This window comes from Streptomyces peucetius (assembly GCF_025854275.1).
In the GTDB taxonomy this organism is placed as follows: domain Bacteria; phylum Actinomycetota; class Actinomycetes; order Streptomycetales; family Streptomycetaceae; genus Streptomyces; species Streptomyces peucetius_A.
On sequence record NZ_CP107567.1, the window covers coordinates 6,100,841 to 6,158,511 of the forward strand.

46 protein-coding genes, 4 pseudogenes and 1 riboswitch (2 of these 51 running past the window's edge) are annotated in these 57,671 nt (G+C 71.6%); of the genes and pseudogenes, 36 read left to right on the forward strand and 14 right to left on the reverse strand.

The genetic code is table 11. The features are described from left to right. The 5 genes and pseudogenes from OGH68_RS27780 to OGH68_RS27800 form a co-directional block, all read left to right on the forward strand. Nucleotides 1-519, forward strand: partial view of an NUDIX hydrolase gene (locus tag OGH68_RS27780; RefSeq protein WP_264247752.1) — the 3' portion only. 246 nt of this gene lie to the left of the window's left edge; only the last 519 of its 765 coding nucleotides appear in the window; its start codon lies off the left edge, out of view; it ends in the stop codon at nt 517-519. A gap of 146 nt (nt 520-665) precedes the next feature. Beyond that, a pseudogene (locus tag OGH68_RS27785) lies at nt 666-2,633 on the forward strand (ATP-binding cassette domain-containing protein). A gap of 160 nt (nt 2,634-2,793) precedes the next feature. Continuing rightward, nucleotides 2,794-3,681, forward strand: coding sequence for a FadR/GntR family transcriptional regulator (locus OGH68_RS27790; RefSeq protein ID WP_264247754.1), 888 nt, complete (start codon nt 2,794-2,796; stop codon nt 3,679-3,681). A 360-nt stretch (nt 3,682-4,041) separates the two neighbouring features. Beyond that, entirely contained in the window at nt 4,042-5,598 is a 1,557-nt protein-coding gene (locus OGH68_RS27795) for an RNA polymerase sigma factor (protein WP_264247755.1), read from the forward strand. 157 nt (nt 5,599-5,755) lie between these two features. Continuing rightward, entirely contained in the window at nt 5,756-6,589 is an 834-nt protein-coding gene (locus OGH68_RS27800) for a serine protease (RefSeq protein WP_264247756.1), read from the forward strand. Between the two features lie 166 nt (nt 6,590-6,755). On the opposite strand, the gene OGH68_RS27805 is transcribed toward OGH68_RS27800, so the two are convergent. After that, nucleotides 6,756-6,986 carry a hypothetical protein gene (locus tag OGH68_RS27805; protein ID WP_100109587.1) on the reverse strand — a complete coding sequence of 77 codons (231 nt, stop codon included), beginning with the start codon at nt 6,984-6,986 and terminating at the stop codon, nt 6,756-6,758. 432 nt (nt 6,987-7,418) lie between these two features. Here OGH68_RS27805 and OGH68_RS27810 point away from each other — a divergent pair, with 432 nt between their 5' ends. The 5 genes from OGH68_RS27810 (at nt 7,419) to OGH68_RS27830 (ending at nt 13,680) form a co-directional block, all read left to right on the forward strand. Continuing rightward, nucleotides 7,419-9,536 carry a DNA gyrase/topoisomerase IV subunit B gene (locus OGH68_RS27810; protein ID WP_264247757.1) on the forward strand — a complete coding sequence of 706 codons (2,118 nt, stop codon included), beginning with the start codon at nt 7,419-7,421 and terminating at the stop codon, nt 9,534-9,536. A 136-nt stretch (nt 9,537-9,672) separates the two neighbouring features. Beyond that, nucleotides 9,673-10,833 carry a sensor histidine kinase gene (locus OGH68_RS27815; RefSeq protein WP_264247758.1) on the forward strand — a complete coding sequence of 387 codons (1,161 nt, stop codon included), beginning with the start codon at nt 9,673-9,675 and terminating at the stop codon, nt 10,831-10,833. Beyond that, nucleotides 10,830-11,504: a response regulator gene (locus OGH68_RS27820; RefSeq protein WP_264247760.1), complete on the forward strand. Its 675-nt coding sequence runs from the start codon at nt 10,830-10,832 to the stop codon at nt 11,502-11,504. Before OGH68_RS27815 ends, OGH68_RS27820 begins: the two co-directional genes overlap by 4 nt. Before the next feature lie 98 nt (nt 11,505-11,602). Next, the gene (locus OGH68_RS27825; RefSeq protein ID WP_264247761.1) at nt 11,603-12,082 is read left to right on the forward strand and encodes a DUF485 domain-containing protein; all 480 of its coding nucleotides are present in this window, start codon (nt 11,603-11,605) and stop codon (nt 12,080-12,082) included. Then, nucleotides 12,079-13,680 carry a cation acetate symporter gene (locus OGH68_RS27830; RefSeq protein ID WP_264247762.1) on the forward strand — a complete coding sequence of 534 codons (1,602 nt, stop codon included), beginning with the start codon at nt 12,079-12,081 and terminating at the stop codon, nt 13,678-13,680. The genes OGH68_RS27825 and OGH68_RS27830 overlap by 4 nt, the downstream gene beginning before the upstream one ends. A 138-nt stretch (nt 13,681-13,818) precedes the next feature. Here the strand turns inward: OGH68_RS27830 and OGH68_RS27835 are convergent, their stop codons facing one another. Both OGH68_RS27835 and OGH68_RS27840 read right to left on the reverse strand, forming a co-directional pair. Next, complete coding sequence (locus OGH68_RS27835; protein ID WP_264247763.1) at nt 13,819-14,499, reverse strand: response regulator; 681 nt, start codon at nt 14,497-14,499, stop codon at nt 13,819-13,821. Beyond that, nucleotides 14,496-16,217, reverse strand: a complete 1,722-nt coding sequence (locus OGH68_RS27840) for a sensor histidine kinase (protein ID WP_264247764.1) — start codon at nt 16,215-16,217, stop codon at nt 14,496-14,498. Before OGH68_RS27840 ends, OGH68_RS27835 begins: the two co-directional genes overlap by 4 nt. A gap of 162 nt (nt 16,218-16,379) precedes the next feature. On the opposite strand from OGH68_RS27840, the pseudogene OGH68_RS27845 reads away from it, so the two are divergent. The 5 genes and pseudogenes from OGH68_RS27845 to OGH68_RS27865 form a co-directional block, all read left to right on the forward strand. Continuing rightward, nucleotides 16,380-17,423: pseudogene (locus tag OGH68_RS27845) on the forward strand (extracellular solute-binding protein); the annotation flags it as partial. A gap of 56 nt (nt 17,424-17,479) precedes the next feature. Continuing rightward, nucleotides 17,480-18,443 (forward strand): annotated as a pseudogene (locus OGH68_RS27850) (carbohydrate ABC transporter permease). 84 nt (nt 18,444-18,527) lie between these two features. Continuing rightward, a pseudogene (locus OGH68_RS27855) lies at nt 18,528-19,334 on the forward strand (carbohydrate ABC transporter permease); the annotation flags it as partial. Nucleotides 19,335-19,453: 119 nt separating this feature from the next. Next, complete coding sequence (locus tag OGH68_RS27860; RefSeq protein ID WP_264247765.1) at nt 19,454-21,070, forward strand: glycoside hydrolase family 13 protein; 1,617 nt, start codon at nt 19,454-19,456, stop codon at nt 21,068-21,070. 168 nt (nt 21,071-21,238) lie between these two features. After that, nucleotides 21,239-22,357 carry a CobW family GTP-binding protein gene (locus tag OGH68_RS27865; RefSeq protein WP_264247767.1) on the forward strand — a complete coding sequence of 373 codons (1,119 nt, stop codon included), beginning with the start codon at nt 21,239-21,241 and terminating at the stop codon, nt 22,355-22,357. 76 nt (nt 22,358-22,433) lie between these two features. On the opposite strand, the gene OGH68_RS27870 is transcribed toward OGH68_RS27865, so the two are convergent. Continuing rightward, the gene (locus OGH68_RS27870) at nt 22,434-22,739 is read right to left on the reverse strand and encodes a helix-turn-helix domain-containing protein (RefSeq protein WP_264247768.1); all 306 of its coding nucleotides are present in this window, start codon (nt 22,737-22,739) and stop codon (nt 22,434-22,436) included. Nucleotides 22,740-22,805: 66 nt separating this feature from the next. On the opposite strand from OGH68_RS27870, the gene map reads away from it, so the two are divergent. Continuing rightward, nucleotides 22,806-23,588, forward strand: coding sequence for a type I methionyl aminopeptidase (gene map, locus OGH68_RS27875; protein WP_264247769.1), 783 nt, complete (start codon nt 22,806-22,808; stop codon nt 23,586-23,588). Here map and OGH68_RS27880 read toward each other — a convergent pair. The 3 genes from OGH68_RS27880 to OGH68_RS27890 all read right to left on the reverse strand — a co-directional run bounded on the left by OGH68_RS27880 (nt 23,560) and on the right by OGH68_RS27890 (nt 29,213). Next, nucleotides 23,560-25,122: a hypothetical protein gene (locus OGH68_RS27880; RefSeq protein ID WP_264247771.1), complete on the reverse strand. Its 1,563-nt coding sequence runs from the start codon at nt 25,120-25,122 to the stop codon at nt 23,560-23,562. The genes map and OGH68_RS27880 overlap by 29 nt on opposite strands. Before the next feature lie 48 nt (nt 25,123-25,170). Further along, nucleotides 25,171-26,349: an FAD-dependent monooxygenase gene (locus tag OGH68_RS27885; protein WP_264247772.1), complete on the reverse strand. Its 1,179-nt coding sequence runs from the start codon at nt 26,347-26,349 to the stop codon at nt 25,171-25,173. A gap of 413 nt (nt 26,350-26,762) precedes the next feature. Continuing rightward, complete coding sequence (locus OGH68_RS27890) at nt 26,763-29,213, reverse strand: DNA topoisomerase (ATP-hydrolyzing) subunit A (RefSeq protein ID WP_264247773.1); 2,451 nt, start codon at nt 29,211-29,213, stop codon at nt 26,763-26,765. Between the two features lie 244 nt (nt 29,214-29,457). Between OGH68_RS27890 and OGH68_RS27895 the strand changes: the two genes are divergently transcribed. The 4 genes from OGH68_RS27895 to OGH68_RS27910 all read left to right on the forward strand — a co-directional run bounded on the left by OGH68_RS27895 (nt 29,458) and on the right by OGH68_RS27910 (nt 34,279). Further along, the gene (locus OGH68_RS27895; protein WP_264247774.1) at nt 29,458-30,807 is read left to right on the forward strand and encodes a M16 family metallopeptidase; all 1,350 of its coding nucleotides are present in this window, start codon (nt 29,458-29,460) and stop codon (nt 30,805-30,807) included. A gap of 17 nt (nt 30,808-30,824) precedes the next feature. After that, entirely contained in the window at nt 30,825-32,192 is a 1,368-nt protein-coding gene (locus tag OGH68_RS27900; protein ID WP_264250324.1) for a M16 family metallopeptidase, read from the forward strand. 240 nt (nt 32,193-32,432) lie between these two features. Further along, nucleotides 32,433-32,594: riboswitch (cyclic di-AMP (ydaO/yuaA leader) on the forward strand. A 12-nt stretch (nt 32,595-32,606) separates the two neighbouring features. Then, complete coding sequence (locus OGH68_RS27905; protein WP_264247775.1) at nt 32,607-33,389, forward strand: M23 family metallopeptidase; 783 nt, start codon at nt 32,607-32,609, stop codon at nt 33,387-33,389. Between the two features lie 212 nt (nt 33,390-33,601). Further along, nucleotides 33,602-34,279 carry a GntR family transcriptional regulator gene (locus tag OGH68_RS27910; RefSeq protein ID WP_264247777.1) on the forward strand — a complete coding sequence of 226 codons (678 nt, stop codon included), beginning with the start codon at nt 33,602-33,604 and terminating at the stop codon, nt 34,277-34,279. Between the two features lie 236 nt (nt 34,280-34,515). Here the strand turns inward: OGH68_RS27910 and OGH68_RS27915 are convergent, their stop codons facing one another. Continuing rightward, entirely contained in the window at nt 34,516-34,797 is a 282-nt protein-coding gene (locus tag OGH68_RS27915) for an HPr family phosphocarrier protein (protein WP_005310999.1), read from the reverse strand. Nucleotides 34,798-34,963: 166 nt separating this feature from the next. Here OGH68_RS27915 and OGH68_RS27920 point away from each other — a divergent pair, with 166 nt between their 5' ends. The 4 genes from OGH68_RS27920 to OGH68_RS27935 are packed head-to-tail and all read left to right on the forward strand — an operon-like array spanning nt 34,964 to nt 40,483. Continuing rightward, on the forward strand, nt 34,964-37,927 hold the full coding sequence (locus tag OGH68_RS27920; protein WP_264247778.1) for a bifunctional GNAT family N-acetyltransferase/acetate--CoA ligase family protein: 2,964 nt from the start codon (nt 34,964-34,966) through the stop codon (nt 37,925-37,927). Between the two features lie 28 nt (nt 37,928-37,955). Beyond that, on the forward strand, nt 37,956-38,549 hold the full coding sequence (locus OGH68_RS27925; RefSeq protein WP_264247779.1) for a DUF5998 family protein: 594 nt from the start codon (nt 37,956-37,958) through the stop codon (nt 38,547-38,549). Beyond that, nucleotides 38,549-39,742: an alkaline phosphatase family protein gene (locus tag OGH68_RS27930; protein ID WP_264247780.1), complete on the forward strand. Its 1,194-nt coding sequence runs from the start codon at nt 38,549-38,551 to the stop codon at nt 39,740-39,742. Before OGH68_RS27925 ends, OGH68_RS27930 begins: the two co-directional genes overlap by 1 nt. A 36-nt stretch (nt 39,743-39,778) precedes the next feature. Then, on the forward strand, nt 39,779-40,483 hold the full coding sequence (locus OGH68_RS27935; RefSeq protein ID WP_264247781.1) for a thymidine kinase: 705 nt from the start codon (nt 39,779-39,781) through the stop codon (nt 40,481-40,483). Here the strand turns inward: OGH68_RS27935 and OGH68_RS27940 are convergent. Beyond that, the gene (locus tag OGH68_RS27940; RefSeq protein WP_264247782.1) at nt 40,455-41,228 is read right to left on the reverse strand and encodes a VOC family protein; all 774 of its coding nucleotides are present in this window, start codon (nt 41,226-41,228) and stop codon (nt 40,455-40,457) included. The genes OGH68_RS27935 and OGH68_RS27940 overlap by 29 nt on opposite strands. 239 nt (nt 41,229-41,467) lie before the next feature. Here OGH68_RS27940 and OGH68_RS27945 point away from each other — a divergent pair, with 239 nt between their 5' ends. Continuing rightward, nucleotides 41,468-42,298: a sulfurtransferase gene (locus OGH68_RS27945; protein ID WP_264247783.1), complete on the forward strand. Its 831-nt coding sequence runs from the start codon at nt 41,468-41,470 to the stop codon at nt 42,296-42,298. A gap of 78 nt (nt 42,299-42,376) precedes the next feature. Here OGH68_RS27945 and sepH read toward each other — a convergent pair whose 3' ends face one another. From sepH to OGH68_RS27960, 3 genes are all read right to left on the reverse strand, one after another. Beyond that, nucleotides 42,377-43,420, reverse strand: coding sequence for a septation protein SepH (gene sepH / locus OGH68_RS27950; protein WP_264247784.1), 1,044 nt, complete (start codon nt 43,418-43,420; stop codon nt 42,377-42,379). Nucleotides 43,421-43,893: 473 nt separating this feature from the next. Then, nucleotides 43,894-45,222, reverse strand: a complete 1,329-nt coding sequence (locus OGH68_RS27955) for a D-arabinono-1,4-lactone oxidase (protein WP_413471040.1) — start codon at nt 45,220-45,222, stop codon at nt 43,894-43,896. After that, nucleotides 45,113-46,423 carry an MFS transporter gene (locus OGH68_RS27960; protein ID WP_264247786.1) on the reverse strand — a complete coding sequence of 437 codons (1,311 nt, stop codon included), beginning with the start codon at nt 46,421-46,423 and terminating at the stop codon, nt 45,113-45,115. Before OGH68_RS27960 ends, OGH68_RS27955 begins: the two co-directional genes overlap by 110 nt. A gap of 128 nt (nt 46,424-46,551) precedes the next feature. On the opposite strand from OGH68_RS27960, the gene OGH68_RS27965 reads away from it, so the two are divergent. Together OGH68_RS27965 and OGH68_RS27970 are read left to right on the forward strand one after the other, a co-directional pair. Further along, nucleotides 46,552-47,679, forward strand: coding sequence for a ferrochelatase (locus OGH68_RS27965; RefSeq protein WP_264247787.1), 1,128 nt, complete (start codon nt 46,552-46,554; stop codon nt 47,677-47,679). Between the two features lie 11 nt (nt 47,680-47,690). After that, complete coding sequence (locus OGH68_RS27970; RefSeq protein WP_264247788.1) at nt 47,691-48,512, forward strand: inositol monophosphatase family protein; 822 nt, start codon at nt 47,691-47,693, stop codon at nt 48,510-48,512. A 241-nt stretch (nt 48,513-48,753) separates the two neighbouring features. Here OGH68_RS27970 and OGH68_RS27975 read toward each other — a convergent pair whose 3' ends face one another. Then, nucleotides 48,754-48,921 carry a hypothetical protein gene (locus OGH68_RS27975; RefSeq protein ID WP_189888452.1) on the reverse strand — a complete coding sequence of 56 codons (168 nt, stop codon included), beginning with the start codon at nt 48,919-48,921 and terminating at the stop codon, nt 48,754-48,756. 314 nt (nt 48,922-49,235) lie between these two features. Here OGH68_RS27975 and OGH68_RS27980 point away from each other — a divergent pair, with 314 nt between their 5' ends. The 4 genes from OGH68_RS27980 (at nt 49,236) to OGH68_RS27995 (ending at nt 52,800) form a co-directional block, all read left to right on the forward strand. Continuing rightward, nucleotides 49,236-49,889 (forward strand): response regulator transcription factor, encoded by a 654-nt coding sequence (locus OGH68_RS27980; protein ID WP_189474730.1) that lies wholly within the window; start codon nt 49,236-49,238, stop codon nt 49,887-49,889. 5 nt (nt 49,890-49,894) lie between these two features. Beyond that, on the forward strand, nt 49,895-51,130 hold the full coding sequence (locus OGH68_RS27985) for a sensor histidine kinase (RefSeq protein ID WP_264247789.1): 1,236 nt from the start codon (nt 49,895-49,897) through the stop codon (nt 51,128-51,130). Between the two features lie 381 nt (nt 51,131-51,511). Continuing rightward, entirely contained in the window at nt 51,512-51,808 is a 297-nt protein-coding gene (locus OGH68_RS27990; protein WP_005310959.1) for a DUF4193 domain-containing protein, read from the forward strand. 11 nt (nt 51,809-51,819) lie between these two features. Next, nucleotides 51,820-52,800 (forward strand): EcsC family protein, encoded by a 981-nt coding sequence (locus OGH68_RS27995; protein WP_264247790.1) that lies wholly within the window; start codon nt 51,820-51,822, stop codon nt 52,798-52,800. Nucleotides 52,801-52,842: 42 nt separating this feature from the next. Here the strand turns inward: OGH68_RS27995 and OGH68_RS28000 are convergent, their stop codons facing one another. Further along, the gene (locus tag OGH68_RS28000; RefSeq protein ID WP_264247791.1) at nt 52,843-53,301 is read right to left on the reverse strand and encodes a DUF3093 domain-containing protein; all 459 of its coding nucleotides are present in this window, start codon (nt 53,299-53,301) and stop codon (nt 52,843-52,845) included. Nucleotides 53,302-53,359: 58 nt separating this feature from the next. On the opposite strand from OGH68_RS28000, the gene OGH68_RS28005 reads away from it, so the two are divergent. The 5 genes from OGH68_RS28005 to OGH68_RS28025 form a co-directional block, all read left to right on the forward strand. Next, nucleotides 53,360-53,980 (forward strand): PaaI family thioesterase, encoded by a 621-nt coding sequence (locus OGH68_RS28005; protein WP_264247792.1) that lies wholly within the window; start codon nt 53,360-53,362, stop codon nt 53,978-53,980. Beyond that, nucleotides 53,980-54,492 carry a dUTP diphosphatase gene (dut, locus tag OGH68_RS28010; protein ID WP_264247793.1) on the forward strand — a complete coding sequence of 171 codons (513 nt, stop codon included), beginning with the start codon at nt 53,980-53,982 and terminating at the stop codon, nt 54,490-54,492. The genes OGH68_RS28005 and dut overlap by 1 nt, the downstream gene beginning before the upstream one ends. Nucleotide 54,493: 1 nt before the next feature. Further along, entirely contained in the window at nt 54,494-55,261 is a 768-nt protein-coding gene (locus tag OGH68_RS28015) for a DUF3710 domain-containing protein (RefSeq protein WP_264247794.1), read from the forward strand. A gap of 151 nt (nt 55,262-55,412) precedes the next feature. Then, nucleotides 55,413-56,144 (forward strand): ABC transporter ATP-binding protein, encoded by a 732-nt coding sequence (locus tag OGH68_RS28020; protein WP_264247795.1) that lies wholly within the window; start codon nt 55,413-55,415, stop codon nt 56,142-56,144. Between the two features lie 398 nt (nt 56,145-56,542). Continuing rightward, nucleotides 56,543-57,671: the 5' end (the start) of a sensor histidine kinase gene (locus OGH68_RS28025; RefSeq protein WP_264247796.1), read on the forward strand. 1,424 nt of this gene lie beyond the right edge of the window; the window shows 1,129 of its 2,553 coding nt (coding positions 1-1,129); it begins with the start codon at nt 56,543-56,545; its stop codon lies off the right edge, out of view.

Sequence of the window (57,671 nt, forward strand, 5' to 3'; positions counted from 1 at the left end):
AACGGCGCCCACCTGGAGCAGCTCGCCACCTACGGAGACCCCAAGCGTGATCCCCGCATGCGAGTGGTGAGCGTCGCGCACCTCGTCCTCGCCCCCGACCTGCCGGCGCCTCGCGCGGGCGGCGACGCCAACAGTGCTCGGTGGGCGCCGGTCGAGGAGCTCCTCGACCGTGACAGTGGCTACGCACGCGAGGACGAACAGCAGGCGCCACTGGCCTTCGACCACGCGCTGATCCTGGCGGACGGCGTGGAACGGGCCCGGTCCAAGATCGAGTACTCCTCGCTGGCCACCGCGTTCTGCCCGCCGGAGTTCACCGTGGGGGAGCTGCGGCGGGTGTACGAAGCGGTGTGGGGCGTCGCCCTGGACCCCCGTAACTTCCACCGCAAGGTGACCGGCACGCCCGGCTTCCTGGTGCCGGCCGGAGGCACGACCACCCGGCAGGGCGGCCGCCCTGCGCAGCTCTTCCGGGCCGGCGGTGCCACGGTGCTGAACCCGCCGATGCTGCGCCCCGAAGTCTGATTCCCGTAGGCGCCGGCCCGTCGGTCGTGTCCTGACACCCGGGGCTCCACTGATGCGCAAAAAATCCAAAATGTCGCGTTATCTTGCTGCGATACGCGTGCTGCCGCTGAGCGGTCTCACCTTCCGCGAGAGAGGCGAGAGAAGCGTTGCTCCAGGCCGTCGGACTGACCAGTACCCGCCGCCGGGAGCATCCGCCCGCCGTCGACGATCTCACCTTCGAGGCCCGGCTGGGCCGGGTCACCGTGCTGCTCGGCTCTTCCGGCGCGGGGAAGACGACGGCGCTGCGGCTCATCCTCGGGCTCGAGGCCGGCCGGGGGTCACGTACTTCCGTGGCAACCCGCTTCATCGCGTCGCCAACCCCGCATGCGAGGTGGGCGTCCTGCTCGGTGACGTGCCGGGGCACCCCGCCAGGACGGCCCGCAGTCAACTCCGGATGCTGAGCGCAGCCGTCGGCGTCCCTGCCTCCCGCGCCGACGAGCTGCTCGACGTGGTGGATCTCGGCGCTCTCGCCCAGGAGCAGCTGGGCAGGCTCTCGCTCGGCATGGACCGCAGGCTCGGGCTGGCGTCCGCCCTGCTGGGAGACCCGCAGGCACTGGTCCTCGACGATCCCGCCCGCGGGCTCTCGCCGCGCGACAGGAGCTGGCTGTTCGCGCTGCTGCGGGCGCACGCAGCCGATGGCGGAACGGTCCTGTGCACGCTCAGCGACCCCAAGGAGGCCGTCCGGCACGCCGATCGCGTCGTCACGCTCCACGAGGGCCGCCTCGTGGCCGACCAGGAGGCCGCCGACTTCTCGCGGACACGGCTCCGGCCCCGTGTCGCCGTCCGTACCCCGCACGCCGCCCGGCTCGCGGCCGTCCTCGCGTGCGAGGCCCGTGCCGCGCGGCGGTCGGTGGAGGTGGTTGCCGACAGCGGTGGTGGTCTCGCGGTCTTCGGCAGCAGTTGCGCCGCCGAGGTCGGTGAGGCGGCCTTCCGGCACGGAGTGCTCGTCCACCGCCTCACGGACGAAGTCGGTGACTCAGACCCTGCCGCCGCCCCCTGCCCTGCCCCCGCCCCCTGCCCCGCCCCCTGCCCGGACCCGGCTCCAGCCACGGAGCCGGACCCAGCCCCGCCCCCAGCCACGGGGCCGCGTCCCGTCCCCGACCCGGTCCAAGCCCCAGCGCACCAGCCCCCCACTGCCCCTACCGCCCCGACGCCCGCGCCCGTCGCCCCCGACATGCGCCCGCCCGCCCCCCACCGCGCAAGCGCCCGCCCCCGGCGCCCTCCCGAGGCCCCAGCTCCCCGAGCCCTACCTCCCGAGGTCCCACCCGCCCAAGACCCGCCTCCCGAAGCCCGCGCGCCCGGTGCGCAGTCCGCGATGGCCCGTGCGCTACGAGGTCCGCCGCCTCCTCGGCGTACGCACCGCTCCCCTGATCGCCCTCGCCTCCCTTGCCGCCTCCCTCGCCCTGTGCGTGCTGCTGGCCCGGTCGGAAGGCGCCTTGCATCCCCGGGCCGTCGTCGCGTGGCCCGGCTACCTGCCGTTGCCTCCGGCGGCGTTCGGTGCCGGCCTCATCGGGGCGCTCGCCTTCGGCGAGGAGTTCCGCTATCCCGCTCTCGCCGCCGCACGGGGCGCGGTGCCGCGCCGGCTGGGGCTGCTGCTGGCCAAGCTCGGCGTGACCGCGGTGGCCGCTCTGGCCCTCGCGGGTCTCGTGGTGACCCTCGACATCCAGGCCCTGCGTCTCGTGTACGTGCCGGACTTGGTGTCGGCGCCCCGCAATTGGCCCGGGGCGGCCGCCGGTTGGGGTGGTCTCTGTGTCGGCTGCGCCTGGTCCGGCCTGCTGGCTGCCGGGGTCTTCAGGGTCACGGCGGCGGGAGTGGCCGCGGTGCTCGCCGCGCCGGTTCTGGTGGCGCCGCTCGCGCACAAGGTGATCGTCGTACCGGCGACCCGCTCGATCGCCGGACTCCCCGGCAGGCTGCGTGAAGTGGCCTGGGTCGAGTTCCCGCAGCAGGCGGACCGCTGGGTGATCGCCGCGGGGCGGCTGCTCGCGCAGCCCGTGGGGGCGGCGATCCTGCTGTCGCTGACGGCGCTGATCTGTGCGTACGCGGTCACCGGTCTTCGCCGCAGAGCCTCTTGGTGACCGAGAGGTGACCGGCTGTTCGTGAACTGCCCACAACGTCTTGGGAAATGCCCGTTTCCTTGCGAAAAGTCGTCAATTGCAGGGTGAGCGCCGATCACCCTTTCGTGTGCTTTTCACCAAAGACCTCAAGGGGCACGGAAGCGGAGCCGACAAAGGATGCGTGAGTACCCTTGCGCACACCATGATGACCGCCGCCCGTCCCACCGAGAACGGCCTCGCCGGCCCGGGCGAACTCGACCGATACGGCTACGGCGGCCAGCCCGTGGCCGACCGTGTCGGCCCTCCCTCGTGGGACGGCTCCGACGCGGACTTGGGCCGGGTCGGCCGCCGCACGGCGGGCAGCCGCGGCCGCGGCCTGCACGGCCAACTCGTCCAGCAGCTCGGCCAGATGATCGTCTCCGGCGATCTCGGGGCGGACCGCCCGCTCGTACCCGAGGAGATCGGCCAGCGCTTCGAGGTCTCCCGCACCGTCGTGCGGGAGTCGCTCCGGGTCCTTGAGGCCAAGGGGCTGGTCAGCGCCCGGCCCAATGTCGGCACCCGCGTCCGGCCCGTCAGTGACTGGAACCTCCTCGACCCCGACATCATCGAGTGGCGCGCCTTCGGTCCGCAGCGCGAGGACCAGCGCCGGGAGCTGGGTGAGCTGCGCTGGACGATCGAGCCGCTGGCCGCCCGGCTCGCCGCCGGCCACGGCCGTGAGGACGTCCAGCAGCGTCTTGGTGACATGGTCGAGATCATGGGCCACTCCCTGGCCCAGGGTGACGCGCTCACGTTCTCGCGCGCCGACGCCGAATTCCACTCCCTGCTCATCCAGCTTGCCGGCAACCGCATGCTGGAGCACCTGTCGGGAATCGTTTCGGCTGCGCTCCAGGTGTCCGGCGGCCCGGCCGCCGGCTGTGACCGGCCCACCGAGGCGTCGCTGTCGCATCACGCCCGTATCGCCGACGCCCTCGCCGCCGGCGACGGACAGGCCGCCGAATCGGCGATGCGCCAGCTGCTCACGGTTCACCCGGAAGTGGAGCGAGTCGTTCCCGCGCCGCGTGAGCACTGACTGCGGCCGCGGTCGGGGACAGCGGGGCGTCCGGGCCGCGTGGCGCCGGCTTCCGAGTGATGTGTCGCCGGATTCCGAGTGGATCCGGCGACACGCTGTGCGGCAAACATCCCGTTCTGGGCGCTCAGCGGCTTTTGGGGTGTGACTGGGGCCACGTGGATTGGGCGTAACACTCCTCGAAACTGCGCGATGACCTAAGAGGTGACAGCCGAGGAGGGAATACAGCAGCCGTACGCGGCACTGTGACAGCTCCTTGGTTTCCGCCCGCGCCACCGGCACATCCGCAGCCCGGTGGTCGTCGGCTTCGGCCCGATCATGGGCGGGGCCGGAAGCCGTTTCCATCGTTCCGAGAGGTTGTTCGTGTCGGCCAGCACATCCCGTACGCTCCCGCCGGAGATCGCCGAGTCCGAGTCTGTGATGGCGCTCATCGAGCGGGGAAAGGCTGATGGGCAGATCGCCGGCGATGACGTGCGTCGGGCCTTCGAGGCTGACCAGATTCCGCCAACCCAGTGGAAGAATGTTCTGCGCAGCCTCAACCAGATCCTCGAGGAAGAGGGTGTGACGCTGATGGTCAGTGCAGCGGAGTCGCCGAAGCGCGCCCGCAAGAGCGTCGCAGCGAAGAGCCCGGCCAAGCGCACCGCCACCAAGACCGTCGCGGCCAAGACCGCCACGGCGAAGACCGTTGCGGCCACCACGGCCCCGGCGGCCGAGACCGTCGAGGTCCCGGCCGACGAGTCCTCGGAGACCGCACCCGCCAAGAAGGCGGCGGCCAAGAAGACGACGGCCAAGAAGACGGCGGCGAAGAAGACCGCCGCCAAGAAGACGACGGCCAAGAAGACCGCCGCCAAGAAGGACACCGACGAGGCCACCGAGGCCGAGGAACTGCTCGACGAGGCCCAGCCCGGCGCCAAGGGCGACGACGAGGAGCCCGAGGGCGAGAGCAAGGGCTTCGTCCTCTCCGACGACGACGAGGACGACGCGCCCGCGCAGCAGGTCGCCGTCGCGGGCGCCACCGCCGACCCGGTCAAGGACTACCTGAAGCAGATCGGCAAGGTCCCGCTGCTCAACGCCGAGCAGGAGGTCGAGCTCGCCAAGCGGATCGAGGCCGGCCTGTTCGCCGAGGACAAGCTGGCGAACTCCGACAAGCTGGCGCCGAAGCTCAAGCGCGAGCTGGAGATCATCGCCGAGGACGGCCGCCGCGCCAAGAACCACCTGCTGGAGGCCAACCTCCGACTGGTCGTCTCGCTGGCCAAGCGCTACACCGGCCGCGGCATGCTCTTCCTGGACCTGATCCAGGAGGGCAACCTCGGTCTGATCCGCGCGGTCGAGAAGTTCGACTACACCAAGGGCTACAAGTTCTCCACGTACGCCACCTGGTGGATCCGTCAGGCGATCACCCGCGCCATGGCCGACCAGGCCCGCACCATCCGTATCCCGGTGCACATGGTCGAGGTCATCAACAAGCTCGCGCGTGTCCAGCGCCAGATGCTCCAGGACCTGGGCCGCGAGCCCACTCCGGAGGAGCTGGCCAAGGAGCTCGACATGACCCCGGAGAAGGTCATCGAGGTCCAGAAGTACGGTCGCGAGCCCATTTCGCTGCACACCCCGCTGGGCGAGGATGGTGACAGCGAGTTCGGTGACCTGATCGAGGACTCCGAGGCGGTCGTCCCGGCCGACGCCGTGAGCTTCACCCTCCTTCAGGAGCAGCTCCACTCGGTGCTCGACACCCTGTCCGAGCGTGAGGCGGGCGTGGTCTCCATGCGCTTCGGGCTCACCGACGGTCAGCCGAAGACCCTGGACGAGATCGGCAAGGTCTACGGCGTGACGCGTGAGCGCATCCGTCAGATCGAGTCCAAGACGATGTCCAAGCTGCGCCACCCGTCGCGTTCGCAGGTTCTGCGCGACTACCTCGACTAGTCCGCACCCGTTCGAGCGGGCGTCGGCCGGACGGACGGCGGTGAAGGGCCCGGATTCCCCTGGGGAGCCGGGCCCTTCGGCGTGCCCCGGGGGTGCGCGGAGCCGCCGACTGGCTGACTCTGGGTTTGACCCGATTCACGCAGAGTCAGGAGACCATATGCGTCGGCCCACTGCCCGAGCCCTGGCCGGGGTGCCGGCCCTGATCGCAGCAGCGGTCGTGACACCACTGGCGGCACCGTTTCCCGCAGCCGCGGACAGCGTGGTCATCGGCGGGTACGAGGTGCGTGCCGAGGAGAGCCCATGGGTGGTCGCACTGGCTAGCCCTGACCGGTTCGGCCCAACGCGCGGCGGGCAGTTCTGTGGGGGCGTGGTGGTGGCGCCGACCACGGTCATGACGGCCGCCCACTGCCTCAGTACCGCCGTTCTGGGCAAGGACGCCGCGTCCGTGCGCGATCTGCAGATCATCGCGGGCCGGTCCGAGCTGGCGGGAGACGGTGGGCAGGAGGTCCCGGTACGGAAGACGTGGATCACGCCGAAGTACGACCCCGTGACCAACAGTGCCGACATGGCGCTGCTGACCCTGGCCGAGGCCCTGCCGGCGGATCATGTGCTCCCGGTGGCCTCCGAGGGAGACCCGGCTTACGAGGTGGGCACGGCCGCCACGGTCTACGGCTGGGGCGACACGCGGGGTGACGGCAGTTACGCCTCGTCCCTGCGGGCTGCGCGCGTGTCCGTCCTGCCGGACGGGACGTGCGCCAGTGCGTATCCCGGTGGGCGGACCAGCAGGTACCAGCGGTCCACGATGCTGTGCGCCGGGGATCCGCAGGGCGGGCACGACGCGTGCCAGGGTGACAGCGGCGGCCCGCTGATCGCCGGGGGAAGGCTCATCGGCCTCGTGTCCTGGGGCAGCGGCTGCGGCAGGCCCGACGGGCCGGGGGTCTACACGAGGGTCTCCGCGGTCGCTCCGCCCTTGGCGGGTGCGGCCAGCTGACCGGTCGCACCGGTCGCGACGCCCGGGATGGTGCCCGGGGATGGTGACGGGGCCCGGCGACCGGGGACGGTGATGAAACGCGAGCGGGCGGCTTCCCCCGGTATCCGGGGGAGCCGCCCGTCGGCCGATCCTGGACCGGCCCTTTGGCTCGTCGGGATGTGAGGCGTCAGTGGTCCTCTTCACCGGCGCCGGCCGGCACGGCCGTCAGGCGGTCCGTCTCATCCTGTATTTCCGCGGCGATCTTCTTGAGTTCCGGCTCGAACTTGCGCCCGTGGTGGGCACAGAAGAGCAGTTCACCACCGCTGATCAGTACGACGCGCAGGTACGCCTGGGCGCCGCAGCGGTCGCAGCGGTCAGCGGCCGTCAGCGGGCTCGCGGGGGTCAGAACAGTAGTCACGTCGCCTCTTCTCTAGCTCGACGAGCTGTCGTACCAGGGTCAACATCCAACCAGCCTGAAAACGTTCCCGCTCGTGGCTTTTCCTCGAAACTTTTTCCCGAGGTGGCTGTCTGCTGCCGGTTGGCGGCGAATGAGCCGTATTGCTTCGCTCTACGGATTTCGCGTTGCTTGTCTCGTTTGGCCCTCCCGGCTGGTTGCCGGTTGTTCATGAGGACGTGCCCGGAGCCTAAATGGTTCATGCCTGGAAGGGAACGTGATGTGCACGTCACCCCATCGAGGGATCGAACACCTTTGCGACTCTGGACTAGCATGAGTTTTCATGTGGGTGGCGTGACAACGGCTCTACCAGGCCTCTGTACGCTCTGACCGGTGACAGACGCCGGGCCTTTACCCCCACAGGCCACTTTCCAAATTCAGCGAGGAGCGAACCGCGTGACCGCCGAGACGTCCGTGCCGTCCAGTGCGCTGCTGACCGCAGACCGTGACGGTTCCAACTACACCGCGCGGCACCTGCTCGTACTTGAGGGGCTCGAGGCGGTTCGCAAGCGCCCCGGCATGTACATCGGGTCCACCGACAGCCGGGGCCTGATGCACTGCCTCTGGGAGATCATCGACAACTCGGTCGACGAGGCCCTCGGCGGGTACTGCGACCACATCGAGGTCGTCCTCCACGACGACGGCTCCGTCGAGGTCCGTGACAACGGCCGCGGCATCCCCGTCGACGTCGAGCCGAAGACCGGCCTCTCCGGCGTGGAGGTCGTCATGACCAAGCTCCACGCCGGCGGCAAGTTCGGCGGCGGCTCGTACGCCGCGTCCGGCGGTCTGCACGGTGTCGGCGCCTCCGTGGTGAACGCGCTGTCGGCCCGGCTCGACGTCGAGGTCGACCGCAGCAGCTCCACGCACGCCATCAGCTTCCGCCGCGGCGTCCCCGGGATCTTCACCGAGTCGGGCCCCGACGCCCCGTTCGACCCCGCCAACGGGCTGCGCAAGATCAAGCGCGTGCCGAAGGCCCGTACCGGCACCCGCGTGCGGTACTGGGCGGACCGCCAGATCTTCCTCAAGGACGCCAAGCTCTCCCTGGACCATCTGCACCAGCGCGCCCGCCAGACCGCCTTCCTGGTGCCCGGGCTCACCATCGTCGTGCGGGACGAGCGCGACCTCGAGGGCGAGGGCAAGAGCGAGGAGACGTTCCGCTTCGACGGCGGCATCAGCGAATTCTGCGAGTACCTGGCCCAGGACAAGGCCGTCTGCGACGTGGTGCGGCTCAGTGGCCAGGGCACGTTCAAGGAGACCGTCCCCGTCCTCGACGACCGCGGCCACATGACCCCGACCGAGGTCACCCGTGAGCTCGGCGTCGACATCGCGCTGCGCTGGGGCACCGGGTACGACACCACGCTCAGGTCGTTCGTCAACATCATCGCCACCCCCAAGGGCGGCACCCATGTGACCGGCTTCGAACGCTCGGTGACGAAGACCATGAACGAGGTGCTGCGCTCCGCCAAGATGCTGCGCGTCGCCGAGGACGACATCGTCAAGGACGACGCCCTGGAGGGCCTCACCGCCGTCGTCACCGTCCGACTGGCCGAGCCGCAGTTCGAAGGCCAGACGAAGGAGGTCCTGGGCACCTCCGCGGCCAACAGGATCGTCGCGGCCGTCGTCGCCAAGGAGCTCAAGGCCTTCCTGACGTCCACCAAGCGGGACGCCAAGGCCCAGGCCCGCGCGGTGCTGGAGAAGGCCGCCGCGGCCGCCCGCACCCGCATCGCCGCCCGTCAGCACAAGGAGGCCCAGCGCAGGAAGACGGCCCTGGAGTCCTCCTCGCTGCCCGCCAAGCTCGCCGACTGCCGCAGCGACGACGTGGAGCGCAGCGAGCTGTTCATCGTCGAGGGGGACTCGGCGCTCGGCACGGCCAAGCTGGCGCGCAACAGCGAGTTCCAGGCGTTGCTGCCGATCCGCGGCAAGATCCTCAACGTCCAGAAGGCGTCCGTCTCCGACATGCTGAAGAACGCCGAGTGCGGCGCGATCATTCAGGTCATAGGAGCCGGCTCGGGCCGGACGTTCGACATCGACGCCGCCCGGTACGGGAAGATCGTCCTGCTGGTCGACGCCGATGTCGACGGCGCCCACATCCGGGTCCTGCTGCTCACGCTCTTCCAGCGCTACATGCGGCCCATGGTGGAGGCCGGGCGGGTGTTCGCGGCCGTGCCGCCGCTGCACCGGATCGAGCTGATCCAGCCCAAGAAGGGCCAGGACAAGTACGTCTACACGTACTCGGACAGCGAACTGCGGCAGACCCTGCTGGAGTTCCAGCGCAAGGGCGTCCGTTTCAAGGACTCGATCCAGCGCTACAAGGGCCTCGGAGAGATGGACGCCGACCAGCTGGCCGAGACCACGATGGACCCGCGCCACCGCACGCTGCGCCGGATCAACATCGGAGACCTGGAGGCCGCGGAGCAGATCTTCGACCTGCTCATGGGCAACGAGGTCGCGCCCCGCAAGGAGTTCATCACCAGCTCGGCGGCCACTCTCGACCGCTCGCGCATCGACGCCTGAGGCCGGGCCGCCACGCCGTGACCGGTGAGGGCGGCCGGGTCCCGCCCACCCGGGGGTGGAGAACACGACTCCACCCCTGGTCCGATCCATGGCGCCGCCGTCCTCCGTAGCATCGGCCGGGACCGAGGAGGCGGACGTGCGCGGTGGCAAGTGGGCTCGGTGGCCCACCCGGGAGGCGCTCTCCCATATCGGCGTCCCACGCGCCCGGACGGCACTCGACATCGCGCTGCTCGCCGCCCTGTCCACCTGGGCCGTCGTCAGCGCCTACTCCTCGGACGTCTTCCACGGCTGGGGCGCCGTGCTGCCGCCGGCGGCCCTCGGCGCCTGCGCTGCCGCAGGGATCCGGTACCACCTGACCACCCTCGCCCACCGCTTGGTGCCGTCGCTGGCGCTGATCGCCGTCTTCGCGGCCGTCGGCTGGGGAGCCTGTCTCGCCGAGGCGTACGTCGCGGCGGTGGTGCTGTGGATCGGTGCCTGCGTCATGTCCATGGAGCGGCTGCCGCTCGCGGTCGCCCTGGCGGTGGTCGCGGTCATGATGCCGGGGTTCGCGCTGATCGACGACAGCGACTGGGGAGCGGTCGTCACCCTGGCGACCGTCTCGCTCGGCGGCTATGCGCTGCGCCTGGACGCGGAGGCCCGTGGGGCCGGCTTCCGGCTGCTGGCCCAGGAACGGGCCGCCCGCGAGGCCGAGGCGCTCTCGGCGGCTCTCGCCGAACGGGCCCGTATCGCCCGTGAGATCCACGATGTGCTCGCGCACAGCCTGTCCGCGCAGTTGGTGCATCTGGAGGCGGCCAGGCTGCAGATCGAGCGGGGACCGGAAGGAGCCTTCCGGGACCAGATCCTGGAGCGCGTGGTGGCCGCGCGCGGCATGGCCCGCGAAGGGCTCGCCGAGACACGGCAAGCGCTGTCGGCGCTGCGCGGCGAGATGGCAGCCGTCGAGGACTATCTGCGCGAACTGGCCGCGAACGACGGCGCACGGACCGAGGTCTCCGGTGTACGGAGGCAGCTGCCGCCCGAGGCGTCACAGACCGTGCGGCGGGTGGCACAGGAAGCTCTGACCAATGTGCGCAAGCACGCGCCGGGGGCCGAGGTACGGCTGCTGATCGCCTATCGCGCCGACGAAGTCTTTTTGGAAGTCCGGGACTTCGGGGCTCCGGGAAAGGCCGGCGACCTCACGGCGTCCGGCGCCGGGTACGGTCTGCTCGGGATGCGGGAGCGCGCCGATCTGCTCGGTGGCACGCTCGAGGCGGGACCGGAGGGGGAGGGGTTCGTGGTGCGGCTGCGGGTGCCGGCGTGACCGGGGAGGTGGCCCGGGTCGTCGTCGCCGACGACCAGGCGGTGGTGCGCGAGGGCATCGTGATGCTGCTGGGACTGCTGCCCGGCATCGAGGTCGTCGGCTCCGCCAGGGACGGGGCGGAGGCGGTCGCCCTCGTCGCCGAACTCGCCCCCGACGTCGTCCTGATGGATCTGCGGATGCCCCGGGTCGACGGGGTGGAGGCGACCCGCCGGATCCGCGATGAGCACCCCGCCACGCAGGTCGTCGTGCTCACCACCTACGCGGACGACGACTCGCTCTTCCCCGCGCTGAGGGCGGGGGCACGGGGCTACCTCACCAAGGACGCCGACGGGGACGAAATCGTCCGCGCGATCCAGGAGGTCGTCGCCGGGCGCGCCGGGCTGTCCCCGGTGGTCCAGCGCCGGCTCCTCGAACAGGTCACGGCGGCGCCCGCGCCGTCCGGCCCCCGGCTGCCCGACGGGCTGACCGTGCGGGAGGGCGAGGTGCTCACGCTGATCGCCGAGGGGCTGAGCAACGCCGACATCGCGCGGCGGCTCGGCATTTCCACGGCCACGGTGAAGACCCACATCAACAACCTGTTCGCCAAGGCCGGTCTCCACGACCGGGCTCAGGCCGTCCGGTACGCCTATCGGGAAGGGCTCGCGCAGCCTCCTGGGCCGGACATCACCTAATGGGGTGAAGACCTCAAGAGAAGAGTCCGGGATCTTCCCACTCTGTCCATCCTTGGGCAGGCGGCCGAAACGGTTCGCGGCGGCAAGGAGAGTCGATCGTGGAGAAGCAGGAAGACCGGGACGTCGCCCCGGTGCGGCTCGACGACCCGTGGTGCGACGCCCTGGCCTCCGGCTGGAGCGACCGGGACGGCATCGGGGCCCCCGCTCCCGGCGGCCCGCCCGCCCCGGGGGAGGGCCACACGGCCGGGCCGAACGCCGCCGACGTCTATCTCGAGGTGCAGCGCAGCGAGGCCTTCCAGGAGATGCGCGCCCGCTACCGCCGGTTCGTCGTCCCCGCCTGTGCCGCCTTCCTCCTCTGGTATCTGGCGTATGTCGTGGCGGCGACGACGGCGCCGGGGCTGATGGCCAGGCCGGTTGCCGGGGCGGTCAACGTGGCGATGGTCGCCGGGCTCGCCCAGTTCCTCACCACGTTTCTGCTGACCTGGGCGTACGCCCGCCACGCCAGGCTGCGCCGGGACCGGGCGGCGCTGGATCTGCGCTGGGACACCCAGGAGATGACCAGAGGAGTCGGGCGTTGACGGGAGACCACCAGGCGCTTGCGCTGCTGCTGTTCAGCGTGTTCATCGCGGTCACGCTCGCCATCACCACCTGGGTGAGCCGCAACAGACGAGGTTCCGCCGAGGAGTTCTACGCGGGCGGGCGGCTGTTCTCCCCGATGGAGAACGGATTCGCCATCGCCGGGGACTACATGTCCGCTGCCTCCTTCCTCGGCATCTCCGGTCTCATCGCGCTCTACGGCTACGACGGAATGCTCTACTCCGTCGGCTTCCTGGTCGCCTGGCTGGTCGTGCTCCTGCTCGTCGCCGAACTGGTCCGCAACTGCGGCCGGTTCACCCTCGCCGACGTCGTCGCCGCACGGATGAGGGAACGCCCCGTCCGTATCGCGGCAGGGACCTCGTCCGTCACCGTCTCCGTGCTCTACCTGGTGGCGCAGATGGTGGGAGCCGGCAGCCTGGTCGCGCTGCTGCTCGGCGGGACGAGCGAGGCCGCGCGCTCGTGGACCGTCGTCGGCGTCGGCGCACTGATGGTGATCTATGTGTCGCTGGGCGGGATGAGGGCCACCACCTGGATCCAGATCGTGAAAGCCGTGCTGCTGATGACCGGCGCGATCGCGATGACCGTGCTTGTACTGCTGCGTTTCCACGGCGACTTCGACCAACTGCTCCGTACCGCCGCCGCGCGCAGCGGTCACGGCATGGACTTCCTCGCCCCCGGCCTGAGATACGGCGGGGACTGGACCTCCCGTCTGGACTTCATCAGCCTCGGCGTGGCGCTCGTCCTCGGTACGGCAGGACTGCCGCACATCCTGTCGCGCTTCTACACCGTGCCGACCGCCCGGGCCGCCCGCCGCTCGGTCGTCTGGTCCATCGGGCTCATCGGCGGCTTCTATCTGATGACGATCGTGCTCGGTTTCGGAGCGGCCGCCGTGGTCGGCACGGCGGAGGTCCGGGCGTCCAACGCAGCGGGCAACACCGCCGTGCCGCTGCTCGCCCTCGACCTGGGCGGAGGCGCCGGCTCCACCGGGGGCACCGTGCTGTTCGCGGTCGTGGCGGCCGTGGCGTTCGCGACGATCCTCGCCGTCGTCGCGGGCATCACCCTCGCGTCCTCCGCGTCCGTCGCCCACGATCTGTACGCGATGCTGCGGAGCCGGCGCGCCGCCGGGCGACGCCCGTACAGCGAGGTCGCCGTCGCCCGCGTCGCCGCGGTCGGCATCGGCGCGGTCGCGATCGCCCTCGGGCTGCTGGCACGGGACCTGAACGTCGCCTTCCTGGTCGGCCTCGCCTTCGCCGTCGCCGCCTCCGCCAACCTTCCGGTCCTGCTCTACTCGCTGTTCTGGCGGAACTTCACCACGCGCGGCGCCGTCTGGTCCGTCTACGGGGGGCTGGTGCCCGCTGTGCTGCTGGTGGTCCTGTCACCGGTCGTCTCCGGAGGCGACCGGTCGCTGTTCCCCGGGGTGGACTTCCATGTCTTTCCGCTGGAGAACCCGGGGCTCGTCTCCATCCCGCTCGGCTTCCTGGCCGGCTGGATCGGCACGGTCGTCTCCTCGGAGCCGCCGGACCCGGCCAAGCACGCCGAGACAGAGGTACGGGCGCTGACCGGCGCCGGCGCCGCCTGACCGGACCGGACCGGACCGTGGCGAGCGAACGGGCGGCCGCCGCTCGGCCAGGGGCCAGAGCGGCGGCAGGCGGCGTGTCAGGGGCGGCTGACAGGCTCCCGCCCCGGGCCGTCAGGTGGCCCCGAGCACCCCGCGATGTCAGACGCTCGACACCCACACGTAGCGGTGCTCCGGGCGGCCCGTCTCGCCGTACCGGAGTGTCAGCCGCACCCTGCTCGTCCGCTCGAGGAGCTTCAGATAGCGCTGCGCGGTCTGCCGGCTCACCCCCGCCCGGTCCGCGATCTCCTGCGCCGACAGCGGGCCGTCGGCGGCGAGCAGCACCTGCCGCACCAACTCGGCGGTGGTCGGGGAGTGTCCCTTCGGCAGTTCCGGGGCGACCACACCGGCCGACAGGGTGCCGAAGATCCGGTCGACCTCCGCCTGCTCGGCCTCGCCACCGCTGTCCAGCGCCCGCCGCAGCGCCGCGTACGCCTCCAGTTTGGCGCGCAGCCCGGCGAAGTTGAACGGCTTGACGAGGTACTGCAGGGCGCCGTGGCGCATCGCCGCCTGGACCGTGGCCACGTCCCTGGCCGCCGTCACCATGATCACGTCCGTCTGGTGGCCGAGGACGCGGAGCTCGCGGACGACCGCCAGCCCGTTCTCGTCCGGCAGGTAATGGTCGAGCAGGATCAGATCGACGGGCACCTCGGCGATCCGGGCGAGCGCCTCGGCCGCCGAATGAGCCCGTGCCACGACGCGGAAGCCCTCGACCTTGGCGACATAGGCGGCGTTGATCTCCGCGACCCGGATGTCGTCGTCCACCACCAGTACGTCGATCATCGTGCCTGCCGAATCTCTTGTGGGTCGCCCGCCACCGCCCCGGTCCCGGCGGCGGCTCCTGCCTCTGGCCCCGCTGCCGGTGCGCCGACCGTCCCGACCGGACCGTCCTCCGTCAGGGCGTCGGGCAGTACGACGCTGAACTCGGCGCCGCCGGCCACCGAGGTGCGGACCGCCGCACTGCCGCCCTGCCGCTCCGCGAACCGGCGCACCAGGGGCAGCCCCAAGCCGCGTTTGCCGTGGGCCGGCAGCTCCTTGGTGCTCCACCCCTCCGTGAAGATCAGCTCACGCTGCTCGTCCGGGACTCCGGGCCCGCTGTCCGAGACCCGCAGAACCACCGTGCGTCCCTCCGCACGCAGCTCGACCTCGACCTCCGGGTCCGGTGTGCCCGCTGCCGCGTCCAGCGCGTTGTCGACGAGGTTGCCGACCACCGTGACCAGCCCGCGCGGATCCACCAGCCGGTCGGGCAGCAGGGTCCCGGGAGCGACGCCCAGCGAGACCCCGCGCTCCGCCGCCACCGTCGCCTTGCCGACCAGCAGGGCGGCGAGCAGCGGGTCGTGGACCCGCTCCGTGACCTGCTCGGCGGTCGTCCGGTGCACCCCGACCACTTCGGTGACGAACTCCACCGCCTCCTGGTGCATCTCCAGCTCCAGCAGGCCCAGCAGGGTGTGCAGGCGGTTGGCGTGCTCGTGGTCCTGTGCGCGCAGCGCGTCGATCAGGCCCCGGGTGGAGTCCAGCTCACGGCCCAGCTGCTCGAGTTCCGTCCGGTCACGGAGCGTGGCGACGGCGCCGCCGTCGTCGGTCGGCATCCGGTTGGCGACCAGCACCCGGCTGCCCCGTACGGTCAGCAGATCGTCCCCGCTCACCCGGCCCGCCAGCACGTCGCTGGTGCGCCCTTCGCCCAGCACCTCGTCCAGTGGCCGGCCGATGGCCTCGGGGCCCACGCCGAGCAGCCGCTGCGCCTCGTCGTTCAGCAGCCGGATACGCCCTGCCGCATCCAGGGCCACCACGCCCTCCCTGATGCCGTGCAGCATCGCCTCGCGCTCGGCGAGCAGTGCGGAGATGTCGGAGAAGGCCAGATCATGGGTCTGCCGCTGGAGTCTGCGGGAGATGAGATACGCGGCGAGCGCCCCGACGGCCAGTGCGCCCCCGGCATAGGCGAGCAGCCCGGGGATCGCCGCAAGCAGCCTGGCCCGCACGCTGTCGTACTCGATACCGACGGACACGGCGCCGACGATCGTCCCGTCCGTGTCACGCAACGGCACCTTGCCGCGGGCGGAGCGGCCGAGCGTGCCGCTGTCGATCTCCATCACGTCCCGGCCGGCCAGCGCCTCGCTCGGGTCGGTGGAGACGATGCGGCCGATCCGCTCGGGGGAGGTGTGGGACCAGCGCACGCCGCGGCCGTCCATGACCACGATGTACTCGGCCCCCGTTGCCTGCCTGATCCGCTCGGCCTCGGCCTGCACCGGTCCGTCGGGGGTCGGCCGGGAGCCGGCCAGTTCCTCGGCGAGCTCCGGCGACGCGGTGGTCTCCGCGATGGCGAGCGCGCGGCGCATCGCCTGGTCGTCGAGCTGGGCGCTGAGGGGGGCGAGGAACAGGCCGGTGACCAGTGCGGTGACCCCGGTGACGATCGCCAGCTGCATCAGCAGGACCTGGGAGAACACCCGCTGCGGCCAGCCGAACCGCCGTCGCCGGGCGGGGGCGGTCGGTGCGGGACTCATGTGTACGAACGGTAAGGGGAGCAGCTCCCATTCCGGAAATGTAGGGCCGACGCAAATTGTTTGCGTTGTTTGCGGCGGACTTTCGGTGCACTTCCATTTTCCCGACAGTACGGGTGAAAGCCGCTGGTGCAAGGGTCCGCGAGCGCCGTCGGTGCGGCGCCGTACTTCACCGACCTCCAGCAGGTCCTCGACAACGACGGCGCCGCCGACATCACCCCGTACGTCAACGAGCAGACCGTGCCGGCGCTCGGTGACATAGACCCGGACGTGCTCGGCTCGCTCAAGCACGAGGGCAAGCTGTACGGCCTGCCGACGAGCAACTACACCATGGGCCTGCTCATCCACCGGAGGCTCTTCGAGCAGGCCGGGCTCGACCCTGACACCCCGCCCACCACCTGGGACGAGGTCCGGTCCGCGGCCAAGAAGATCGCGGCCCTCGGCAACGGTGTCGCCGGCTTCGGTGAATACAGCGCCGCCAACACCGGCGGCTGGCACTTCAGGGCGCAGATGTACAGCCTCGGCGGCGACATCGTCGACGCGAGCGGCAGGAAGGCCGCCTTCAACGACGACCTGGGACGTCAGGTCGTCCGCAACCTCCACGCCATGCGCTGGGAGGACGACAGCATGGGCAAGACCCAGCTGCTCAAGTGGGGCGACCTGCAGAAGCAGATCGCCTCCGACAAGCTGGGCTTGTTCCTCGCCGCGCCGGACGACATCGCGTACATGGTCCAGCAGCTCGGGGCCGAGTACGAGAACTTCGGCCTCGGCCCGATCCCCGGCGGGAAGGCCACCCTCTTCGGCGGCAACAGCTACATGATCAAGAAGGGCATCTCGCCCGACAAGATCAAGGCAGCGGTCGCCTGGCTGAACTTCAAGAACCTGACCGTCGGCAAGGGGCAGTTCGACTGGGCGCGCACCAAGGCCGACAAGCTGCCCGTCGGTCTGCCGCAGCCCAACTTCTGGCTGGGCGGCTCCAGGAAGAAGGACGACGCGAACCGCGCCGCCAACGCCACCATGCCGGTCGAGAACTTCCAGACCTTCATGGACAACCCGGTAAAGGGCAAGGCCGAGCCGCCCAAGGCCCAGGAGATCTACAAGGTCCTGGACAACGTGATGTCCGGGGTCCTCACCAACGAGGACGCGGATGTGGACAAGCTGCTCGCCACCGCCGAGCAGCAGGTCAACCAGATCCTGGCCAACCAGTAGCAGCCCGACCGGGCCGCGAACACCCGGCCCGGCCCCGACCGCAGCGAGGAGCGACGATGTCGGCCCCCACCCTGTCCACGAGCAAGGCCGCCCCGACCGGCCGCCCGCGGCCCGCCGCACCCGGCGGCGGACCGTCCGGCAGATCGTTCAAGAGGGCACCTGCGCCGTAATCTCACGGCACACGGCTTCCTGATCGGCGCGGTGCTCTGCTTCTCGTTCTTCTCGTGGTATCCCATGGTCAGGGAGTTCGTGCTGGCCTTCCAGAAGACCGAGGACGGCCGGACCACCTGGGCCGGCTGGTCCAACCTCACCACCGTCTTCAACGACCCGGCCTTCTGGCAGGCATGGCAGAACACCCTGTACTTCACCGTGCTGGCGCTGCTGCTCGGCTTCGTCGTGCCGTTCCTGGTCGCGATCGTCCTGAACGAGTTCCGGCACGCCCAGGGCTATCTGCGCCTGCTGGTCTATCTGCCGGTGATGCTGCCGCCGGTCGCCTCCGTGCTGCTCTTCAAGTACCTGTACGACCCGGGCCACGGGCTGCTGAACGAGATCCTCGGCTTTCTGCACCTGCCGGAGCAGCAGTGGCTCCAGGCCCCGGACACGTCGATGCTGTCCGTGGTCATCGCGGCGACCTGGATGAACATGGGCGGCGCCACCCTGATCTACCTCGCCGCCCTCCAGGGCATTCCCGGGGAGCTCTACGAGGCCGCCGAACTCGACGGGGCGGGGCTGCTGCGCAAGATCTGGCACGTCACCGTCCCGCAGACCAGGCTGATCCTCTCCCTGATGCTGCTGATGCAGATCATCGCGACGATGCAGGTCTTCACGGAGCTGTTCCTGCTGACGAACGGCGCCGGTCCCGAGGGTTCGACCACCACCGTCGTCCACCTCATTTACCAGTACGCCTTCAACCTCAACAACTACGGCGCCGCCGCCGCGCTCGGTCTGGTCCTGCTCGTACTGCTCGCCGGATTCTCCGCGGCGTACGTACGGCTCAGCCGCGCCGGCGACGACGCCTAGGGCCGGGGGAGACGACGGATGTCCGCACGCACACTCATCTCGCCGGCCCAACTGGCCCGGCCCCGGGGCAAGGTCCTGTAGTGGGTGACGTTCGCCCTGGTCGTCGGCCTGTTCACGCTGGTCTTCGTCGGACCGCTCCACTGGATGGTCTTCGGTGGGCTCAAGACCACCCAGGAAGTGGTCCAGTCCCCGCCGACGTTCGTCCCCGAGTCGGTCCATCCCGAGAACTACGCAAGGGCCTGGGAGGTCATGGACCTCTCCCGGCTGCTGTTCAACACCTTCTACTACGCCTTCGGCGCACTCGCCTTCCAACTGGTCCTCGACGTGGCCGCCGCCTACTCGCTCTCCAGGCTCCGGCCCGTCCTGGGCAAGGCCATCCTGGGGATGATGCTGGCCACGCTGATGATCCCGGCGACCGTCCTCGTCGTACCGCAGTACCTGACGGTTCTGGACGTGCCGATCGTGGAGCGGAACCTGCTCAACTCGCCCTGGGCGATCCGGCTCCCGTCCGTCACCAACGCCTTCAACATCTTCCTGCTGAAGAGGTTCTTCGACTCGATCCCGCGCGAACTTCTCGATGCCGCCTCCATCGACGGCGCCTCCTCGATGCGCACGCTGTGGTCGGTGGTGCTGCCGATCTCGCGGCCGATCCCGGGTGTCGTGTCCATCTTCGCGGTGGTCGGCGTCTGGAAGGACTTCCTCTGGCCGATGCTGACCCTGCCCGATCCCACCAAGCAGACGCTGAACGTCGGCATCTACTCCCTGTCCAACGGCGTGCCCGAGAACGTGCTCATCGCCGCGCTCACCATCGCGTCCCTCCCGACGCTGCTCGTCTTCCTGATCCTCCAGCGCAACATCATGAGCGGTCTCACCGCGGGCGGCCTCAAGGGCCAGCCCCGCCGGCGGCCCGCCGCACCGCTCTTCCACCACGTCTTCGCCGCCGGCCTGAGTTTCCACGCCCCGCCGCCCGGGCCGGCGGCGGAGTCCCACCTGCCCGAAAGGACCGTCACGTGGCAGCCTCCTATCCGGACGCTCATTCGGAACACCCCGACGACTGGTGGCGCAGCGCCGTCATCTACCAGGTGTACCCACGCAGCTTCGCCGACGGTGACGGTGACGGGACCGGGGACCTCGCGGGTGTACGGGCCCGGCTGCCGTATCTCGCGGAACTGGGCGTCGACGCCGTCTGGTTCACCCCCTGGTACCTGTCACCGCTGGCCGACGGCGGCTACGACGTCGCCGACTACCGCACCATCGACCCCGCGTTCGGGACGCTGGCAGAGGCGGAGAAGCTGATCGTGGAGGCCCGAGGACTGGGCATCCGCACGATCGTCGACATCGTGCCCAACCACGTCTCGGACCAGCACGCCTGGTTCAGGGCCGCGCTCGCCGCGGGGCCCGGCAGCCCGGAGCGCGAGCTGTTCCACTTCCGTCCCGGCCGGGGGGAGGACGGCGAACTGCCTCCCAACGACTGGCTGTCGCAGTTCGCCGGCCGCACCTGGACCCGGACGCCGGACGGCGAGTGGTACCTCCACCTCTTCGCGCCCGAACAGCCCGACCTCAACTGGGACCACCCCACCGTCCGGCAGGAGCACGAGGACGTGCTGCGCTTCTGGTTCGAGCGGGGCGTGGCCGGTGTGCGGATCGACTCCGCGGCGCTCCTGGCCAAGGACCCCGGCCTGGCCGACGTCACCGAGGGCCAGGGCCCCCACCCGTACATCGACCGCGACGAGCTCCACGACATCTACCGCTCCTGGCGTGCCGTGGCCGACGAGTACGGCGCCGTCTTCGTCGGTGAGGTGTGGCTGCCGGACTCCGAGCGCTTCGCCCGCTATCTGCGCCCCGACGAACTGCACACCGCGTTCAACTTCAACTTTCTCTCCTGCCCCTGGGACGCGCAGCGGCTGCGCCGCACCATCGACGAGACACTCGCGGAGCACGCCCCGGTGGGAGCGCCGGCGACCTGGGTGCTGTGCAACCACGACGTGACCCGCACGGTCACCCGCTACGGCCGAGAGGACACCGGCTTCGACTTCGCGGCCAAGTCCTTCGGAACGCCGACCGATCTTGTTCTCGGCACCCGCCGGGCGCGGGCGGCCGCACTGCTCACGCTCGCCCTGCCCGGCGCGGTGTACCTGTACCAGGGCGAGGAGCTGGGCCTTCCCGAGTGCGAGATCCCGAGGGACAGGATCCAGGACCCGATGCACTTCAGGTCCGGCGGCACGGACCCGGGCCGGGACGGCTGCCGGGTCCCGCTGCCGTGGTCCCGGAGTGCGCCGTACAGCGGTTTCGGTTCGGTGACCGAGCCGTGGCTGCCGCAGCCGGAGGGCTGGTCGGCGTACGCGGCGGACCGCCAGGCCGCGGACCCCGAATCGATGCTCAGTCTCTACCGGGAGGCGCTGCGGCTGCGCCGCACCGCGCCGGGCTTCGGGGACGGGCCGCTGCACTGGCTGCCCGCCGGGCCCGGGGTGCTCTCCTTCGCCCGCGCCGACGGCCTGGTGTGCATGGTCAACCTCGCCGACGAGCCGGCCGGGGTCCCCGCCGGCGCCGGGGTGCTGCTCACCAGCGGCCCGCTGGACGACGAGGGACGGCTCCCGCGCGACACCGCCGTGTGGCTGCGCATGTGACACGCGGCGGGCAGGCGGCTGCCGTTGTGCGGTGCGCGCGGGGAGGGGCCCCGGCGGGCGGGGCCCCTGGTACCGGCCGCTGGGACGCCATCGCCGCAGCCGCTCCCGGCCTTCTTCCGACCCGCCCATATCCTGGTGCCACAGCTGTCCCGGCCCGGAGGTGTCGTCTTGAGCAAGCCGCAGATCCCCGTCATCGTCCTCGCGGGCTTTCTGGGATCCGGCAAGACGACCTTGCTCAACCATCTGCTGCGCACCAGCCGCGGGACCAGGATCGGCGCGATCGTCAACGACTTCGGGTCCATCGAGATCGACGCGATGACCGTGGCCGGACAGCTCGGTGACTCCACGGTCTCGCTGGGCAACGGCTGCCTGTGCTGCGCCGTCGACGCGAGCGAGCTGGACGTCTTCCTCGACAAGCTCACCCGGCCCGCGGCCGGCCTCGATGTGATCGTCATCGAGGCGAGCGGCCTCGCCGAGCCGCAGGAGCTGGTCAGGATGGTCCTCGCCAGCGACAACGAACGGATCGTGTACGGCGGCCTCGTCGAAGTCGTCGACGCCGCCGAGTTCGAGCGGACCCGCGAGAAGCACCCCGAGATCGACCGTCATCTGGCCGTCGCCGACCTCGTCGTACTGAACAAGGCGGACCGCGTCGGCGACGAGCAGCGGCACGCACTGCGCGAGACGGTCACCGGGCTCTGCGCGGGGGCCGCCGTGATCCCCGCGTCGTACGGGCGCGTCGACCCGGAGGTCTTCTTCGAACCGCGGCCGCGCACGGAGCGGGTCGGCCAGCTCTCCTTCGAGGACCTCTACGACGACGGCCAGGACGGTCACGATGACCACCACGACCACGACCACGACCACGACGGCCATCTGCACGCCGCCTACGAGAGCGCCTCGTTCACCTCCGAGGACCCTCTCCACCCTCGCCGGCTGCTGGACTTCCTCGACTCACGGCCCGAAGGGCTGTACCGCATCAAGGGATTCGTCGACTTCGGCGCGCTCGACCCGGCCAACCGGTACACGGTCCACGCCGTGGGCCGGTTCCTGCGCTTCTACCCGGAGCCCTGGCCCTCGGACGGCGCCGGGCGCACCACTCAGCTGGTGCTCATCGGCTCCGGCGTCGACGCCGGAGCCCTGCTTTCGGAACTGGACGCCGCCCGCGTCACGGGCACCGAGGACGTCCCGGAGGAGCACAGCCTGTGGGGCGTCCTCCGTTACGTACCGGAAAGGTCCCCGGACGACTCGTCCGACGAGCCCTTCGACAGCTACGGCCTCCAGGTGTACTGACCGGGCACATCGGTGGAGAGCCGGGGCCACGCCTTCTCTCGTGCCGACGCCTCCGGCGCAGCCGCGGCATTGAGGCTTACGAGGCGGTCAACCGCTCACGAGTCCTGTGGCCGGGGCCGGCCGGTCCGGCGTCACGTTCGGGCTGGTTGATCTCGGCCCACACCGCATCGAGGGAGAGGCCGAGGACATCGGCGATCGCCGCGATGGTCGGGAAGGCGGGGGTCGCCACGCGGCCCGACTCGATCTTCCGGAGGGTCTCCGGTGAGACACGTGCGTCGAGCGCGGTATCGAGCATCGAGCGCTCTCCCCTTGCTCTGCGCAGGAGGGCGCCGAGGCGCTGTCCGCGTTCGACCTCAGCGGGAGTGAGCGGCAACCTGACCATGGCTCCGATTCTAGTACCGGTATAGTATTGACGGTATAGTTATTGGGTGCGTGAGAAGGGCGCCGCGTGATCGAGATCCTGAACCCCACCCTGCTGGGCCGAGCGAAGGACGCAGGCGCCCTGGTCGCCGACATCCTGCGGACGCTGAAGAGCCGCAGCACGGTCGGCACGAACCTTCTGGACATCGACCGGTGGGCCAAGATCATGATCGTCGAGGCGGGAGCGCAGTCCTGTTACGTCGACTACGAGCCGTCCTTCGGACGCGGCCCGTTCGGCCACTACATCTGCACGGCCGTCAACGACGCCGTGCTCCACGGACGGCCGTACGACTACACGCTTGCCGACGGCGATCTGCTGACACTCGACCTCGCCGTCTCCAGAGGCGGCATCGCCGCAGACTCTGCCCTCAGCTTCATCGTGGGCGACGCACAGCCCCCGGAGAGCGTCGCGTTGATCAGCGCGACCGAACGCGCGCTGGCCGCAGGGATCGCCGCTGCCGGCCCCGGGGCTCGCATCGGCGACATCTCCCATGCCATCGGCACGGTCCTCAGCGAGGCGGGTTACCCGATCAACACCGAGTTCGGGGGCCACGGCATCGGATCGACGATGCACCAGGACCCGCACGTCGCGAACACCGGACGGCCCGGCCGTGGTTACAAGCTGCGCCCGGGGCTGCTGCTGGCGCTGGAGCCGTGGGTCATGGCGGACACCGCTGAACTCGTCACCGATGCCGACGGGTGGACGCTCCGCAGTGCGACAGGCTGCCGGACCGCACCCAGTGAGCACACGATCGCCATCACCGACGACGGAGCCGAAATCCTCACCCTGCCGAAGCAGACGCAGTTGTGAGGCCCGGGCTCGCCGACGTCCTGGCGCAGAGGTACGGACGGGCCAGCAGCAGGCCGGTGCCGGTCAGGGCGATACCGAAATAGACCGGCGCGAGGTGCAGGAAGTCCGTGTAGCGGATCGTGCCGTGCACCACGACGGCCGGCAGGAAGCCGGCGGCCGCCGCCGCGGCCAGAGTCCAGAACACCCAGGCCTCACCCCGCCGCCAGCCCCACGCGCTGAGCAGTGTGATCGCCACCGCGGCGGCCATCAGGGCGCCGCCGAACCCCGCGCGGTCGTGGGCGACGAAGGGCACGAGCCGGGGGTTCACGGCTTCCAGGGTCTGTGCGGTGGTGCCCAGAAAGGCCAAGTCGCTTGGCACGAAGACACCCGTCAGACCGACCACCGAGATGACCGCCCCGCCGACGAACAGCCCCGCTCCGGTGACGATGAGCAGCAACTGGCCGACGAGCGCCCTCCGGCGCTCCGGCTCCGGTCCCTCGGGCGCCACACGCCACCGCGGGGTGTGCGGCGTCCGGCGGACCGCGGCCACGAACATCGGGAAAAGGACGATGGCGGTCGCCGTGTGCAAGGGTTCCACAAAGCCGGTGGCCAGGAAGTAGAACAAGGTGGGGAAGCCGATCGCCCCCGACAGCAGATACACCTCGCGGGCCCAGGGCCGGCCGCGTCTGATCCCGCCCGCCGCCAGCCCGGTGTAGAGGGCGCCGATCGCGACCATCGTGCCGGCCATGGTGATCCGGTCGTGTTGGAGGAAGTGCACAAGGTGGTGGTTGGCGGCGTGCAGTTCGTGCAGCGTCATGCCGAGGTAGTCGCGGTCGTACCAGAGCAGCACCGGTCCCAGTGTGATCGCCGCGGCGCCGAGCCCGGCGCCCGTCATACCGAGCCCGACGAGCAGCGCCCACCACCACGCGGGCCAGCGGCGGGGATCGCGGCCGACGTCCCGCAGCGCCGGAGCGGGCGCGGTGGGCGTGGCTGCCTCGACGACCCGCGCGAACCAGCCGGGTCCGGCCGCCACGAGCACCCCGGGCCGGGCGAGCACGACGGCGCCCGGATTCTCGAGCGCGACGGCCGCAGCGGTGACCGACGGGTCGGACACATGGATCACACGCGGGTCGTCGCTGCTGGTGAAGCCGTCGACGTGGGGCGCCAGGGCGGCCTCGGCCTCCGGGTCGCAGGCGCGGACGACGAGCGGGATCGAGCGGCCTTCGGCGGCCTCGCGCACGGTCTCGACGTCGGCAGCCGAGACGGGCGCCACCTCGACGACACCGGCCCCGAGCGGGGGCATTGCACGGATCACCTCGCGGGCCAGCGAGGGCGGGACGGATATGCCGAGGCGGACGGCCACGGGCGCGGAGGCGATCTCACCGGCGAGTCGCCGCGGCGGATGGCGGTGGCCGAAACCCCGGGCGATCAGCCGCGCGCCGGCGGGTCGGGAGCCGATCGAGGCCAGCAGCCGCAGTGCGGTCCGCTGCGAACGACGCCGGCCGAGCACGGCGGCGGCCGCGCCGCGCAGCGGGTGATATGTCCAGTCCGGCATCAGTGGCTCCCGCTGTCCCTCGTGGTCACCCGGTCACGTCCCTTGTGGTCACCCGGTCACGTCCGTCGTGGTCATCCGGTCACCGGGCGGGGTCCAGCCGAGCACCGGCGTCATGGCACGCAACGTCATCCGGCTCGGCGTCAGTCGGGCAGCGGTGTCGCGCAGCAGCACCGCGGGCGGCCACGACAGCTGGCCGACCGCGCCGAGCCGGGCGGACCGACGCGCAACGGCCTGGGTCCGCGGGCGGCGCAGCAGGTCGTACGAGCGGAGCGCGGCGGCCACGTCCGGGGTGCCGTCGAGGCAGTGGGCGAGGGTGACCGCGTCCTCCAGCGCCTGGCACGCGCCCTGACCCAGGTTCGGGGTCATGGCGTGGGCCGCGTCGCCCAGCAGCGCGACCCGGCCGCGGACGAAGGAGGGCAGCGGCGGCAGGTCGTACAGGTCGTGCCGGAGCACCGTGTCCGCGCGGACGGCGGCCAGCAGGGTGGGGACGGGGGCCGGCCAGTCCCCGAACCGGCGCAGCAGTTCGGCGTACTCGGACGAGCCGGAGGCCGCCTTCGCCGGCAGTGAGGCGGTCGCGAAGCAGTACATCCGCCCGCCCGGCAGCGCCGCGTAGCCGAGTCTCGCCCCGCGGCCCCAGATCGCCGCGCCCTCGGAGGGCGGCTCGGCGAGGGGCTCGGTGACCATGCGCCAGGCGGTGTAACCGGCGTATCGGGGGCCGGGCGCGTCGGGCCACAGGGCCCGGCGGACCGCGCTGCCCATCCCGTCGGCGCCGACCACCAGGTCGGGCCGGGACTCGTCCTCACCGTGATCGACGACCAGGGACCGGCCGTTGTCGCGGACCCCGGACACTTCGCTGTCCGGCCGCAGGCAGCCGGCGGGCAGCGCCTCGGCAAGCGCCCGCAACAGGTCCGCGCGGTGCACGACCACCAGGGGATGGCCGAAGCGGCGCGCGAGCTCCGCGTTGTCCGTACGGGACAGCCAGCGGCCCCGGCGGTCGCGTACGCCGCCGGAGGCCTCGACAGCGCCGAGTGCCCGGACGGCGTCGGCCAGGCCGAGCGCCTCGAGCGCGTGCAGCGCGTTCGGCCAGAGGGAGATGCCGGCGCCGATCTCCCTGAACTCCGGGGCCCGTTCCAGCACCTCGACGCGCCAGCCCCGGCGGTGCAGGGCGACGGCCGCCGCGAGGCCGCCGATGCCGCCGCCGACGACGGTCGCGGCGCGCTGCGGCATGGGTCCTCGCTCTGGATTCGGGGGATGCCGCCCCCGGTCACGTGGTCGTCGAGCCGGTGCCGACCGGCATGCGATGCGGCGCAGGCCCGACCGAAGCAGCGCCTCATAGCAGCATGCCGGCGGACGCCTGTCAACGTGCTCCGGGCGCCGGCTTCCATGCCCGCCACCAGAGGCTGCCGAAGCTGGGAGCCCCCTGAGGAGAACCGCCACGGAGCGGCGTCCGTAGGCCCGGTGGTGCGTCGAAAGGAACCCGGTGACGACCCGGCGCCGGTCCCGCACGGGCCTGCCCGTCCGTCCCGGCACCGACAACGACCCGTCCGTCCCGGCACCGACAACGAGCGGTCAACGCCCGCGACTCGTCGGTCAGTTCCAGCCGACGCACCACGAACGGGGCGTACGCCCCGCCGCTGGGCCTAGCTCGCCGGCCCGGCGAGCACCGCGACCGGCGACGCGAGCGGCGTGCCGGAGCCGTCGCGGCGCGGGTCGATCTCCGGGAGCTCGGCCGGGGCGCCGTTCTTCTGCGCCGCCCTGGCCGGCGCCGCCCCCGCCCAGGCCAGGACCAGCACGTCCTCGCCCTTCAGGAAGCGCTGGCAGCGCACACCGCCGGTGGCCCGCCCCTTGCGCGGGTACTGGTCGAACGGCGTCAGCTTCGCCGTCGCCATCGAGTCGTCCAGCGTGCCGTGCGAGCCCGCCACGGTGAACACGACCGCGTCCCCGGCCGGATCCACCGCGGTGAAGGAGATGACCTCCGCACCGTCCGCCAGCTTGATGCCGGTCATGCCGCCCGCGGGGCGGCCCTGCGGACGCACCTGGGCGGCCGGATAGCGCAGCAGCTGGGCGTCCGAGGTGATGAAGACCAGGTCCTCCTCACCGGTGTGCAGCTCGACGGCGCCGACGATCCGGTCGCCCTCCTTGAGCGTGATGACCTCCAGCTCCTCCTTGTTGGAGGGATAGTCGGGCACCACACGCTTGACCACGCCCTGCAGCGTCCCGATCGCGAGGCCCGGCGACGACTCGTCGAGCGTGGTGAGGCAGACGACCGTCTCGTCGGCCTCCAGCGACAGGAACTCCGCGACCGGCGCACCGCCCGACAGGTTCGGGGCGGACGCCGTGTCCGGCAGCTGCGGCAGATCGATCACGGACAGCCGCAGCAGCCGCCCGGACGAGGTCACGGCGCCCACCTCGCCGCGCTGGGTCGTGAGGACCGCCGAGACGATCACATCGTGCTTGGTACGCCTGGCCCGGCCTTCCTCGAGCGGCTCGCCCGTGGCCGTACGCGCGAGCAGGCCGGTGGAGGAGAGCAGCACCCGGCACGGGTCGTCCGCCACCTGGAGCGAGGCCGCCGGCGCCGGCGCACCCGCGGACTCCAGCAGCACCGTGCGCCGCGGGGTGCCGAACTTCTTCGCCACCGCGGCCAGTTCCGAGGAGACCAGCTTGCGCAGCTCGGCGTCCGACTCGAGGATGCCGGTCAGCTCGTCGATCTCGCCGTTGAGCCGGTCGCGCTCGCTCTCCAGCTCGATCCGGTCGAACTTGGTGAGCCGGCGCAGCGGGGTGTCGAGGATGTACTGCGTCTGGACCTCGCTCAGGGAGAAGCGCTCGATCAGCCGCTCCTTGGCCTGGGCCGAGTTCTCGCTGGACCGGATGATCCGGATGACCTCGTCGATGTCGATGAGGGCGACGAGCAGGCCCTCGACCAGATGCAGCCGGTCCCGGCGCTTCGTGCGCCGGAACTCGCTGCGCCGCCGGACGACCTCGAAGCGGTGGTCGAGATAGACCTCGAGCAGCTCCTTCAGACCGAGCGTGAGCGGCTGCCCGTCGACCAGCGCCACGTTGTTGATCCCGAAGGACTCCTCCATCGGAGTCAGCTTGTAGAGCTGCTCCAGCACCGCCTCCGGGATGAAGCCGTTCTTGATCTCGACGACCAGACGCAGACCGTGCGCGCGGTCGGTGAGGTCCTTGACGTCCGCGATGCCCTGGAGCTTCTTCGACCCGACCAGATCCTTGATCTTGGCGATGACCTTCTCCGGGCCGACCGTGAAGGGCAGTTCCGTGACGACCAGGCCCTTGCGCCGCGCGGTGACGTTCTCCACGGACACCGTGGCACGGATCTTGAACGAACCGCGGCCCGACTCGTACGCGTCCCTGATGCCGTTCAGCCCGACGATGCGGCCGCCGGTCGGCAGGTCGGGTCCCGGCACATGACGCATCAGCGTCTCGAGGTCCGCGCCGGGGTGCCTGATGAGGTGGCGCGCCGCGGCGACGACCTCGCCCAGATTGTGCGGAGGCATATTGGTCGCCATGCCGACCGCGATCCCGGACGAGCCGTTGACCAGCAGGTTCGGATAGGCGGCGGGCAGAGCGACGGGCTCGCGCTCCTGGCCGTCGTAGTTCGACTGGAAGTCGACCGTGTCCTCGTCGATCGACTCGGTCATCAGGCCGGTGGCGTCGGCCATCCGGCACTCGGTGTACCGCATGGCGGCGGGCGGGTCGTCGTTGCCCAGCGAGCCGAAGTTGCCGTGGCCGTCGACCAGCGGCAGGCGCATGGAGAACGGCTGCGCCATGCGCACGAGCGCGTCGTAGATCGACGCGTCACCGTGCGGGTGCAGCTTGCCCATGACCTCCCCGACGACACGGGCGCACTTCACGTAGCCGCGGTCGGGACGCAGTCCCATCTCGTTCATCTGATAGACGATGCGGCGGTGCACGGGCTTCATGCCGTCGCGTGCGTCCGGCAGGGCCCGGGAGTAGATCACCGAGTACGCGTACTCGAGGAAGGAGCCCTGCATTTCGTCCACCACGTCGATGTCGAGGATTCTCTCCTCGAAGTCGTCCGGCGGCGGGGTCTTCGTGCTGCGGCGGGCCATCGCGGCTGCTGCTCCTTCACGTACCAGGTGGGCATCTGACGCCGACCATTGTGGACCGTCCCGCCGACAACGCCGACCGCGACCCGTGTTCCGCATCGCGCCCGGGGCGCGGAACGACGTCGCACCCCAGGGGGAACAACCCGGATCCCGGCCCGGGAACTTCGCCAGGTGTCGGCACGCTTGCATACAGTGGCAGGTGAGGCAGCACTTTCACGTTTTCGCGATCGAAGGGACGTACATGCCCATGGGTCACACGGCCACAGCGCAGGCCGGCTCCGGCGGCCTGACAGCGACCGAGCACCGTCTGGCCAATGGCCTGCGCGTGGTGCTCTCCGAGGACCACCTGACCCCGGTCGCCGCGGTCTGCCTCTGGTACGACGTCGGTTCGCGCCACGAGGTCAAGGGCCGTACAGGACTCGCCCACCTCTTCGAGCACTTGATGTTCCAGGGCTCGGGCCAGGTGAAGGGGAACGGCCACTTCGAGCTGGTCCAGGGAGCCGGCGGTTCGCTGAACGGCACCACCAGCTTCGAGCGGACCAACTACTTCGAGACGATGCCCACCCACCAGCTGGAGCTGGCGCTCTGGCTGGAGGCCGACCGCATGGGCTCGCTGCTGGCCGCCCTCGACGACGAGTCGATGGAGAACCAGCGCGACGTCGTCAAGAACGAGCGCCGCCAGCGGTACGACAACGTGCCGTACGGCACGGCCTTCGAGAGGCTGACCGCCCTCGCCTACCCGCAGGGCCACCCCTACCACCACACCCCGATCGGCTCGATGGCCGACCTGGACGCGGCGACCCTCGAGGACGCCCGGGCCTTCTTCCGTACGTACTACGCACCCAACAACGCGGTGCTGTCGGTCGTCGGCGACATCGACCCCGAGCAGACGCTCGCCTGGATCGAGAAGTACTTCGGGTCCATCCCCTCCCACGACGGCAAGCAGCCGCCCCGTGACGGCACGCTCCCGGAGAACATCGGCGCGCAGCTGCGCGAGGAGGTCGTCGAGGAGGTCCCGGCCCGTGCCCTGATGGCCGCCTACCGCCTTCCGCACGACGGCACCCGCGAGTGCGACGCCGCGGACCTTGCGCTCACGGTCCTCGGCGGCGGGGAGTCCTCCCGGCTCCACAACCGCCTGGTGCGCCGCGACCGGACCGCCGTCGCGGCCGGATTCGGTCTGCTGCGGCTGGCGGGCGCCCCGTCGATGGGCTGGCTGGACGTCAAGACCTCCGGAGGCGTCGAGGTTCCGCAGATCGAGGCCGCCGTCGACGAGGAGCTGGCACGCTTCGCGGCCGAGGGCCCGACGGCGGGGGAGATGGAGCGGGCTCAGGCCCAGCTGGAGCGCGAGTGGCTGGACCGGCTCGGCACGGTCGCGGGCCGCGCCGACGAACTCTGCCGTTACGCGGTGCTGTTCGGCGATCCCCAGCTGGCGCTGACCGCCGTCCAGCGGGTGCTCGACGTCACCGCGGAGGAGGTGCAGGCCGTCGCCAAGGCACGCCTGCATCCCGAGAACAGGGCGGTGCTGGTCTATGAACCGGTCGCCGCGGAAGAGACCGAAGCGGCCGACGGACACGAGCACGAAGGGACGGACCAGTGAGCGACGCTGCCGTGACCATGGACTTCCACCCGCAGCCGACTCCGGGCACCGCCCGGCCCTGGGCCTTCCCGGCCCCCGAGCGCGGCACACTGGACAACGGCCTGACGGTGCTGCGCTGCCACCGCCCCGGCCAGCAGGTGGTGGCCGTCGAGGTCTGCCTCGACGCCCCGCTGGAGGCGGAGCCCGAGGGCCTCGACGGAGTCGCCACGATCATGGCGCGCGCTCTGTCGGAGGGTACGGACAAGCACCCGGCGGAGGAGTTCGCGGCCGAACTGGAACGCTGCGGTGCCACCCTGGACGCCCACGCGGACCACCCCGGGGTGCGGGTGTCGCTGGAGGTGCCGGTCTCCCGGCTCCCCAAGGCTCTCGGCCTGCTCGCCGAGGCGCTGCGCGCGCCCGCCTTCGAGCCGGACGAGGTCGAGCGGCTGGTCCGCAACCGCCTCGACGAGATCCCGCACGAGACGGCGAACCCGGGCCGCCGCGCCGCCAAGCAGCTCGCCAAGGAGCTCTTCCCGTCCTCGCTGCGCGTCTCCCGCCCCCGCCAGGGCACGGAGGAGACGGTGGCCCGGATCGACGCCGCCGCCGTACGCGCCTTCTTCGAGGCCCATGTGCGTCCCGCGACCGCGACCGCCGTGATCGTCGGCGACCTCACCGGCGTCGACCTGGACGCCGTCCTCGGCGACTCGCTCGGCACCTGGACGGGCGACAAGGCCGACCCGCGGCCCGTGCCCGCGGTCACCGCCGACGACACCGGCCGGGTGGTCATCGTGGACCGTCCCGGGGCCGTGCAGACGCAGCTGCTCATCGGCCGGATCGGAGCGGACCGCCACGACCGGGTCTGGCCCGCCCAGGTGCTCGGCACGTACTGCCTCGGCGGCACCCTCACCTCCCGCCTCGACCGGGTGCTGCGCGAGGAGAAGGGCTACACCTACGGCGTACGGGCCTTCGGCCAGGTCCTGCTCTCCGCCCCCGACGGCTCCGGCGCGGCCATGCTCGCCATCAGCGGCTCCGTGGACACGCCCAACACCGGGCCCGCGCTCGAGGATCTGTGGAAGGTGCTCCGCACGCTCGCGGCCGAGGGCCTCACCGACGCCGAACGCGACGTCGCCGTGCAGAACCTGGTGGGCGTCGCCCCGCTGAAGTACGAGACGGCGGCCTCCGTCGCGGCCACCCTGGCCGACCAGGTCGAGCAGCACCTGCCGGACGACTACCAGGCCCAGTTGTACGTTCGGCTGGCGGAGACCGGCACGGTGGAGGCGACCGCGGCGGTCGTGGGCGCCTTCCCGGTGGACCGGCTGGTCACGGTGCTCGTCGGCGACGCGTCGCAGATCGAGGAGCCGGTCAAGGCGCTCGGCATCGGTGAAGTGGCGGTTGTCTCGGGCTGATCGGGAGCCGCCGACCGGATGCAGGGTCGAAAGCGGCGCATTACAGGCAAGTGGCATGCAAGTGGAACCCCGGCTTCGATTCGTTTGCCGGGGTTCCGTTGTATGTCCGTTTTATGGGAGAGGTTGCCTGTCTGCCCTGTGGCATGCGCTACAAAAGGGCCTGTCCGTTTGGTGATCGACGGACGGGATGCCTAGCGTCGGTCCGGCTGTCCGCCTGGAGATCGTCGCGCCCGCGGCGTCGGGCAGTCATCGCCGAGTCCCCGTCAGGCGCGAGCCTGGGGAGCCGGGGACCCATTCGTCCCTGGGGTGAATCGGGCACCTTCGCCTGCGCGGAGGCGCCCGTAGGAGACCTTCCTGCTCCGAACCCGTCAGCTAACCCGGTAGGCGAGAAGGAAGGAAAGGACCAGCCTCTTCATGGCGTTCACCCGTGCCACCGGGAAGCATCGTGCCCCGAGCCGCCTGACGCGCAGGAGCGCGAACCTGGCCGGCGTCGCCGCACTCGCCACCACCGGCGTCGTCGGAAGCTTCGCCTCCCCGGCACTCGCCGCCGACGCCGACGCCCCCTCCGCCGAGGACACCGGCCTCACGCAGATCGTCACCATGGACTCGCTCGCCGACGAGATAGCCGCCCAGGCCGCCGCCCAGAAGAAGGAGGCCGAGGAGGCCGCCGCCAAGGCCCGTGCGCGGGCGAAGGCCGCGGCGGAGGCCAAGCGCAGGGCCGAGGCTCGCGCCGAGGCGGCCCGCGAGGCCGAGGAGCGCGCCGCCCGTGAGGCCGAGCGCAAGCGGCTGAATTCCTTCCGGCTCCCCGTCGCCGGCTCCTACGTGACCACCGGCTACCGCGCCGGTGGCGCCCTGTGGTCCTCCGGCTCGCACTCCGGCGTCGACTTCCGTGCCGCGTCCGGCAGTTCCGTCGTGGCGGTGGGCTCCGGCACCGTCGTCGAGGCGGGCTGGGGCGGCGCGTACGGCAACAACATCGTGATCCGGATGAACGACGGCACCTACACCCAGTACGGCCACCTGTCGTCCATCGGCGTCTTCGTCGGCCAGCAGGTCACCCCGGGCCAGCAGATCGGCCTCTCCGGCTCGACCGGCAACTCGACCGGCCCGCACCTGCACTTCGAGGCGCGGACCACAGCCGAGTACGGCTCCGACATCGACCCGGTCGCCTACCTCCGCTCGCACGGCGTCGCCGTCTAGCGGTCATGCGCAGCCCGCTCGAAGGCCCCCGGCTTCCGCCGGGGGCCTTCGCCGTGTTCCGTGCCGTTTTCACCATTCCGTGATTGCCGCTCCGGCCAAGAGATTTCCGTGGTTTCACGGGCGCCGTCGGAAAACGGCGCGCATTGCAATAGAGTCACGGGAAGGCGCGTCAATCGGTTGCGTTTCGCTCGGATCAAGGCGGAGGTTCGGTCATGCGTATTCCCGCGCACTCGGTATGCACGGCGATCCGTGACGACATCGTCTCCGGTGTCTTCGAGCGCGGCAGCCGGCTCGCCGAGGAGCAGCTCGCCCGCCGCTACGGGGTCTCCCGGGTCCCGGTGCGTGAGGCGCTGCGCACCCTGGAGTCGGAGGGGTTCGTCGTCACCCGGCGGCACGCGGGCGCCTGCGTCGCCGAACCCACGGAGCAGGAAGCCGCCGATCTCCTGGAGATCCGGCTGCTGTTGGAGCCCCTGGGGGCGGCGCGCGCCGCACAGCGCCGCACCGAAGCGCATCTCAAGGTGCTTCGCGGCCTGGTCAGACTGGGGCAGGAGAGGGCGCGGCGGGGGCAGGGCGAAGACCTGCGCTCCCTCGGCAACTGGTTCCACGAGACGCTCGCCCAGTCCTGCGGCAGCCCCGGACTCACCGCGCTGCTCACCCAGTTGCGGCACAAGATCGCCTGGATGTACGTGGTCGAGCACCCGGCCGCGCCGGTCGAGTCGTGGGCCGAGCACGGCGCGATCGTCGACGCCGTGGCGCGCGGTGACGCCGGGCGGGCCCGGGCGCTGACGGCACTGCACGCGGAGCGTGCCGCCGGGGCGCACCGGTTGCGGCGCACCGTGCGGGTGAGGACTTCGCAACATTCCGTAAACACCGCGAGCGGCCGGAATTAACAAAGGGTCTGTACAAAAAGAGGCGTGATGTGATCGGCCTCCTTTCTTTCCTGGATTTCCCTTTCCCGGCGGCAGCCGGAAAGGCGTGCACCGGTTTATGGCGCGCCTGCGTATTTCATGGTGATCCCGGAAAAGAAGAACCGCGGTGCTCCCGCCCGGGGCATCGCGGTTCTGTCGCGCACAGGGGCGGGCCGTGCGGCCCGCTGCGCTCAGACGGTTCAGACGGTTCAGACGGTTCAGACGGTCTCGGGAAGCTCGTCGAGACCCTCCGCCACCAGCTTGGCCAGGCGGTCCAGGGCGGCCTCGGCGCCGTCCGCGTCGGAAGCGAGGACGATCTCCTCGCCGCCCTGCGCGCCCAGGCCGAGCACGGCGAGCATGGAGGCGGCGTTGACCGGGTTGCCGTCGGCCTTGGCGATCGTCACAGGGACGCCGGCAGCCGTCGCGGCACGGACGAAGATGGACGCGGGGCGGGCGTGAAGGCCCTCGGCCCAGCCGACATTGACGCGGCGCTCAGCCATGGTGATGCCCTTCAAGTCTTAGCGGTTGTCTAGACCAGTCTCTCATGTGTTCCGGCGTGCTCCCGGCCCCCTCCGGCGGGGGCCGGCAGACCGCCCCTCCGGCCTCCTCAGCCTGCCCGTCGGCAACCGGCTCCGCGACCGCTGGGCCGAGCCGTAGGCTTTCACCATGCAGACCTCGCAGGAGCACGCGTACCCGGCTCACTGGGAAGCAGACGTGGTGCTGCGCGACGGCGGCACCGCCCGGATCAGGCCCATCACGACCGAGGACGCCGACCGGCTGGTCAGCTTCTACGAGCAGGTCTCCGACGAGTCGAAGTACTACCGCTTCTTCGCCCCCTACCCGCGGCTGTCCGACAAGGACGTCCACCGCTTCACCCACCACGACTACGTGGACCGGGTCGGGCTCGCGGTCACGGTTGGCGGCGAGTTCATCGCCACCGTCCGCTACGACCGGATCGACGCGCGGGGCCGGCCCGCGAGCGCCCCCGCCGACGAGGCCGAGGTCGCCTTCCTCGTCCAGGACGCCCACCAGGGACGCGGCGTGGCGTCCGCCCTGCTCGAACACATCGCGGCGGTCGCCAGGGAGCGCGGCATCCGGCGGTTCGCCGCGGAGGTGCTGCCGGCCAACTCCAAGATGATCAAAGTCTTCCGGGACGCCGGTTACACCCAGCGGCGCAGCTTCGAGGACGGGTCCGTCCATCTGACCCTCGACCTCGAACCGACGGAGGCCTCCGTCGCCGTGCAGCGCGGCCGCGAACAGCGCGCCGAGGCCCGCTCGGTCCAGCGGCTGCTCGCCCCTGGCTCCGTGGCCGTCGTCGGAACCGGCCGGCTGCCCGGCGGCGTCGGCCGCACGGCGCTGCGGAACCTGCTGGGAGCGGGCTTCACGGGCCGGGTGTACGCGGTGAACCGCGCGTTCCCGCCAGGGCGCAGCGAGATCGACGGCGTGACCGCGGTGCGTTCGGTCGGCGACATCGGCGAGCCCGTCGACCTGGCGATCGTCGCCGTCCCCGCCGAACGGGTGCCAGAGGTCGTCACCGACTGCGGCCGGCACGGCGTCCAGGGTCTGGTCGTACTGAGCGCCGGGTACGCGGAGAGCGGGCCGGCCGGCCGGGAGCGGCAGCGCGAACTGGTACGGCAGGCGCGCTCGTACGGGATGCGGATCATCGGGCCGAACTCGTTCGGGATCATCAGCACCTCGGACGCCGTCCGCCTCAACGCCTCCCTCGCGCCAGAGGCCCCGGCGGCCGGGCGGATCGGGCTGTTCACCCAGTCCGGCGCGATCGGTATCGCGCTGCTGTCCGGACTGCACCGGCGCGGCGCGGGCGTGTCCTCCTTCATCTCGTCCGGGAACCGGGCGGACGTGTCCGGCAACGACTTCCTGCAGTACTGGCACGAGGACCCGGACACCGACGTCGTCCTGATGTACCTGGAGTCGATCGGCAACCCGCGCAAGTTCACCCGCCTCGCGCGGCGCACGGCCGCGGTCAAGCCGGTCGTGGTCGTCAAGGGCGCGCGGCACAGCGGCAGCACGCCGCCCGGCCACGCCGTGCCCTTCACCCGCATCCCGGACGCCACCGTCGGGGCACTGCTGCGCCAGGCGGGCGTGATCCGCGTCGACACGGTCACCGAACTCGTCGACGTGGGACTCATGCTGGCCGGGCAGCCGCTGCCGAGGGGACCCCGGGTCGCGATCCTCGGCAACTCGGAGTCCCTCGGGCTGCTCACGTACGACGCGTGCCTCGCGGAAGGGCTGCGCCCGCTTCCGCCGCGCGACCTCACGACGGCGGCCACGCCCGCCGACTTCCGCGCCGCGCTCGCACAGGCGCTCGTGGACGACACCTGCGACGCGGTGGTGATCACGGCGATCCCGTGGGTGGGGGAGAACGGCGTCACGGAATCCGGCGACGGCGAGGTCCTCGCCGAGGCACTCCGCTCCGCGGCGGCCACGGCCCCGGCGAAGCCGGTGGCGGTGGTGCACGTCGAGATGGGCGCCCTCGCCGACGCCCTCGCGGCGGCCTCCAGCACGGCACCCGCCCCGTCGGGGAACGCCGCGCAACGCGCCACCGGAGCCCCCGCCGGCCCCACTACCGCTCCCGCGCCGGACGCCGCCCCGCCGCCCCCGGCGGCGGAGCCCGCCGCCACCTCGGGCGCTGCCGGGAGCGTCGCTGCCCGGTCCGTGGGGGAGGACGCGCCCGGCTCCGACGGGGCCGGCGAACAGGTCACCGCGGCGGACGGGTCTTGGCCCGGCTCGCGCGACCTGCGGCGCATCCCCGCGTACCCCGCCGCCGAGCGCGCGGTGCGGGCGCTCGCCGAGGCCGTGAAGTACGGGCAGTGGCGGCGGCAGGCCGCAGAGCCGGGGCGGGTGCCCGAGTACGAGGACATCGACGAGGCCGGGGCCGCCGCGCACATCGAGCGGATGCTCAGGGCGGCGCAGGACCGGAGGGGCTTCGCCCTGGGCGCCGCCGACGCGCACACGCTCCTCGCGCGCTACGGCGTCCACGTGCGGCCCACCCTCCCCGCGCCCGACCCCGGCGCCGCCGTGGAGGCGGCCGCGCGCCTCGGCTATCCGGTCGCGCTCAAGACGACCGCTCCCCATCTGCGCCACCGCGCCGATCTCGGCGGCGTACGTCTCGACCTGGCCGACGAGACCCAGCTCCGCCAGGCATACCGCGAGCTGACCGAACTGCTCGGCAAGCCGGCCGAACTGCAGCCCGTGGTCCAGGCCATGGCGCCGCGCGGCGTGGACACCGTCGTGCGTGCCGCGATCGATCCCGCCGTGGGGGCCGTGCTCTCGTTCGGGCTGGCCGGCGCGGCGTCCGAGCTGCTCGGCGACACCGCCCACCGGCTGGTCCCGGCCACCGACCGCGACGCGGCCGAGCTGATCCGCACCATCCGCACGGCCCCGCTCCTGTTCGGCTGGCGCGGCTCCGCGCCGGTCGACACGTCCGCGCTGGAGGAGCTGCTGCTGCGCGTGTCGCGGCTGGTCGACGACCACCCCGAGGTGGTCGGGGTCAGCCTCGAGCCCGTCGTGGTCGCCCAGCACGGCCTCACCGTCCTGGACGCGTCCGTACGGCTCGCGCCACCGCCGCCGCGCACCGATCTCGGCCCCCGCAGGCTCCCCAGCTACTGAGCAACCGGTGCCTTCAGGGGCCCGTAGGATGGACGGCATGGCGAAGACCGGTACGACGACCCAGGGGCTGCGCGCGGCGATCGAGCGCAGTGGCTACTACCCGGCACTCGTGGCAGAGGCGGTGGAGGCCGCCGTCGGCGGCGAGCCGATCGCGTCGTACCTCGTGCATCAGGAGACCACGTTCGACGCGAACGAGGTCCGCCGCCATGTCACGGTCCTCGTCCTGACGGCGAACCGGTTCATCGTCAGCCACACCGACGAGCAGGCAGCCGACTCCAGCTCCCCGACGCCGTACGCCACGACCTCCACCGAGTCGGTGAAGCTCGGCCGGATCTCGTCCGTCGTGGTCAGCCGGGTCGTCGCCAACCCGGAGGCGTACACCCCGGGCACCCTGCCCCGCGAGGTCGTCCTGACCATCGGCTGGGGCGCCGTCTCGCGTCTCGACCTGGAGCCCGCCGCCTGCGGCGACCCGAACTGCGACGCCGACCACGGCTACACCGGCAACTCCACGGCCGACGACCTGAGCCTCAGAGTCAGCGAGGCCGGTGACGGCCCCGACACGGTCCGCCAGACCCTGGTCTTCGCCCAGGCGCTCTCCGAAGCCACGGCAGCCACCCGCTGATGGCGCAGCCCGCTGTGTGGCCGGACGACCCGGTCTCGCTGGACGTGCACGCCGCGCCGGTGCCCGAGTACGGCAGCGGCTCGCTCGCCGATCTGCTGCCGACCCTCGCCGCCGGCCAGGGCGTGCCGGGGCTCGCGGCGTCGATCGCGGAGCTCACCCCCGCCGACCGCAACTGCGTCTTCCTCATCGACGGCCTCGGCTGGGAGCAGATCAGGTCGCACCCCGAAGAGGCCCCGTATCTGACGTCCCTCCTCGGCTCCTCACGCGGCGGGACGGGAATGCCGATCACGGCCGGTTTCCCCGCGACGACCGCCACCTCGCTCGCCTCCGTCGGCACCGGCCTGCCGCCCGGCGCGCACGGCCTGCCCGGCTACACGGTGCGCAACCCGGAGACCGGCGAGCTGATGAACCAGCTGCGCTGGAGGCCGTGGACCGCGCCGAAGACCTGGCAGCCGTACCCGACCGTCTTCCAGCTCGCGGACCGGGCGGGCGTGCACACCGCGCAGGTGTCGTCGCCCACGTTCGAGCAGACGCCGCTCACCAAGGTCGCCCTCAGCGGCGGCACGTTCCACGGCAGGCTGAGCGGCGAGGAGCGCGTGGACCTCGCCGCCGAGCAGCTCGCCGCCGGTGACCGCTCGCTCGTCTACACGTACTACAGCGAGGTCGACGGCAAGGGCCACCGCTTCGGTATCGACTCCGACGCCTGGCGCGGTCAGCTGATGTACGTCGACCGCCTGGTCGAGCGGCTCGCCGACCAGCTCCCGCCGCGCGCCGCGCTGTACGTCACCGCCGACCACGGCATGGTCGACGTTCCTTTCGACGAGCAGTCCCGTATCGACTTCGACGAGGACTGGGAGCTGCGGGCCGGCGTCGCGCTGCTCGGCGGCGAGGGCAGGGCGCGCCACGTCTACGCCGTCCCCGGCGCGGCGAACGACGTGCTCGCCGTGTGGCGCGAGGTGCTGGGCGAGCAGTTCTGGGTGGCGAGCCGTGACGAGGCGATCGCCGCCGGCTGGTTCGGCCCGCGGATCGACGACCGGGTGTACGAGCGGATCGGCGATGTCGTCGCGGCGGCCCACGACGACGTGGTGATCATCGCGTCGGTCGACGAACCGAACGAGTCCGCGATGGTCGGCATGCACGGTTCCATGACCCCTGCCGAGCAGCTCGTGCCGCTCCTCGAAGTACGTTCCTGACCCCTTCAGCCCAGACCCGAAAGGTCTCTGCTTCCCATGCCCGAGCTGGTGTTCTTCTCCGGAACGATGGACTGCGGGAAGAGCACCCTCGCTCTTCAGATCGAGCACAACCGCTCCGCCCGCGGCCTGCAGGGCATGATCTTCACCCGTGACGACCGGGCAGGGGAGGGCAAACTCTCCTCCCGGCTGGGCCTGGTGACCGACGCGGTCGAGGCCGCGGAGGGCTTCGACTTCTACGCCCATCTCGTCGACCACTTCTCCAGGGGCGGCCGCTGCGACTATGTCATCGCCGACGAGGCGCAGTTCCTCGCCCCCGAGCAGATCGACCAGCTCGCCCGTGTCGTCGACGACCTCGAGCTGGACGTGTTCGCCTTCGGCATCACCACGGACTTCCGCTCCAAGCTCTTCCCCGGCTCCCAGCGGCTGGTCGAGCTCGCCGACCGTGTCGAGGTGCTGCAGGTCGAGGCGCTGTGCTGGTGCGGCGCCCGCGCCACGCACAACGCGCGCACCGTCGGCGGCGTGATGGTCGTCGAGGGGGCCCAGGTCGTCGTCGGGGACGTCAACCAGTCGCCGGACGAGATTGGTTACGAGGTCCTGTGCCGGCGTCACCACCGCCGTCGGATGACGGCGGCCTCCGCCAGGGCGGCCGCTCTCTCGCCGGACGTGCTGCCCGTCGAGACCGACACCGGGACCGCCCTCGGCGCCGGCCGGGTCAGCGGGCGTCCGACCGTACGATCGTGAAGACCGCGCCCTCCGGGTCGCAGACGGTCGCCTCCCGGCCGCCGGGGCCCAGGCCGGGCGCCTTGATCACGTGCCCGCCCAGCTCCACCACCCGGTGGGCCGCCGAGTCGGTGTCCTCGACCTCGAAGTACGTCATCCAGTGCGGCCCCCGGCCGCGCGGCAGCGCCTGACCCATGCCACGCACAGAGGCGACCGGACGGCCGTCGAGTCGCAGGGTGAGGAGGTCGGGGCCGGGGGAGTCGGCCGGCTCCGTGTCGTAGCCGAAGACCGAGTGGTAGAACTTGCCGACCGACGAGGTCTCCATGGTCAGCAGCTCGTTCCAGACCGGCGTGCCGTGGGTGCCGTGCACGGCGGTGCCCAGGTGCGCCGCCGCCTGCCAGACGCCGAAGACCGCGCCGGCCGGGTCGGACGCGATCACCAGGCGCCCCGCGTCGGCGGCGTCGAGCGGCCCGACACCGACCGTGCCGCCGCAGCTGCGGATCGCCTCCGCGGTCGCATCGGCGTCGTCGCTCGCCAGATACGGGGTCCAGGCCACCGGCAGATGGCGGTCGGCCGGGAGACGGCCGATGCCTGCGACCTCCTTGCCGTCCAGCATCGCGCGGACGTAGGGCCCCAGCTGCGCGGGTCCGGGGGAGAACTCCCAGTCGAACAGCGCGGCGTAGAAATCCTGTGTCGCGTCCAGGCCGTGCACCATCAGGCTCACCCAGCACGGCGTGCCGGGCGGGCGCCGAGTCGCCTCGGTCATCGTCACTCTCTCCTCGGACCATCGTGGTGGCCGTACGGGGGGACCGGGCGCGTCGTCGGTCGCGGCTGAGGCCGGGCGGAAGGCCGGTGCGCCCGAGCAGATGGTGTCATCACCCTGGGCCCGGTGTGCCCGGGCCGCGCCGGATATGGCGGGTTCCCGCCGGAGGATGCCCGTTTTGAAGCGGCTCATCCGCTTCGGCGGCGTTACGGTGCGCCGGGCCCGTGCGCGAGGATGGCCTCATGAATCCGATCATCTCCGCGGCCGGTCTCGCCCATGAACTCGCCGGTCCCACCCCGCCGGTCCTCCTGGACGTCCGCTACCGGCTCGGCGGGCCCCACGGCCGTCCCGAGTACGAGGCCGGGCACATTCCGGGCGCCGTCTTCGTCGATCTCGAGGCGGAACTCGCCGGCCCGCCCGGGGCGGGCGGCCGCCACCCGTTGCCCGACATCGCCGTCTTCCGCGCCGCGATGCGCCGCGCGGGCGTCCGGGCCGACAGGCCCGTGGTCGTGTACGACGGGGACAAGGGCTGGGGCGCGGCGCGCGCCTGGTGGATGCTGCGCTGGGCGGGGCACGAGGACGTACGGGTGCTGGACGGCGGGCTCGCCGCGTGGACGGGGCCGCTCGAGACCACCGTTCCGGCCCCGGAGGAGGGCACGTTCGAGCCGAAGCCGGGTGCGCTGCCGCTGCTGGACGCCGACGACGCGGCGGCCATGGCCCGTGGCGGGCTGCTGCTCGACGCCCGCGCGGGTGAGCGGTACCGCGGCGAGGTGGAGCCCATCGACCCGGTCGCCGGGCACATTCCGGGCGCGGTCTCGGCGCCGACCACGGAGAACCTGGACCCGCAGGGCCGCTTCCTCGCGCCCGAGGTGCTGGCCGCCCGTTTCCGCGGGCTCGGGGCGGGCGAGGACACCCCGACCGTGGGCGTCTACTGCGGTTCCGGGGTCTCGGCCGCCCAGCAGGCGGTGGCCCTGGAGCTGGCGGGCTTCCGGCCCGCCCTGTACGCCGGCTCCTGGTCCGAGTGGTCGCACGACCCGGACCGTCCCGTCGCGACGGGCCCCGGGAGGGGCTGACCCGGCTCGGCGTGAGGGCCGGTCCCTGGACGGGGCCGGCCCTCACGGAGCACGTTTCTCAGTCCTGCAGGACGTTTCTCACTCCTGTTTCTTACGGCGGGTGCCGAAGACGATCTCGTCCCAGCTCGGTACGGCGGCGCGGCGGCCGGGGCGGACGCCGTCCGCCTCGGCCTGCCGGTCCGTGGTGCCGGTCAGCCGGTCACGGTGGCCGGCCACGGAGCGCGGCATCAGCACGTCCGCGTACGCGGACCCGGCGCCGGCGGACGCGGCAGGAGCCACCGGCTCCTCCTCGGCCTCCGGCTCCTGCCCGGGCTCGACGGCGGGCGGCTCGACGGGAACGGGCCGTTCCGGTACGACCATGTCGCCGCGGAAGTTGGGCACGGCCTCCAGCAGGCTGGTCAGCGAGTCCCGCTCGTCGTCGCCGTCCCCGTCGGCCGACGGCGCGGCAGGACGCTCGATCTGGCGGTCGAGGGCGCGGTCCAGCGGCCGGTCCCTGGGCAGTCGTGCGATCCGGGGGACGAACGGGAAGCTCGGCTCCTGAGTGATCGTGTCGTCGGCCTCGCCGATCAGCGCCCGCGCCTCGTCGTCGACGGCCTGGACGAGCCGCCGCGGCGGGTCGTAGGTCCAGCTCGCCGAGTGCGGCTCGCCGGCGACCCGGTAGACCAGCAGGACCTCCCAGGTGCCGTCGTCGCGGCGCCACGAGTCCCACTGCACGGTGTCTTTCTCGGCGCCGCGCAGCAGCAGCCGCTCCTGCACGGCCTCGCCCAGCTGCGGGCCGGTGTTCTCCCCGGGGCGGCGTACAGGAGTCTTGCGGGCGCGCTCCGCCATGAAGGCGCGCTCGGCGAGGACCGGGCCCTCGAAGCGGCGCACCCGTTCGACGGGGATGCCGGCGAGCTGGGCGACCTCTTCGGCGGAGGCTCCGGCCCGTATCCGCGCCTGGATGTCACGGGGGCGGAGATGGCTCTCCACCTCGATCTCGATCTGACCCAGGCGGGCGCGGTCGTTGCGTACGGCGGCACGCAGCCGCTCATCGATCGGAAGCGTGTATTCCGTGCTGTCCGCAGCCTTGAGCACCAGTCGTGTGCCGTCGTTGGAGACGGCCACGACACGCAGTTCGGGCATGGGGACCTCCCGGGTGGTGCCTGCCGACGTCACCTGCGTCGCCGCTTCCGCTAGTCGAGTGTGGCCTGCCCGGGTGCAGCCTGCCACAACCTTGCCGAGATACCCGGCGTGTCGGGCACCTGCCCTGGATCGCCGTTATGGCACGGTTATCCATTCGCCACTCAGTGTGATTGATCGGTCACTCTGAGCAATAGATCTCCGTGCTTCACCGCGGCGCCGCCGGATCGAGCGCCGTTTTCGGCCCCCAACCTGGGGTCCGGACACCACGAGGGAGGCCGGTCCCAGAGCTCGCCACAGTACTCCATTCGGGCCATCGGGGTGGACCGCCGCGCCGCTGAAGTTCCGCGGCGGGGCGGTAGTTGCGTGCCCGAACGGGGGGTGGCGGGGTCCGGCGCTTCACCGAAACGTCACAAATGGAGCGATTGGCGGGCCCGGCGGGGCGCGTGACGGCGCCGGTCAGCCGCACAGTCCCCTCAATCGCCCAGCACCCGCCGCAGATACGCGTTCTGGAAGACCCGGTCCGGATCGAGCCGGTCGCGCAGCGCCGTGAACTCGGCGAACCGCGGATACACCTTGGCGAAGTACTCCGCGTCCCGCGTGTGGATCTTGCCCCAGTGCGGACGCCCGCCGAGCGCCGTCATGATCCGCTCCACGGCGGTGAAGTATGAACGGTAGGGCGTGCCCCGGTACATGTGCACGGCGATGTACGCGGTGTCCCGGCCCGAGGCCGCCGACAGCGCGATGTCGTCCGCGGGAGCCGTACGCACCTCCACCGGAAAACTCACCCGCAGTGGTGAGCGTTCGACCATCGCCCTGACCTCGCGCAGTGCCGTGACCGCGGCCTGCCTGGGCAGCGCGTACTCCATCTCCACGAACCGCACCCGGCGCGGAGACGTGAAGACCTTGTAGGGAATGTCCGTGTAGGTGCGGGCGGACAGCGCGCGGCTGGAGACCCGCGCGATCGCGGGAACGGCGGAAGGCACCGCGCGGCCGAATGAACAGGCGAGCTGGAACGCCCCGTTGGACAGCAGCTCGTCCTCGATCCATCCGCCGACCCTGCCGGGCGGGGACGCGGGACCGGAACTGCGGTTGTTGCGCTTGGTGTTGCAGTTGCCGGTGTGCGGGAACCAGTAGAACTCGAAGTGCTCGTTCTCGGCGTGCAGGGCGTCGAAATCGGCAGTCACCCGGTCGAAGGACATCGGCTCCTCCCGTGCGGTCAGCAGGAAGAGCGGCTCCACGGCGAACGTGATCGCCGTGACGATCCCCAGGGCGCCCAGACCGATCCGGGCGGCCGCGAAGATCTCCGGATTCTCCTTCTGGGAGCAGGTGATGACGCGGCCGTCCGCCGTCACCAGCTCAAGGCCCTTGATCTGGGCGGCGATCGAGGCGGAATCGCGCCCCGTGCCGTGCGTGCCGGTCGACGTCGCGCCCGCGACGGTCTGCTCCATGATGTCGCCCATGTTGGTGAGGGACAGCCCCTCACGGGCGAGCGCCGTGTTCAACCGCTTGAGCGGGGTGCCCGATTCCACGGTGACGGTCATCTCCGAGCGGTCGATCCGCCGGATGCCGGTCAGCAGATCGGGCCGTACCAGCAGCCCGTCGGTGGCCGCTATCGCGGTGAACGAGTGGCCCGTGCCGACGGTCTTCACCCGCAGGCCGTCCGCGACCGCCTCGCGTACCGCTTCCGCCACCTCACGCACGGACGCGGGGCGCGTCTCCCTCGCCGGCCTCGAGGCGACCGTCCCCGCCCAGTTGCGCCACGGGCTGCTCTCGCCCCTTCGGGTCCTGATCACGCTGCTCACGCTGCCCCTCCCGCGTCGGCACCGGCCTGCGCAGCCGGCGGTACCCAAGGAACGCCACCACGGCCGCGAACACCCCCGCCACGCCGGGCACCGCGTACCCCGCAGCGGCGCCCTGTGCGTCGACCACCCAGCCGGCGGCCGAGGAACCCAGTGCGACACCGACCGCCAGCCCCGTACTGGTCCAGGACATGCCCTCGGTCAGCTTGCTGCGCGGTACGTGCGCCTCGACGAGGGCCATGGTCGTCACCATCGTCGGCGCGATGGCAAGGCCCGCGACAAAGAGCGCCACGGCCAGGAACGGCAGGCTCCCGGCCAGTTGGAGGGGGATCATACTCACGGCCATCGCGCAGACGCCCAGCACCCACCTGCGGGCCGGATCGCCCTTCAGGTGCAGCAGACCGAAGACGGCGCCGGCGAGGCAGGAGCCGAGGGCGTACACCGCGAGCACCCAGCTCGCCGCGGCCTTGTGGCCGCTCTCCTCCGCGAACGCCACCGTCACCACGTCGACCGCGCCGAAGATCACCCCGGTGGCGACGAACGCGGCGACCAGCACCTGGAGACCGGGGGAGCGCAGTGCGCTGCCGCCGCTGTGCTGCTCCACGGGATGCGGCTCCGGCTCCGTCGCACGCTGCGCGGTCAGCCACCAGACCCCGACCAGCAGGAACCCGGCGGCCAGCAGTGGACCGGCCTGCGGGAACCAGAGCGTCGACAGCCCGATGGAGACGATCGGACCGAAGATGAAGCACACCTCGTCGATGATCGACTCGACCGAGTAGGCGGTGTGCAGTTCGCGCGGTGACCCCCGCAGCAGGCAGGCCCAGCGCGCCCGTGTCATCGCCCCGACGCTCGGCACGCAGCCGGCGGCGGCCGTGAACGCGAACAGCGTCCAGTCCGGGGCGCCCTGCCGCGTGCAGACCAGCAGCCCGGTGACCGCCGCCAGGGCGATCAGGGTGGCGGGACGCAGCACCTTGCGCTGGCCGTGGCGATCGACGAGACGGGAGATCTGCGGGCCCAGCACGGCCGCCGACAGTGCGAGGGTCGCGGTCAGCGAGCCGGCCAGACCGTACCGGCCGGTGAGCTCCGAGATCATGGTCATGATGCCGATGCCCATCATGGACAGCGGCATCCGGCCGAGGAATCCGGCGGCGGAGAACCCGAGGGCGCCGGGGGTGGCGAAGATCGCGCGGTACGGACTGGGCAAAGGGGGCTCCGGTCGGGCTCCGGCAAGGATCGGGTAAGGCGTATGGACAGCCTTCACAGATTACGGGCGGGGGGACCGCCGGCGCACCGCGTTTTTCCGCTGTCACAGGCGGGTGGCAGGATCGACGCATGTCCGATCTGCGCGATCCAGCTCCCTACGACGCACTCCTGCTGCTCTCCTTCGGCGGCCCCGAAGGCCCGGACGACGTGGTCCCGTTCCTGGAGAACGTGACCCGTGGCCGCGGCATCCCCAAGGAACGGCTGAAGGAAGTGGGGCAGCACTACTTCCTCTTCGGCGGCGTCAGCCCCATCAACGAACAGAACCGGGCCCTGCTGGACGCCCTGCGCAAGGACTTCACCGAGCACGGCCTGGACCTCCCGGTGTACTGGGGCAACCGCAACTGGGCGCCGTACCTCACGGACACGCTGCGGGAGATGACCGACGCCGGCCACCGGCGCATCGCCGTCCTCGCCACCAGCGCCTACGCCTCGTACTCGGGCTGCCGCCAGTACCGGGAGAACCTCGCCGACGCCCTCGCCACCCTGGAGGGGGAGGGGCGGGAGCTGCCGCGCGTCGACAAGCTGCGGCACTACTTCAACCACCCCGGGTTCGTACGCCCCATGATCGACGGCGTTCTCGCCTCGCTCGCCGACCTTCCGGAAGACGTCCGGACCGGCGCGCACCTCGCCTTCACGACGCACTCCATCCCGACGTCCGCCGCGGACTCCTCCGGCCCGGTCGGCGAACACGGAGACGGCGGCGCGTACGTACGCCAGCACCTCGACGTGGCCCGCGTGATCGCCGACGCCGTCGCCGAGGAAACCGGCGTCGAGCATCCGTGGGAGCTCGTCTACCAGTCCCGCAGTGGTGCCCCGCACATCCCCTGGCTGGAGCCGGACATCTGCGACCACCTGGAGGCGCTGCACGGCTCCGGGGCGCCCGCGGTGGTCATGGTCCCCATCGGCTTCGTCTCCGACCACATGGAGGTCCTGTACGACCTCGACACGGAGGCGACCGCCAAGGCCGCCGAACTGGGCCTGCCGGTACGCCGGTCCGCCACGGTGGGTGCCGATCCGCGGTTCGCCGACACGGTGCGCGACCTCCTCCTGGAGCGGGCCGCGACCGAGCGGGGCGTCCCGGCGGAGCGCTGCGCTCTCGGCGCCCTCGGCGCGAGCCACGACCTCTGCCCCGTCGGGTGCTGCCCGGCCCGTGCGCCGAAGCCCGCGGCGGCCGGCGCCGACAGCCCCTACGCGTGAAGGAGACCCCTGTGACCGACCCCGTTCCTCCCGCGAACGAACAATTGGCCGACGAACTGCTGACCCTCGCCCTGGAGGCCGCCCGCAGGGCCGGCGCGCTGCTGAGGGACGGCCGGCCGGACGACCTGGGCGTCGCGCGGACCAAGTCCAGCCCCATCGACGTCGTGACCGAGATGGACATCGCGGCCGAGAAGCTGATCACCGGCTTCCTCACCGAGCACCGCCCGGACGACGGCTTCCTCGGCGAGGAGGGCGCGGCCACGGTCGGCACCAGCGGCGTGCGCTGGGTCATCGACCCCCTCGACGGCACGGTCAACTACCTGTACGGCCTGCCCACCTGGGCGGTCTCGATCGCCGCGGAGCTCGACGGCGAGACCGTGGTGGGTGTGGTCGAGGCCCCCATGCGGCTGGAGACGTTCCGCGCGGTACGGGGCGGTGGGACGTTCCTGAACGACCGGCCGGTACGGTGCCGGCCGGCGCCCCCGCTGGAGCAGGCACTCGTCTCCACCGGCTTCAACTACGTCCACACCGTGCGCACGCACCAGGCGGACGTCGCGCAGCGGCTGATCCCGCGGCTCCGGGACATCCGGCGCAGCGGCTCCGCCGCGATCGACCTGTCGGACGTCGCGGCCGGGCGCCTCGACGGCTACTACGAGCGCGGCCTCAGCCCGTGGGACCTGGCGGCGGGCGACCTGATCGCCCGCGAGGCGGGCGCGCTGACCGGGGGCCGCCCCGGGCAGCCCCCGTCCGGCGACCTGACCGTCGCGGCGACGCCGGGGGTCTTCGAGCCGCTCCAGGGGCTGCTGGAGGAGCTGGGGGCGTGGCATGACTGACGGCGGGTGACGGTCGCCCGCCGCGCCTCCGGGCGGTGGCCTCGAACTCCCCCTACGGCCTGGCGGCCGTGGGAGGTGCCCCCGGCCGGGCTGGATTCCGCCGCGCGAAATCAGCCCGGCCGGCGTTCGAGGCGCGCGGGGCACGGGAGCGGAGCCCCCGGGAACATCCGGGGGACAGCGAGAGGCCCGGCGCCGCGGGTGCGGGGCCGGGCCTCAGGGGCGCGCAAGGTGCGCCCCAGCGTCACGCTGCCGTGAGATTCACCCCGTGCTCGGCGGCCAGACGGTGGAGATCGTCCAGTTCCGCCTGCTCGACGTCCGCGAGGAAGTCGTCGCCCGTCTCCCGGGCGATCGTGAGGTCGGTCTCGGCGGCCTTTATGCGCTGCAGCAGTCCGGCGGTGAAAGCGTCCATGGTGCGCCCCCTCGTCGTGGGTCGGTGGCACGGGGGTGTGCCGACGGTGGGTTGATCAACCCTGGAACAGGTCGTGGTGCGCCACATACAGGGCGTGATCGGGGTGTGCAGTCGTCCTCCCCCGACGTTCCCGGACGGAAACCTCAACTGTCCCGCCAATCCTTCTTATTTCCGGGGCACCGATTCCCGGTCCGGTCCGGGGCGGGTTCGACTTACCGCCGGTTTACGCGCGTAACGGGCAGGATGGATCCGCACAGTCAGTGCGCAGACCCGTCCTGTCACCCGATCAGGGCTCCGAGGAGAGGAAAAGCGACGTGCGCGTACTCGTCGTCGAGGACGAGCAACTGCTCGCCGATGCGGTGGCCACCGGACTGCGCCGGGAGGCCATGGCGGTCGACGTCGTGTACGACGGCGCCGCCGCCCTTGAGCGCATCGGGGTCAACGACTACGACGTGGTGGTGCTCGACCGCGACCTTCCCCTGGTCCACGGGGACGACGTCTGCCGCCGGATCGTCGAGCTGGGCATGCCCACCCGGGTACTGATGCTGACGGCCTCGGGGGACGTCAGCGACCGCGTGGAGGGCCTGGAGCTCGGCGCCGACGACTATCTGCCCAAGCCGTTCGCGTTCACCGAGCTCACCGCCCGGGTGCGTGCCCTGGGGCGCCGTACGACGGTGCCGCTGCCGCCCGTACTGGAGCGCGCGGGCATCAAGCTCGACCCGAACCGCCGTGAGGTCTTCAGGGACGGCAAGGAGATCCAGCTCGCGCCCAAGGAGTTCGCGGTCCTGGAGGTGCTGATGCGCAGCGAGGGCGCGGTCGTCTCGGCCGAGCAGCTGCTGGAGAAGGCGTGGGACGAGAACACGGACCCGTTCACGAACGTGGTGCGGGTGACCGTGATGACGCTGCGCCGCAAGCTCGGTGAACCGCCCGTGATCGTCACGGTGCCGGGCTCCGGCTACCGGATCTGATCGCGGTGGCCACTGTCCCCGCGCCCCCTGAGGCGCCTCCGAAACCCCACTGGGACCCCCGCGAGCCCGTCCGCCCATGGCTTCGTCCGACCATCCGGATACGGCTCACCCTGCTGTACGGCGGGATGTTCCTGATCGCGGGCATCCTGCTGCTGTCGATCATCTACCTCTTCACCGCTCAGGCGCTGAACGTCGGCGTCACCGAGCTGCCCTTCAAGATCGTCGAGGGCAAGGTCCAGCCCACCACGGACTGGTGCACGCTCCCCGAGGAGGGCTCGGGCGAGCAGTTCAACCAGGCCGTCTCCACCTGCCTGGCACATCAGCGTGAACTGGCGCTGGACGACCTGCTGCGCCGGTCGCTGTTCGCCCTGCTGGGTCTGAGCATCATCGCCTTCGCCTTCGGCTACGCGATGGCCGGCCGGGTCCTGTCGCCGCTCGGCCGGATCACCCGGACCGCGCGCCAGGTCGCCGGCTCCGACCTGTCGCGCCGGATCGAGCTGGACGGCCCGGACGACGAGCTCAAGGAGCTCGCCGACACCTTCGACGAGATGCTGGACCGCCTGGAGCGGGCCTTCACGGCCCAGCAGCGGTTCGTGGCGAACGCCTCCCACGAGCTGCGTACACCGCTGGCGATCAACCGCACGCTGCTGGAGGTCCACCTCTCCGACCCCGGAGCCCCGGTGGAGCTCCGTCAGCTGGGCAAGACGCTGCTGGCCACCAACGAACGGAGCGAGCAGCTCGTGGAGGGGCTGCTGCTCCTCGCCCGCAGCGACAACCGGATCGTCGAGCGCAAACCCGTGGACCTGGCGGAGGTGGCGTCGCGCGCCATCGACCAGGCGCGCGCGGAGGCCGAGGCGAACGGCGTGGAGGTGCGGGGCCGGCGCGAGCCCGCCGTCGTGCAGGGCAACGGGGTCCTGCTCGAGCGGATCGCCCTGAATCTGGTGCAGAACGCGGTTCGGTACAACGTCCCCGAGCAGGGCTGGGTGGAGGTGACCACGTCGGTCGAGCACGGTCAGGCCGTCCTGCTGGTCTCGAACACGGGGCCCGTCGTCCCGGCCTACGAGATCGACAACCTCTTCGAGCCGTTCAGGCGGCTCCGGCAGGAGCGCACGGGCAGCGACAAGGGCGTCGGCCTGGGGCTCTCCATCGCCCGTTCCGTGGCCCGGGCGCACGGCGGCCGTATTTCGGCGGTGCCCCGGGAAGGCGGCGGACTGGTGATGCGCGTCACTCTTCCGGTATGAGCGACTGTATCGATGTTCGCTTTAAGCGGAATTTTCGGAAACAGCCTCCATCGGATTCATGTGCGATCGGTCACATGGTTCGCATGGGGCGCACCTACGCTCCGTGATGGACAATTCGGCGGAAAGCCGGGAAGACCCCGGGTTTCCTTGGGGTGTCATCACGGGAAGTACACGGGGTGGCGGTCGTGAACCCCGTTCTCGGACCGTGTACGGTCCCCATCGCCATCCAACCCGATCACTCGCAGAGGGTCCGGTTGGGTGTCGATTGAGTAACAGACCTTGATGTGAGGCAAAATCTCCGCCTCAGGTCGGGCACAAGTCCGGCCTCTCACGCGTTACGTGCGCTGAGACACCGCAACTTACCCAGAGGGGGAGAGCGACATGGCAACGGACTACGACACCCCACGCAAGACCGACGACGACGTCGATTCGGACAGCCTTGAAGAACTGAAGGCCCGGCGGAACGACAAGTCGACCTCGACCGTCGACGTCGACGAGTTCGAGGCTGCAGAGGGCATGGAGCTCCCCGGAGCCGACCTGTCCAACGAGGAGCTCGCGGTACGGGTCCTGCCCAAGCAGGCCGACGAGTTCACCTGCATGAGCTGCTTCCTCGTGCATCACCGCAGCCAGCTGGCGCGCGAGAAGAACGGTCAGCCCATCTGCCGCGACTGCGACTGAGGAGTCGGTCCGTGGCAGGCGGGACACCGTCCGGGAAGCGGCGCTTCCGGCGCAAGAAACCGCCGGAGGCGCACCAGGGCGGTACGGGCCCCGCGCCGGACGCCACGGCGTCCGCCGAGGACCGGACCGCTCCACTGCCGCACGACGCCGTCGAGCGTGGGGGGCGAGGCCTGCCGGCCCCGCTCGAGACAGCCGGCCAGGCCGGGTCCCCGACCAGGGCCCGACGCCTGGCCACTGTCAGGAAGGGCGTCGCCAAGAGCGGCGGAAGCGCCATGACCGGCCTCACCAGAAGCGGGCGCGGCGCCCGTACGAGGCTCGTGAAGAGCAGAGAGAGGGCCAGGGCCGCGCTGGGGCAGCTCGCCGACGTCCTGATCGACAACGCGCCCCGCGTCCCGGTGCGCGACCTGCAGAAGCTGCGTCGGCAGTTTCCCGGCCTGACCCCCGAGCAGCTTGCCGACAAGCTGGTCGCGGGTGCGGCGAACGCCAGCTCCACAGTCGGTGCCGGGGTCGGCGCCGCCGCGATGATGCCCGTACCGCCGGCGATGCCGACCGAGCTCGCGGCGGAGATCATCGGCGTGGCGGCGATCGAGCTGAAGCTCGTCGCCGAACTCCACGAGGTCTACGGGGTGCGGCCGCCCGGCGGCCTCAAGGACCGCAGCACCGCCTATCTGAACGCCTGGTCGCAGGAGCGGGGCATCGAGTTCGTCAGGCCCTCGACGCTCACCGCGTCGATGAGCGGCCAGCTCAGGCGCCAGTTGCGGCAGCAGATCATGAAGCGCTCGGTGCGCAACCTTCCGAACCTGCTGCCGTTCATGGTCGGCGCGGCCGTCGGCGCCGTGATGAACCGCCGTGACACCAGGAAGCTCGCGGCGCGGATCCGCGACGATCTGCGGCGCAGGCAGGTCCCCTGGGACGCACTTCCCGCACTGCCCCCGCTGGAGCAGCCCGAGCACCCGCTGGGGCCCCGTGAGCTCCCGGGGCACGACTCCTGACCAAGCCTGCGGGAGAAGACCCCGGCCGTGCCGTCCGGGGACTCAGGCGGCGCGTACTGCCGTCAGCGCCGCGGCCAGGGCCTCGGGGTCCCTCGTCGACAGATAGACGTACGGCGTCGGATCGTCGGGATCGCTGACCTCGATCCGTACGGCGGTCGGAACGTAGCTGCGCAGCAGCATGAACGCCCGGGGATCGGCCTTGTGGAAGCGCCAGGCCCGCGCCTGCTCCGCGTCCAGCACCTCGGCCTCGCCGAGCGCCGAGACCGGGATCCGCGCGTCCCCCGCGACCAGCGACCCGGCCACCACCCGGATGCGGGCCGACCCGTAGGAACTGACCAGCGCCGACGCCAGCGCGCCCGCGAAGATCACCCCGCCGAGCATCGGCAGGACGCCCAGCGGCAGCATGATCAGACCGCCGGAGAGGGCGACAAGAGCGGTGATGGCCCACCACGAGCGGGGCGCGGTCAGACGTTCTGCGTACTGCGGGGCGGAAGGCTGCATGAATCCAAGCTTGGCACGGTGCGACCGGCGGGTAGCCGCGCGGGTAAGGTCTGCGCCTGTGAGAAACGCGAACTCCCGGGAGGCGACCCCCGGACCCCCCGCCGGTTCTTCGGCGCTGACCCCGCCGGCCGACGCCACGGCGCCCGTGCGGCACTCCGACGCGCCCGCCCCGGGTGAACTCCTCGGCGCGCACTACGGGCACTGCTTCGGATGCGGAGGGGAGCAGCCGCACGGCCTGCACCTCGCGGCACGGGCGGAGGAGGGCGTACGCGTCACGGCCGAGTTCACCGTCAAGGCCGCGCACCAGGGCGCCCCCGGCCTCGCGCACGGCGGCGTCCTCGCCACCGCCCTGGACGAGACGCTCGGCTCGCTGAACTGGCTGCTGCGCGTCATCGCCGTCACCGGCAGGCTCGAGACCGATTTCGTACGGCCCGTCCCCGTGGACACCGTGCTGCACCTCGACGCCGAGGTCACCGCGGTCTCCGGACGCAAGATCTACTCGACCGCCACCGGCCGGATCGGCGGGCCCGACGGTCCGGTGGCCGTGCGGGCGGCGGCCCTGTTCATCGAGGTCAAGGTCGACCACTTCCTCGAGAACGGCCGCCCCGCGGAGATCCAGGCGGCGATGGCCGACCCCGACCAGGTCAGGCGCGCCCGCGCCTTCGAGGTGAACCCCTGATGCGTGAACCCGTCGATGTGCTGATCCGCCGCGTGGACCCCGAAGTGCCGCTGCCCGCGTACGGGCACCCCGGCGACGCGGGAGCCGATCTGGTGACCCGCGAGGCCGCGGAACTCGCCCCGGGGGAGCGTGCGGTGCTGCCCACCGGGGTCTCGATCGCCCTGCCCGACGGGTATGCGGCCTTCGTGCATCCCCGGTCCGGGCTCGCGGCCCGCTGCGGAGTCGCCCTCGTGAATGCCCCAGGGACGATTGATGCCGGGTACCGTGGGGAAATCAAGGTGATCGTGGTCAATCTCGATCCACGCGAGAGCGTGCGGTTCGAGAAATTCGACCGGATTGCCCAACTGGTCGTCCAGCAGGTCGAGAAGGTGCGCTTCCACGAGGTTGCGGAGCTTCCCGGCTCGGCGCGGGCCGAGGGGGGCTTCGGGTCCACCGGCGGTCATGCCGCCGTGGACGGCTCTACGGGTGGGAATCGATACGCTTCGGTCGTATCCGACCGGGAAGGACAGTGACGTGTTCGGACGTCGCAAGAAGAGTGGTTCCGCCGAGGACGCGGCGGACGCAGCGGGCGAGGCCGAGCAGGTCGACGAGCTCGGTACGGACGCCGAGGAGAGCGAAGCCCGCAGGGTGAACCTCCCGCCGGCGCCCCGGCCCGACGGCCCCTGGGACGTCTCCGAGGTCTCCCGGCCCGGCGAGGGCCGGGTCGACCTGGGCGGCATCTTCGTGCCCGGGGTCGAGGGCATGGAACTCCGTGTCGAGGTCGCCGGCGACGCGATCGTCGCGGCCACCGTGGTGCTGCGCGACAGCGCCGTACAGCTCCAGGCCTTCGCGGCGCCCAAGAAGGAGGGCATCTGGGGCGAGGTCCGTGAGGAGATCGCCTCCGGTATCACCCAGCAGGGCGGCATCATCGACGAGGTCGAGGGCCCGCTCGGCTGGGAGCTGCGGGCCCAGGTGCCCGTGCAGCTGCCCGACGGCACGGGCGGTGTGCAGCTGGTGCGCTTCGTCGGCGTCGACGGCCCGCGCTGGTTCCTGCGCGGAGTGATCTCCGGGCAGGGTGCGGTGCAGCCGCAGGCGGCCGGCCTGCTCGAGCAGATCTTCCGCGACACGGTCGTGGTGCGCGGCGACGGTCCGATGGCCCCGCGCGACCCGATCGTCCTCAAGCTGCCCGAGGACGCGCAGATGGTGCCCGAGGGCGTCCAGCAGGAGGAGCAGGAGGGTTCCCGCTTCTCCGGAGGCATGGGCCAGCTCCAGCGCGGGCCGGAGATCACCGAAGTCCGCTGAGGCGCCGTCCCCCGGACGACAGACGCGATGGGCCGCGCTCCCGCCGGGAGCGCGGCCCGCCTGTCTCCGCGGCTCCGGCGCACGACCGTTGCCCGTCCACGTGCCCCTGCACATACTGAGCCGGACACGATCCACAGCGGGGGGACCTCTGATGAGCGAGAACAGCAGCGCGCAGTCCGGCACGGCCGTCGCCGACGACCCGGCGGGCAGGCCCATGGTGCGGGTCGAGAAGCTGCACCGCTCGTACGGCACGGGCGCCGCGGCCGTCCACGCGCTGCGCGGCGTCTCCTTCGACATCCCGAGGGGCGAGCTCGTGGCGCTGAAGGGCCGCTCCGGCTCCGGCAAGACCACACTCCTCAACCTCGTCGGCGGCCTGGACTCCCCGGACGAGGGACGTATCACCGTCGACGGCGTGGAGCTCTCGGCACTCGGCGAGGACGGGCTCCTGGAACTGCGGCGCGACCGGCTCGGTTTCATCTTCCAGTCCTTCGGGCTGATCCCGATCCTGAGCGCCGCGGAGAACGTGGGCGTACCGCTGCGGCTGCGCAAGGCGGACCCGCGAGAGCGGGAGGAGCGCGTCGCGCTGCTGCTCGCCCTCGTCGGCCTCGCCGACCACGCCGCACAGCGCCCCGGCGAACTCTCCGGTGGCCAGCAGCAGCGCGTCGCCATCGCCCGCGCCCTCGCCAACCGCCCCAAGTTGCTCATCGCGGACGAGCCGACCGGCCAGCTCGACGCGGAGACCGGTCTGGCCGTGATGGAGCTGCTGCGCGCGGTCGTCCGGAGCGAGGGCGTCACGGCTCTCGTCGCCACGCACGACCCGCAGCTCCTGGGCCTCGCGGACCGTGTGCTGGAACTGCGCGACGGCGAGATCGTCGAACAGTGAGCCCGCCGTCGGCCGCCGGCCGGCCGTGCCCCGGGCGGGACGCGCGGCCCTGATCCCGAGGCGACGGCGACCCGGGAGACTCGCCGTACCCGCGCGCGGTGGCCGGCGACCGTGCCCTCACGGTCGCCCGCCGTCGCCGGCAGACGCGCGCGAACGACCGGCAGCCGGCGGCTGCCCGTCGGACGGCCGTGGTTCTCCGGTGCCTCCGGCTGCGCGAGGCCCGCCGCCGGGTCGGCTCCACGGCACCCGGTGCCCCGCTGCACAGACCGGAAGGCATACGGCGGCTGCGTCAGAATCGCGTCAATACGCACCCCGGAGTCCCGGCCTGCCCGGTTCGCCCGTTCCGGTCGACGTAGGGTCGACGCTGTGCGATGCGGTGCACAGAAGACAATGAGGCCATGGGACGCGGCAAGCTAAGGATCTATCTCGGCGCGGCGCCGGGTGTCGGCAAGACGTACGCCATGCTGTCCGAGGCCCACCGCCGTGCCGAACGCGGCACCGACTGCGTCCTCGCCTTCGTCGAGACGTACGACCGGCCCAGGACCGCCGAGCTCCTGCACGGCCTCGAGCAGGTCCCGCGCCGCGAGACGGTCCACCGCGGCGCCGTCCTCACCGACATGGACGTCGACGCCGTACTGGAGCGCCGCCCCGCGGTCGCCCTCGTCGACGAACTCGCCCACGACAACATGCCGGGCTCACGCAACAGCAAGCGGTGGCAGGACGTCGAGGAACTCCTCGCCGCCGGCACGGACGTCATATCCACCGTCAACATCCAGCATCTGGAGTCCCTGGGCGATGTCGTCGAGGCGATCACCGGTGTCCCGCAGGACGAGAAGATCCCCGACGAGGTCGTCCGCCGCGCCGACCAGATCGAGCTCGTCGACATGGCGCCCCAGGCGCTGCGCCGCCGCATGGCCCACGGCAACATCTACCAGCCCGACAAGGTCGACGCGGCGCTCTCCAACTACTTCCGCCCGGGCAACCTCACCGCCCTGCGCGAACTCGCCCTGCTCTGGCTCGCCGACCGGGTCGACGAGTACCTCCAGCAGTACCGCGGCGAGCACAACATCCGCTCCACCTGGCAGGCCCGCGAACGCATCGTCGTCGGACTCACCGGCGGACCCGAGGGCCGCACCCTCATCCGGCGCGCGTCGCGGCTGGCGGAGAAGGGCGCCGGCGGCGAGGTCCTCGCCGTCTACATCGCCCGCAGCGACGGACTGACCTCGGCCTCGCCCAAGGAACTCGCCGTACAGCGCACCCTCGTCGAGGACCTCGGCGGCACCTTCCACCACGTCATCGGCGACGACGTGCCCTCCGCGCTGCTGGAGTTCGCACGCGGCGTCAACGCCAGCCAGATCGTGCTCGGCTCCAGCCGGCGCAAGACCTGGCAGTACCTGTTCGGACCCGGCGTCGGCGCGACCGTCGCCCGTGACTCCGGGCCCGACCTCGACGTCCACATCGTCACCCATGACGAGGCCGGCCGGGGCAGGGGCCTGCCCGGCGCACGCGGCGCCCGGCTCGGCCGCT

Excerpts from the sequence above, each read along its gene's own strand:
- OGH68_RS27800 (WP_264247756.1), top strand. The coding sequence starts at position 5,756 with ATGCGTCGGCCCACTGCCCGAGCCCTGGCCGGGGTGCCGGCCCTGATC.
- OGH68_RS27835 (WP_264247763.1), bottom strand. The coding sequence starts at position 14,499 with ATGATCGACGTACTGGTGGTGGACGACGACATCCGGGTCGCGGAGATC.
- OGH68_RS27840 (WP_264247764.1), bottom strand. The coding sequence starts at position 16,217 with ATGAGTCCCGCACCGACCGCCCCCGCCCGGCGACGGCGGTTCGGCTGG.
- OGH68_RS27870 (WP_264247768.1), bottom strand. The coding sequence starts at position 22,739 with ATGGTCAGGTTGCCGCTCACTCCCGCTGAGGTCGAACGCGGACAGCGC.
- OGH68_RS27880 (WP_264247771.1), bottom strand. The coding sequence starts at position 25,122 with ATGCCGGACTGGACATATCACCCGCTGCGCGGCGCGGCCGCCGCCGTG.
- OGH68_RS27885 (WP_264247772.1), bottom strand. The coding sequence starts at position 26,349 with ATGCCGCAGCGCGCCGCGACCGTCGTCGGCGGCGGCATCGGCGGCCTC.
- OGH68_RS27890 (WP_264247773.1), bottom strand. The coding sequence starts at position 29,213 with ATGGCCCGCCGCAGCACGAAGACCCCGCCGCCGGACGACTTCGAGGAG.
- OGH68_RS27895 (WP_264247774.1), top strand. The coding sequence starts at position 29,458 with ATGGGTCACACGGCCACAGCGCAGGCCGGCTCCGGCGGCCTGACAGCG.
- OGH68_RS27900 (WP_264250324.1), top strand. The coding sequence starts at position 30,825 with ATGGACTTCCACCCGCAGCCGACTCCGGGCACCGCCCGGCCCTGGGCC.
- OGH68_RS27905 (WP_264247775.1), top strand. The coding sequence starts at position 32,607 with ATGGCGTTCACCCGTGCCACCGGGAAGCATCGTGCCCCGAGCCGCCTG.
- OGH68_RS27910 (WP_264247777.1), top strand. The coding sequence starts at position 33,602 with ATGCGTATTCCCGCGCACTCGGTATGCACGGCGATCCGTGACGACATC.
- OGH68_RS27915 (WP_005310999.1), bottom strand. The coding sequence starts at position 34,797 with ATGGCTGAGCGCCGCGTCAATGTCGGCTGGGCCGAGGGCCTTCACGCC.
- OGH68_RS27920 (WP_264247778.1), top strand. The coding sequence starts at position 34,964 with ATGCAGACCTCGCAGGAGCACGCGTACCCGGCTCACTGGGAAGCAGAC.
- OGH68_RS27925 (WP_264247779.1), top strand. The coding sequence starts at position 37,956 with ATGGACGGCATGGCGAAGACCGGTACGACGACCCAGGGGCTGCGCGCG.
- OGH68_RS27930 (WP_264247780.1), top strand. The coding sequence starts at position 38,549 with ATGGCGCAGCCCGCTGTGTGGCCGGACGACCCGGTCTCGCTGGACGTG.
- OGH68_RS27935 (WP_264247781.1), top strand. The coding sequence starts at position 39,779 with ATGCCCGAGCTGGTGTTCTTCTCCGGAACGATGGACTGCGGGAAGAGC.
- OGH68_RS27940 (WP_264247782.1), bottom strand. The coding sequence starts at position 41,228 with ATGACCGAGGCGACTCGGCGCCCGCCCGGCACGCCGTGCTGGGTGAGC.
- OGH68_RS27945 (WP_264247783.1), top strand. The coding sequence starts at position 41,468 with ATGAATCCGATCATCTCCGCGGCCGGTCTCGCCCATGAACTCGCCGGT.
- sepH (WP_264247784.1), bottom strand. The coding sequence starts at position 43,420 with ATGCCCGAACTGCGTGTCGTGGCCGTCTCCAACGACGGCACACGACTG.
- OGH68_RS27965 (WP_264247787.1), top strand. The coding sequence starts at position 46,552 with ATGTCCGATCTGCGCGATCCAGCTCCCTACGACGCACTCCTGCTGCTC.
- OGH68_RS27975 (WP_189888452.1), bottom strand. The coding sequence starts at position 48,921 with ATGGACGCTTTCACCGCCGGACTGCTGCAGCGCATAAAGGCCGCCGAG.
- OGH68_RS27990 (WP_005310959.1), top strand. The coding sequence starts at position 51,512 with ATGGCAACGGACTACGACACCCCACGCAAGACCGACGACGACGTCGAT.
- OGH68_RS28000 (WP_264247791.1), bottom strand. The coding sequence starts at position 53,301 with ATGCAGCCTTCCGCCCCGCAGTACGCAGAACGTCTGACCGCGCCCCGC.
- dut (WP_264247793.1), top strand. The coding sequence starts at position 53,980 with ATGCGTGAACCCGTCGATGTGCTGATCCGCCGCGTGGACCCCGAAGTG.
- OGH68_RS28020 (WP_264247795.1), top strand. The coding sequence starts at position 55,413 with ATGAGCGAGAACAGCAGCGCGCAGTCCGGCACGGCCGTCGCCGACGAC.